The following is a 57,671-nucleotide window of genomic DNA, read 5'->3' as shown; positions in this document are numbered from 1 at the left end:
GCACAACGGATGAGGTCTTGCCGTGCATCAGTTCCGGAGCATGCGTCACGGTTGCGCCGTACACCTCCGCGAGCGCCTGGTGTCCGAGGCACACGCCGAGCATTGGCTTGCCGATCTCTGCGCAGTCGCGGATCACCTGCATGGATTCCCCCGCTTCTGCCGGGGTTCCGGGCCCTGGGGAAACAAGGACACCGCCGTACTCGGACCACTCGCTGACCGGCGGGACATTGTCGTTTCGGACCACAACGGTCTCGGCGCCCAACTGGTTGAGGTAGCCGACGATTGTGTAGACGAATGAGTCGTAGTTGTCGATGACGAGGATCTTGGTCATTGTTCCTGCCAGTGCGGTCTCGCATGAGGGTGTCGTCATGCTGCGGGTGGGCGGACGCCGCCTGTGGGACGGAGCGTCCGGTGGTTCTTGAGTGGCTCCACGATACCGCTTTTGCCCGCTCTGCGTCAGTGGGGTCCCGTTTCGTGAACGTGTGCGGTGGGCTGGGCATCGTGTGCCCGCATACCGTGGCATCGCAGGTCCGGTATCGCAGGTCCGTTCGGTTGTGCATTGCACTGGCGTGCATCGCTCCCCGGCCACGCCGTGGGCCTGACGCGCCAGCCGCCCATCATCCTCGACGGGACCGTCCTCTACTGCCAGATGTCAGTTCCCTCGGGCACGCCGGCGTAGTGAAGCGAGCTGATGTTCGATGCGGCTGGGAGGGAGATTTCGTTGACCTTCTCCGCCTGCCAGCCCAGCCCAACCGCGGCGACGTACTGCTTGTAGATCGCGATGGACTCCGATTCATCGAGTGCCGCGTTCAGGGTTTCGGGGTCGCCGATCACTTCAACGACATAGGGCGGCGAGAACACCCGACCGTGCAGCAGGAGCACGTTGCCCACGCACTTGAATGCGGTAAGGGGTGTCACGCGTTGGCCTTGCAGCGTCATTGCTTCGGCGCCACCGGCCCATAGCGCACTGATGACCGCCTGCAGGTCTTGCTGGTGGACTACCAGGTCGTCGACGGTGATGGGTGGCTCGATGATCTGTCCTGGAGGGGCATCGGACAGGGTAACGCGCATGCCGGGCCCGGATACGGCGAGCGCCCCGGAACCTATTTGGGATGACAGTGACACCTGGGGTGCCGAGGTTGGCCTGCTGGTGCCTTCCTCCTCGGTGAGTCTGTCGGCCTGTTCTTGGAGTTCAAGCGTGCGTTCTTCGAGTGCCTGGTTGCGTTCGGTTTCGACCCGCAGCAGGCTGACGAGGTCTTCGGGGTGGCGGTGTTGGTTGCCGGAGTTGAGTTTCGCGGAGATGGAGAACATGGCGGCCGCGAGCATGAGGACGATCGCAACTGAAACGTTGCTTTTGAGGCGTGATCGCCTGTGCACAGCTTTTTCTGCCATAATCCAGTCCACAGTATTTCTTGTCTGTTCAGTCTGCCACTAGGCTAGTGCACAAACCTTTGTTTTTACATTGACAGGAGTAAACAAGTGCCAGAGTCACGGTCCCGTAAGAAGAAGGCCAAAGCTACCGAGGTTGAGGAGAACTCCACTCCGACCCCTGTGCGCGTTGGTAACCCCGCGTGGCTCGTTCCCACCATGTTGACCCTTTTTGTTGTGGGCGCATTGTGGGTTGTCGTGTACTACCTGACGTCATCGCGTTGGGGTTTGCCGATCCCTCCGCTGCGTGACTGGAACCTGGCTATCGGCTTCGGCATGATCTTGGCTGGCTTGGGTCTGGCTACCCGCTGGCAGTAGGCCGTGCAGCGGCATGTTCTAGAGCAACTTAGCGCCGCATATTGCCGACGAGCCGGCTTGTTCCAGCATTGGCACACCCTTGGGGTGTCTTGTTTTTGGGGTTGGGTCCCACCACTTGTGGTGGGACCCAACCCTTTTTGCGTTTGCTGTACTTCTCAGTGGTTTCTCCTCAACGCTGCCCAACGCTCCGGTGTTTCGGTTCTGTCGGCGGTGCAACCAAATGGTTTAGTTGCACCGCCGACAGAACCGAAACATTGATGTAAGGCATTCCGGCTCAGACTTATCCACCAAGCCCTTGTGGATAAGTCTGAGTTATCCACCGCCCATTGGGGATAACTAGTCCTGCCGTCTACAAGTGCTGGAATATCGACAGTCTGTGCACAACTTGGTCGATCTTTTCAACACTGTGCACCCTGTTTTCCACATAGAAATCCACAGTTATGCACAGCGGTTTCCACAGGTGTGCATAACTACAGACGTGTAATTCCATCCGGAAACCTCACCTCACGCACCCATCAGATCGCCGCCTGGGTTCCCACTCTTGCTCTACCTTTCCACTCTCGCCTCTGGGCCAGTCTCTTCTGCCGCACCCGTCTCTCAGCCGATGGGGCGTTTTTGATCCAACCACCCATACAAACGGCGGGCACCCGGACGAATTTGGCCCCATCAAGTAACCAACGCGTTCCAGGGAGCCACACCCAGCCACAGACTAGAGGGACTCGCCCTGCTGGGCGAGTCCCTCGTCGTCAATCACGATACGCAGTCAAGCACAAGGTAGGCGCGACGGCCTACCGCCCCAACGCCGCTAGAACAGGTACAAAGCTGCATCTACCTGCGAGTACTTGAGCGCGATCAAACCAACCAGGCCTAGTGCGACAACCACGCTGCCGCCGATCGAGACCATCAAACGCCTGTCGCGTGGAGCCCACATGAACAGGTAGCCGACCAGCACACCGACGACAAGTCCACCCAGGTGACCCTGCCACGACACCTGCGGCACGAAGAATGGGATGGCGAGGTTGATCGCAAACAAGCCAGCCAGACCACGCAGGTCGCTACCTATGCTGCGGTAGTACGGGATGAGCGCACCGAACAGGCCGAAGATCGCGCCGGATGCACCCAACACCGGGGTAACCCAACTGTCGCCACCGGGCTGCGCAAGCAGCAGCACCGCAACCGAACCACCAAACGCCGACAACAGGTAGAGCGTCAGGTAGTGCCAGCGACCAAGGATGTACTCGAACTGCGTGCCCACCGAATACAGCGCAAACATGTTGAACAGGATGTGATAGAGCGCGGTCTGGGAGTGCAGGAAGGAAGAGGTCAGGAACCGCCACGGCTCCTCGACCCCGAGGAACGGAGCAAACACGAACCATGAGGAGAACGCTTGCCAGCCGATGGTCAGTTGGAGCAACCACACCACCGCGTTCACCCCAATCAGGGTGTACGTGACATATGGCCGACCCTGCACCTGCTTCGCACCGGTGATGGTCTTGGGTGCGCGCACCGCCTTCGCGCCTGCCTTCACGCACTGCGGGCATTGCACGCCCACAACGGCCTCGTTCATGCAGCGCGCGCAGATCGGTTCACCGCAGCGCTGGCATCGCACGTACGCGGTGGTCTCGGGGTGGTTCTTGCACACCGATGGTTGTGGCGGTTGATTCGCGCTACCGAACTGCGGTTCGCTCACGGTATCTCCTGGGATTATTGGTTTTTCGCTTTACGACGATACGTCACCCCACGTCACCGCGTCACGTATGGCTGTGTCGGGGAGGGCCACGACCCTGGTTGCGTTGACGGAGGCAGGCACGTTTGGGTAAACGAATGGCCGGGCACCAAGGTGCCCGGCCACAGGGAAATTCTCAGTCCTCGATGGTGACGGAGTTGATGACAATGTCTTCCAGCGGGCGGTCGCCTGGGCGAGTCTGCGTGGTTGAGATCGCGTCAACGATAGCCTTCGACGCCTCGTCAGCCACCTCGCCGAAGATGGTGTGCTTGCCGTTGAGCCAGGTGGTCGCATCGACGGTCACGAAGAACTGCGAGCCGTTGGTGCCAGCAGGCTGACCGGTGATCGGGCTGATGCGCTTGCCTGCGTTCGCCATTGCGAGCAGGTAGGGCTTGTTGAAGGTGAGTTCTGGGTGGATCTCGTCGTCGAAGGTGTAGCCTGGGCCGCCGGTTCCGGTTCCGAGTGGGCAACCACCCTGGACCATGAAGTTCGGGATCACGCGGTGGAAGATCAGGCCGTCGTAGAAGGGTGCGTTGCTTTCCTCACCAGTCTTTGGGTCGGTCCAGGTCTTGGTTCCCTGTGCAAGGCCCACGAAGTTGTCGACCGTCTTGGGTGCGTGGTTGGGGAACAGTTCGATTCGAATGTCACCGGCTGTGGTGTGCAGAGTTGCAAACATGTCCTCTATTCTCCCACGAGTTGCGGCGACAAGCATATGCCCGGGTCACGCCCCTGCCAGGGCCAACCACTGCGGAACGAAGACTTGGCGAACTGGTCAACTACGGAGTCGTGACGATGTCATCAGCGTTTACGGCAATCCATTCGATGAGCGGCAGCATCCTGGCCATGAGGTCTTCCCCTCGTTCGGTGAGTTGGTACTCCACATGGGGCGGGACAGTGGGGTACGACTCGCGACGCACGAGACCGTCTGCAACGAGCTGCCTCAGCGTTGAACCGAGCATCTTCTCGCTGATGCCGTCTACGTCTCGGCGCAACTCACCCCACCGACGTGTCCCGTCGGTGAGTGCCCACAGGACGAGCACACCCCAACGGCTCATGACGTGGTCGAGGACAACACGTGTGGAACAGCCCGGTGAGAAGGCACCGGTTCCCTTCAATTCCGCAAAACTAACCATAATGACAGTACCCTACCGCAAAGTGGGTACCCGGTTTTTGGAATGTCGTTGTTCGCTTCTTCGTTCCTCTAGTTGCACAGACCACCCACGAAAGGACCATCATGACCATTCTTGTGACTGCGGCCAACGGAGAACTCGGCAAACTCGTCATTGACAGTTTGCTGGCTCGCGGCGCACACCCCAGTGACATCGTCGCCGGGGCACGCACACCCGCCAAGGCCACCTCGATCTCTGAAAAGGGCATCAGGGTCGTCCCACTGGACTACGACGATCCCGCGACGATCACCGCGGCGCTGGAGGGAATCGACCGGGTACTGCTCATCTCTGGTTCAGAGGTTGGCAAGCGGACCGCACAGCATCAAGCCGTCATTGCCGCCGCGACAACCGCAGGGGTGTCCCTGCTCGTGTACACCAGCGTTGCCAAGGCAGATCTCAGTTCACTACCTCTGGCTCCTGAGCATCTGGCAACTGAGCAGGCAATCGCAGCCTCAGGCCTTCCCGCGGTGATCCTGCGCAACAACTGGTATGCGGAAAACTATCTCGCCGAGTTGCAGCAGGTGTCCGAGACGGGAGTCCTGCTCTCAGCCACTGACAACGCACGGGTATCGCTCGCGAGCCGGGTTGACTTCGCTGAGGCTGCGGCCGCCGTCCTGATCGGCGACGAACACAGTGGTCAGGTGTACGAGTTGGCGGGTGAACCGCACAGCTACGACGAAATCGCTGACGCCTTCAGTGCAGTTCTGGGCAAGGAGGTCACTCACCGCGCCCTTCCTGCCGACGAGTTCACGGCGGTGCTGCAGAGTGCCGGTCTCGATGAGGGAACGGCTGGGTTTGTCACAGCCCTGAACACCGGAATCGCCGCTGGCGATCTCGATGTCACCGATTCAACGTTGGTCAGGCTGATCGGTCGTCCGGTCACGCCGCTGGTTGATGTGATTAGCCGCGCGGTATCTGCATAGCGAGACGCCACGACGAGAGCCCGAGAGCCATGGCCCGGGTTGCTTTCCTCGGGCTCTCGGTCACGGTTCCTCCCTGCATCGATGGCTGGGGTCTTCTCCGCGAGGCCGACGTTCTGAGCCTCCGTCTCGCAGGGAAGAGCGTGGGTTGCGTTCGCACCCGACCGCGACGAACCCTGATATCTCGGGTGGGTCGGGTATATTCCACCGCATTGTTGAAATATTCGTGAAGGTGCGGGTGATTGCTAATGCAATCTCGCATGTGAAGTGGCAGAGTAGGGAGGAGGAATCAAAAACCGCTTAGGAGACCGCAATGTCTGACCGTAAGTTTGCGAAGGCCGCAGAGAAGATCGACACCGACAAGATCAAGGACCAGGCGTCCGAGGTGGCGGCGGTTCTTTCCGAGGGAGCCTCCATCGCAACGGATTACACCAAGGAGTTTGCCGCAAAAGCGCGCGAGGCTGCGTTGCAGGCAAAGGACTGGGGCACCCCAAAGGTCGAGGCTTTCGTCGAGTGGGCTTCCCCACGCATCGAGCAGGCATGGAACGAGACCGTCAAGGCAACAGCACCTCGCGTGGAAAAGGCCGCGGAGAAGGTGACTCCCGCAATTGATACGGCTCATGACAAACTCGTAGACGAGCTTCTGCCAAAACTCGTTGCCACGTTCAACGAAGCGGCGGAGAAGGCAAGTCAGGCCGCATCCGATGTCGCTGGAAAGGTTAGCGACGCAGCCGAAAACGTAAGCGTTCCCGCGGCCATTTCTGGTGCCGCGGCTACTGCAACCGCTGCGACGGCGGCAGCGGTTGGCACTGCTAAGAAGCAGTCGAAGCGCGCCACGAAGAAGGCAGCGAAGCAGGCCGACAAGTTGGCGAAGTCCATCGAGAAGGCATCCAAGAAAGCCCCGATTAAGTTATCCGACGCAGCCAAGGCCGCAGAGAAGTCCTCAAAGCGCTCCAGCAAGGGGTGGTGGCTTGTCGGTGGCGCTGTCGCAGCGGGTGGCGCTTACGTTCTATGGCGTCGTTCGCAGCCAACCACCGACCCGTGGGCTGAGCCGTGGGAGCAGGAAGACCAGTCGCTGCGTTTCTCCGATGTGGTCAGCGACGCCAAGGTAGCCCTCGGCGATGCCGCTGAATCCCTTGGCGAAGCAGCGGGCACGACCGTGGTCAAGGGCCGTGAACTCAGTGAGAAGCTTGCCGATGCGGCCAAGGACGCAACCGAGGACATCAAAGAGGGTACCGAGGACCTCAAGGAAAAGGCTGAGGAACTCAAGGAGAAGGCCTCCGAGAAGATCGAGGAGGCAAAGGAGAGCGCCAAGAAGGCAACATCTCGCGCTCGTACCACCACCAAGAGGACTGCCGCCAAGGCAACTGACGCAGTTGCCGACGCCGTAGAAGACGCGGCAGATGCCGTTGAGGACGCAACGGACAAGGACTCCTGAGGCCTTTCCCCGAACGAGACTGTGGCCGGAGGATCATTGATCCTCCGGCCACAGTCATGTGGTTCTGTGATGTGCAGCAGGCTCCCCTTGCCTTTAGGACGCGTGAAGTCCGCTTACAGCGCATAGGTGAACGCTCACATGTTTTGTCTTACGCGGCAAGCCAGAGGTTGTTCGAGCCCTGAGCGGCAAGCTGCCATTCTTCGGGACGCCCACCGAGGACCGCACAGTTGCCAACCCAGTAGGTCACGTCCGGTGACCAACCGGCCATGAGCGTGGAGCCACCGGAAATCGGTATCCGCTTCGTTGCACCCTCAAGGTAGGCGGCAGTGGTCAGGTGTACCGCCTCATAATCCTTGGCGATCAGACCCCAGTGCGGGATGTACCATTCATCAACCGAACCGGTCACGCGATACCAGTCATGGAAGCGCGATCGCGTCATACGCATCGGATACTTTTCCACGAGGCGTGCGTAGTCGTGGGCACTCGTAATCTCAAGGACTCGGCAGGGGCCAATCAAAGAGATCGGATAGGACACCGCGTACTGCGGCGTCTGTGTGTCTTCCTGAGCCCACAATGCAACCGGTCCCAACCCGTCAAGAACTCGGGTTGTGGCCGGAACCGAGTAGTGTGCGGGGGTTGACCACCACATGCCGGTGTAGTTGGCGGCGGGATCTGGGATATAGGTTTGGGCGGCGGTCTCATCGGCGATGGCCTGGCTGTACCACTGCCGCACCCCAGCGCCCGCCTGCCACGCCTCCTGGTACTCGATTGACGGCGAATTGGCGGGTTGGACCCGCTGCTGACCGGGAGCCATAGCGTCAACCCACCAGTCAGGGCAGTACGGCGAGACCGCGACCGCGAGCGGGCGGAGCGCGGAAGCGACTTGGGGTTGTGCCAGGAGTTTGTCTTCGGCGTCAGGTGCCTGCCAGTACATTGCGCGATCAACACTCTCGCGCAGCGCAAGCAGGAGTTCCAACTGCGTGGTTGGTTCCTTCTCAAGCAGAGCAGTGGATCGAGCGAATTCGACGACGACTCGGGCTCTGCCCGTGGAGTCGAGTGGCTCGATCAGATTTGAGAACATCAGCTCTTCGAGTTTTGGATTGCGCGCGCACGCAATTTCCAAGAGCAGGCGTCGGCCTCTGGGGCCTGCCATTAGTTGATTGGGATAGACCCCACTCATGGTCTGCCTTCCTCGAACAATCGATCCCTAAGGCGCTTAACTTCCCTTGGCTTGTAGACCGTTCCAGTGGCGGGGGTGGGTCGTTGTTTCAAGCAGCGGCAAGTTTTTGCTCCATGTATACAGCCGCCACATTAGTACTTTTCATGTGGAAAGAAACCGAAAAGGTGACTGCTCCCCATTACCACGTCTGTGGACTTCTCACCACCACCCAGGGTGGTGAAAACCCATACGGGAGTGAGAACGTGTAGCGGGGTCCTTCACAACTCGTATGAGGAGTTTCATCTTGCGTTCCATCAAAACCGCCCGCAATCTCACCGCAACGGATGTATTGCGCAGAGTTGTCGGAGTGGCGGGCATCGCTACCCTTTCCCTGATCCTGTCCGCCTGTGTCATGCGCGGCGACGTCAACCACGCGGAGACGCAACCTGCGGCTGAATCATCGGTCACGGACGGAGCATCGGGCGTAGAGGATGACGAGGCCGCCGCCGAGGACCAAGGGCAGGCAGAGTCCGAGAAGACTGAGGAGGGGGCAGGGCAACAGAAGTCGTCTGACGCAGATGGCATTGATTTCTCAGCGGGCGGTGCCTGCGCGAACGGCGAGGATGGGTTTATCAAAGGCCTCGATCTCGAGGTGACGCTCTCGGGTACGTGCGGAACCATTGAGATCGAGGGAGCCAACCTGAAGATCGCACTTGAGAACGCCAACACCGTTGCCATCCGCGGTGAGAACAATACGGTTTCCGGCGCAGACTGGGATGTCGTGGTCATTCAGGGTCTCAACATCACGGCAGATGCCGCGTCCGCCGACACGATCGATGTCAACGGCAAGGACGTGAAGTTCACTTCCAGGCTTTCCCGGACAGTCCTGCTCTCCGGTGAGGGCATCGACGTCACAACGGGTGATGCAACGTCAATCGCGGTTGCGGGAGTCAAGAACAAGGTTGTCGCAGACACCGTGAGCGAGTCGATCACCGTGGAAGGCTCCAACAACGACGTTGCATGGACCGGGGGCATCTCCCAAGAGACCTCAGTAAAGGGCGAGGCGAACAGTTTCACGCGCCCTTAGGGTTCCGGCATCTGCCGGTGTGACCACTTGAGTGGCTCACCTGGAGAATCCCACTCTTCCCGAATTCCAGTCACCTCAAACTGTGTCCGCCGCTCTGACTCCCAAGGGGGCGGCGGACGCCCTTGTTTAGACCAGCGGTGAAAGCACGTTGACCGCAATCGTGAACATGATGATCGCGATGACTCCATCGAGGAACTGCCAGGATCGCGGCTTTTCAAAGAGTGGCTGTAGGAATCGGGCACCAAATCCAAGCAGCGTAAACCACACGATGGACGCGAGCATGGCACCAAATCCGAATACCCACTTGGCGTCACCGTGGCTGTTGGCGATGGAGCCGAGCAGCACGACCGTGTCCAGATAGAAATGAGGGTTGAGGTAGGTTACGGCGAGTGTCGCCCCGAGTACCGGCAGCAGGGATTTCCTCGCAGGCCCGGTCTCGGTTGCCATCGCGCTTGGTTTCATCGCGCGACGCAACGCGAGGAAGCCGTAGTAGACGAGGAAGGCACCGCCAAATAGGCGCATACCTGTGATGAGCCACGGTGCGTTCTCAACGATTGATCCGAATCCGGCGATCCCGATGCTCATGAACAGCATGTCTGAGAAGGCACAGACCAGTACTACCGGCACGATGTGGTTGCGCATGATTGCTTGGCGCAGCACAAAGGCGGATTGGGCACCGATCGCGACGATGAGTCCGAAGGCGATTCCAAAACCTGATGCGAAGATGGCAGTACTTGACACGTCTAGAAAGGTACGACGACCGGCTAGACTAAGACCAGTTAACTATTCTTGGCTTACTTAAGGATTACTTAATTGAAGGTAGATCTGGGACACCTCGAGGTACTCCTTGCAGTCGTTGAGGAGGGCACGTTTGAGGCTGCCGCAGTGGTTCTGCGGGTCACTCCCTCAGCGGTGAGCCAACGCATCCGCGCGCTTGAGCATCAGGCTGGCAAGGTGCTCCTCCAACGCACAAAACCGGTGACTCCAACGGACGCGGCAATCCCCTACCTACAGGCAGCACGGCAGATCAAGGCAGTTGTCGACCAGACCCTGCAACCAGCATTGGACCCTGCGGCTCCACTCCCCTCGATCCCACTGGCGATCAATGCGGACTCACTCGATACCTGGGTGATTGAGGCCCTCGCATCGATCCGAGACATCGCCACGTTCCACCTGTTTCGCGAGGATCAGGAGCACACAGCGGACTTGCTCCGGTCCGGCCGGGTTATGGCGGGAATCACGTCGCAGGAGACCGCAGTCCAGGGCTGCGAGTCAACCAGGTTGGGGGTGATGCGCTATCTGGCATTGGGTTCACCGGATTTTGTCGCCCAATGGTTCCCGCACGGCCCCACATCTGAAGCACTGGCTCAGGCACCGGTTGTCGAGTTCGACCGCAAGGACAACCTACAGCGGCAGTTCATGGAGTTGCACGGGGCGAGCGATGCCCGCCCACCAACGAACTACATTCCCACGAACCAGTCGTTCCGCGAGGCCATCCTGCAGGATCTCGGGTGGGGCATGGTTCCGGAACTATGGGCTCGGCCCCTCATCGAATCGGGAGCTGCGGTTCATCTCGGCGGTCACACGGATGTCACGCTGTACTGGCAGCAGTGGAAGGTATCGAGCCTCCCCCTTGAGACCGTGCGGTCGGCGATCCTGGATGCGGCCTCATATTCGCTCCGCATTTCCTGACCACCGGCCTCGGTGACAGGTCCGCATTTCAAAACACTGCACGATTCTGCTCCCACTCGGTTCGCGTTCTGCCGAATGTAAGGGTACTGGGTGCCTCAATCAGTCCGACCCAGTTCTTGGACTCCTGGGAGAATCGATGCCGCACGCCCACACCCCACAGCGCAGTCTTCTCGCCGTGATCGTCGTGAGCTGCCTTGCGATCGGCGCAGCGCCTGCGGCGTCTGTTGCTCAAGCTGGCTCATCGGCGCAGGTCGTACGGATCGCAGGCACGCTTACGCGTGCATTCGCTGACTCGTTTGAGGCAGATGAAGCGCACGGGCACAGCGAGGAACTCATGTTCCTGACCTCGTTTGGCGAGAGCATCTCGATTTCCGACGAGTCGGGCACCTTCGCTTCGGTGGCTTCCGGCGATCCCGTCATCGTTGAGGTCGCGGTTCCGTCCAACACGGTTCCAGCGACGCTCACCAACACGGGCGATGTTCTGGATGAGGCGGGAGTTGAATCGCTATCCGAACGGTTGAACGTTCAGGCCACAGCACTCACCGTCATCGATGCTGAACCTACGCTGCCCGAAGCTGCGCTGGAGACCGATACCGCTCCCAGTGCGCGAGCCACAACGATGTCAAGCATTGATGCTGCTGCGGGAACACACCCGACCGTGATTGTGCTCCCTCTGCCGAGCGACTACAACGGCGACCTGGGTGACTGCATCCCAGAGGACACTTCATGTCTGCCGCCTGAACCCACTTCTTGGGAAACCACCAATGGCCCTGTTTCTACGGCGCGTGCCCAGGAGTTGGTTGCGGATGCCGCAAGCTATTGGAACAGTCAAACCTTTGGTCGGGTTGCCGGTTTCCCGGTGATCGAGGTTGTGCGCGAGTGGGTGGATGCGACGAGCGATGAGTTGTGCGGCGAGCAGAACACCACCGCAACGTTCTACGACTGGTGGAGGGAATACCAGTATTCAGGTGTCCCCAGCATGCCGAGCGGTCACATGATGGTGTTTACCGGCGCATGCGATGGACCTGTGGATGGGGTTGCCTCCATTGGGAGTGGGGTCGACAGCGGCGGTCTGATCCTGCTGCGCAACGACAACCCACACACGCTCATCCACGAGATTGGACACAACTTCTCGCTCGGCCACTCCAACGTCGCATCACACCCTTCCCTCGGTGGGTCCGGAGAGTATCTGGGCCTATACAGCCCAATGGGTCTGACGGTCACACATAGTGGCGGTGCGTTTGCTGCTCCGGCGCTCGACGTTGCCTACCAGGATTATCTTGGGGTCCTCCCCACCGGCCAGCTCGCGACTCTGGCAGGCTCGGGAACCCGCCAGATCACCGCAACCAGCTCCATGGGTGGAACTCGCGCCGTGCTGTTCAAGGACCCTGTCACCGACGCGAACCTCTACGCCGAATACCGCTCTGGTAGCGGGATCGACCAGAATGCCTTCTATGCCTCGGGCTACACGCTTGGCATCAATCTCCGCTACGGCAAGGGGGTCCGGCTGTACACCCTCGAGGACGATGGCGTGGCCGCAAATCTGATAACGCTGACCCATTCGAGCACTGGGTCAGCACCGTTCAACTTGGTCTTGGGCAGTACGGAGACCTACACGAACGCCGCCAACGGAACCGGGCTCACAGTCCACATCCCATCCCTGAGCTCCACACAGGCCTCGATTGATATCACCCAAGCGACACCCAGCAGTGATCCAACCCCGCAGTCAACGGTCCAACCCACGCCGACTCCTCAACCAGTCGTCCCAACGACCTCGCCCGCAACGGAACCCACTGCACCGGTACCGGCCAAGAAAACCACGACAGCCCGACTCGTCGTCAATAAAGGCGCATATGGAACAGCGCGTAAGGCCACGCTCACACTCAGCGGAACACCTCACCCAACCGGGACTGCGACGGTTTATGTGGACGGCAGGAAGCGCGGCACCGCAACACTGAAGTCCGGTAGGGCAACGTTTACCCTGCCCAAGAACCTGAGGGCGGGAAAACACACCGTGAAGGTCACGGTACCTGCGTCCTCGCAGTACAAGGCCGTGACAAAAAGCACGACATTCACCGTTCCGAAGCTCAAGGGTAAGGTCACGCGTTTCGCGTCGGGCACCAAGAAGGTGCGCATCGGAAAGAAGTACTCCACAAAGTTCACCGTCAACGCCGCGGCAATCCTGCAACGATCGACCGGCAAAAAATGGACCACGATCAAGAACCTCAAGAAGGGCTCACACAAGCTCACGGTCTCAGCGAAGAAAAGCACCCCAACCACACGTTACCGAGTGGTCGTCAAAGGAACATCGCAGGTCACAAAAGTCACGAGCAAGACCCTCACGATCCGTCCTGTGAAGAACTAGGCTCCGTACACTAGAGACTTATCGTCGCCGCTTTGACACAATCTAAGGGGACGTAATCGTTGTGGAAAGCCGCGGTTGCGATATTCATGTATTTAAAAGGATGTTGATATGCGTTTCGCGCGTTCATACGCGGTGGCGGTTGCGGTCGCACTGGTAACCGCAACTGGCGTGGCAGCCCCAGCACTCGCCACGTCTTCGGCCACCGACCCGGGCGAAGCGCAACTGCGCGGCCAACTGGTCAAACTGATCGTGGATTATCCTGCGCACGACGATCTCGATTTCGGCGCACATTCAGATGACGATCACCCTGCCGACACGCACCTTGCGGTGCGCGTTGGAGACACGTCAGTGCCTATTTCCGACGAGTCTGGCCACCTTGAGCAGGTCCCTTCCGGTGCGGAGGTCACACTCACCGTAGAGTTGCCTGATGCGGCAGTGGTGCCCCCAGCTCCGGCCAGCGGTGATGGGCCGATCCTGTCGGAGACGCAGGCGGCCAGCGCCGCATCCGTGGCAAACGGCCCGATGACCGTCATCGATGTCCTCTCCGCGCACTCGGTCACGGCGCCGACGACGACAGTTACGGGTAGCGCATACCATCAGGTTTACGTGGTCATTGCGACACGTTCCGGTGCGGCGAATCTGGCGCCTTCTGAGAGCACCGGCAAAGCACTCGTTGAGAGTGCAGGCCAGTATTGGAGTTCCCAGACCTTTGGGAAGGTGTCAGGTTTTAAAGTCGCACAGACTCGCACCTACACAACCAGCCTGACCAAAAACCAGCTCTGCAACCTATCTTCCGTAGGCTCGATTGAACGCATCTGGCGGGAGGCCGCCCGTCAGTCGTCCTACCGGGAGGGCGCACGAAAGCATCTCTTGGTTCTCACCGAGCCCTGTGATCCAAATCGTGCTCTTGGGGTGGCCGAGGTTGGTGAGGGATTACAAACCGGTGGCCGCATCGTGGTCAACGATCTTTCCGAGCACACCGTCATCCACGAGTTCGGGCACAACTTCTCGCTCGGTCACGCGAATCTTGAGTCTGTAGCGGGCGACAGGATCTGGGACTACATGGCACTGTTCAGTCCTATGTCGGCGACCGTCGACGCAGCTATCGGGACTGTCCCCTCCCTCGACGTCGCATACCAGCACACACTCGGTGTGCTTCCGTCAGGCCAGTTGAAGACGGTGGTAGGCAGCGCAACCGTCAAACTCGCGCCCGTGAGCAACACTAAGGGCACTCGTGGCGCCCTGTTCTATGACCCCACGACCGGCACGAAAACCTACCTCGAGTACCGCAGTGGAACAGGGTTCGACACGCCCTCGTTCTACACCAACACCAGCGCGTTATCGGTCTACTTGTTCCGATACGGTGCTGGCGTACGCGTGTACACCCTTGATCAGGATGACCCGCGCACGTGGAACGATACCGGCACGCTTACTGAACCGATCTCACGTTCCCAGTTTCGGACCACTCTGCGGCAAGGCGAAAGGCTCCAGCATCCGCTGTCGGGCTACACGATCACCGTCTCCCAACTCACCGCAACCCAGGCCACGGTCCGCCTTTCAGTTCCTAAAGCGTCAAGCAGCCTCACCTCGAAGAACGTGAGCACCCGATACGGCACACAGCCCAAGCTCACGGTCCGACTTGGGTCGAATGCCCCCGCCGGAGGCACGATCACGGCGACCGTCAACGGTAAGAAGGTTGGGTCCGCCAAGGTTGCAGCAAAACCCGGTACGCGGAAAGTCACGGTAAAGCTCTCCAGCAACCTGGCGGTAGGAAAGCACAAGGTGAAGTTCAAGTACTCGGGCAATGCCGCGGCCAAGTCGTCTACGCACACTCGCACACTCACCGTTAAGAAGGCCACTCCAAAAGCCAAGATCACCGTCAAGAACGCCTACCTCAAATACAAGCCTTCCGTCACGCTCGCGTTGACCTCGGGCCGCGCTCCGTCCGGTAATGCAACCCTGTATGTGGATGGAAAGAAGACAGCCACCAAGAAGGTGTCGAAGGGCAAGACCACCTTCACACTTAAGAAGCCTCTGTCCAAGGGCAGGCACTCGTTCCGCGTGGAGTTCCACGCCTCCAAGAACTACAACAAGGCAACCGCAAAGAAGTCTGTGACGGTTGCGAAGAAGCGTGGCACCATCTCAGGTTTTGCCTCCGGAACCAAGACGATCGCGGCTGGCAAGGTATACAAGGACACCTTCAAGGTCAATCATGCCGCTGTGCTGCAAACTCGTACCGGTTCCACCTGGAAGACGGTCAAAAAGCTCAAAGCCGGAACCCACGTGCTCAAGCACACTGCCAAGGCGAAGCCCATCAGGTATCGCGTCAAGATCGCTTCCAGTTCGACCGTCACCGGCAAGACCAGCAAGACCGTCACCATCAAGGTCACAAAATAGTCGGTTCCTCCCGCAACTAGGCTGTTGTGTTCGTTCCTTCGCCAGGAGGTTGGCGACACCCTACTAGCCCGGATTCTCGACCGTCACGCCCGGATCATCCGTCTGCACCAGGAACAGCGCGAGCGCTCCCGCCAAAAACGCACCGGTCAGGGTAGCCACAGCACGCTCAAGCGCGACCAACTCAGCCCCGCCTGCAGGGGCAAGCAGAACCACCGATGGCGTCAGAAACACGACCTGACGAAGATAGTCGTCAAGGAGCGCATAGGAGATCATCAGGGTCATGCACACCGCGAGCGCTATAGTAACCGCCCAACCGGGAAAGGCGGTTGCCAGCACAAGGGCGAGCACGACCCCACCCACCGTGCCAAGGACTCTCTGACGGCCTCTGGCACGCGTGATATCTGGAAGTGGTCGGAGCACCACCGTTAGGGTGACTGCAATCCAATACCCATGCGGTATGCCGAAGTACTGGACCACATAGACAACTGTTGCCGCAGCTACGGCCATGACGATCGCGTGCCGCCACGCGTGAGCCGGATCAACTACACGGGTGGGTACCCGTGGGAATTTTGCGACAACGGCGATGCCAATCAGCAGTAGGCTTCCAACCATCATCCATCCAGCCGTGGTCGCAGGGTGGAAATCTCCCGGTAGGGACACAAGTACCGCAGCCACGGTTGGCACCCCTGACAGGAGTCCTTGCTTGCGAATCTCCGCGGGTGCGACCATGAGGCAGATGAGAGCGACAAAGCATGCTGCGACAAAGGGCTGGCCCTGTAAGCCCACCGCGACGGCTCCGGTAAGCGCTGTCGGGACAGCCAACAGCGCTGCGTCGCGAGGACTCAATGTGGTTGCAGGGCGGGTTCCGGCAAGAAATCCCATACCCAGTGCAACTGCACCGGGTACCCCCACACACCACAGCACCCCAAGGAAAGGAAGTGCGAGCAATGCGGTGAGCACGGCACTCACCGCCAAGACTTTGCGCGAAATCTTTGATTCGACCCACAGTTCAGTTGCCTGATTCAACATGTCTCACCCTGTCCGACTTAACTCTTATCTAGAGTGTTGCACTACTCAACGCCACTCAATGCCAGTTACCGCGTGTTGCTGGAACTCACTGAATCGTCGGGAATCGGTTCAAAGGTGGCGCAAAGTCGCCTCAAAGCAAACTCAAAGCCCCAGTTCGCGGCGCAAAACCCGAAACCGAGCCGGAAAAGGTGTCTGACGTGGGCACACCGGCAATCTCCGCACTGCTATCCTAGAGGGCGCACGTCAACGACGTACCTGTGCAGCGGGGAACCAAACCCACCAACGCTGGAACCTGTTCACCCGCTCCGCACCCGCGGCGCGCAGGGTTCCGCCTGGGTTCACGCATCATCAGCGATGGGATCACTGGTTCAGTGGCACCACCCGCACGCGGAGCAAGGCTGAAGATCTCCTGCACAGAAACCCAAAGCGCTTCAGCGCGAGAGCGAGATTCGGTGAACGCGCCCAAACCGGCCGGGCCCACGAGGGCTGCGCGACAACTGCACACAACCCCAGCATCAGCGCCACGGGCAAACTGGCCGGTCCTGATCAGTTCGGTGACTCTCATCGTCGCTCTCGCCGTCTGGGCCGTCGTCGCCCCGGAACGTGCGGACGAGGTCATTGGTGCGATGGTTGCTTGGGTTGCCTCCCACTTTGGTTGGTACTACGTTGCCATCGCCGGTGTCGTGGTTGCGTTCGTCGCCTATCTGCTGTTCTCCCGTGCGGGTCGCATCAAACTCGGCCCCGATGACTCGAAGCCAACCTTCAACTTGTTCACCTGGACCGCGATGTTGTTCGCAGCGGGCATCGGCATCGACCTGATGTTCTTCTCCGTCTCCGAACCCGTGGCGCAATACCTCTACCCACCGGTCGGCGAGGGCATGGACACCGCTGCGGCAAAGCAGGCAATCGTGTGGACGCTGTTCCACTATGGCCCTGTTGGCTGGGCGATGTATGCGGTGATGGGTGGGGCATTCGCCTTCTTTGCCTACCGCAAGAACCAGCCGCTCTCCATCCGTTCCCTCATGCGTCCCATCCTCAAGAAACGCGCCGACGGCTGGCTCGGCAACCTGATCGACACCATCGCTGTCCTGGGAACCATCTTCGGTATCGCGACGTCCCTTGGCATTGGCGTGGTGCAACTTGCCTACGGCCTTCACGTACTCGCTGGCGTACCCGAGAACATCGCCACCTATATCTGGCTGATCGTGTTCTCAGTCGCCATGGCCACCGCATCCACGGTCTCCGGTGTGGAAAAGGGTATCCGGCGGCTGTCTGAGGCAAACGTGATCGTCGTGATCGTCATGCTTGCGTGGATCGTGCTGTGGGGCGAGACCCGACGTATCCTCGAGGCATTCGTCATGAACATCGGCGACTTCCTGACCACATTCCCCTCCCTGCTCCTTGAAACCCACGCCTGGGATCGCCCGGATGCGTGGTCTCAGGACTGGACTCTGTTCTTCTGGGCCTGGTGGATCGCCTGGGCACCATTCGTGGGACTCTTCCTCGCCCGTATCTCGCGCGGACGCACCCTACGCGAGTTCGTGGTCGGCGTCATGGTGATCCCGTTCCTCTACATCGCCCTGTTCGTGGTGGTTCTGGGGAACTCCGCCCTCGAACTGGTCATCGGCGGTGACCTGGCCTTCGCCGACACCGCCGTCAATCTGCCCGAGCGGGCCTTCTTCGACCTACTGGGCACCTACCCCGGCTCCTCAATGCTCGTGGCAGTCGCCCTCGCCGCTGGCCTCCTGCTCTACGTGACCTCTGCCGACTCCGGCGCCCTAGTGTTGTCCGGACTGTCCTCCAAGATCGAGAACAACAGCCAAGACGGCGGCAAACCACTACGAATCGTCTGGTCCGTTGCAACCGGCGTGCTCACCCTCGCGATGCTGATCGTCGGTGGTGTCAGCACGCTCCAACAAGCCACCGTGATCATCGGGCTACCGTTCTCAATCGTGCTCATCATGGTCATGGTGTCCTTCTATCGGTCCCTCAAGAGCACGGTCGATATGCCGCCTGGTGGCGTAACCACAGGCGGCACCACAGGTGATGGCCCAGACCGTACGGACCAGGCAGAGGCTCCAGTCAGTGCACGGGCCCGCGCTCTGACCACGGAAGTAGCGGGCAGCACTCCGGAAGAACACGTCGCCGACTCGTCGACAAATGCCACCAACCCACCACATACAGCCACACACAACTGAAGCAAACGAGAAGGAAAATGAGTTCCACATCGCAGCCCCTCCAACGCCAACGCGTCACCTATGCCTGGCTCGTGCACATCTTCACCATGACCGGAGTGATCTGGGCCTGCCTAGCAATCGCCGCACTGTTCCAGGGCGAGATCCTGCAGATGTGGATGTGGCTCGGAATCGCGCTCATCGTCGACGGGCTCGACGGCAACCTCGCACGAAAGGCAGACGTCAAAAAGTATGCGCCGAACTTTGACGGAACCGTCCTCGACATCATGGTCGACTACCTGACGTGGACCTTCATCCCCGCGCTGTTCATGTACATTCACCTGCCACTCGGCGGATCGTGGACGTCCGCGGCAATGTTCGCGCTCATCTGCACGTCCTCGGTGTTCACCTACTGCAACGTGAAACTCAAAACCCACGACTACTACTTCATGGGCTTCCCCGCCGCATGGAACATCGTGGCCGTGGTCATGTGGATCGTCGGTTCCGGCTCGGCTCTCAACGTCACCGTGACCATCGTGCTGGCACTCCTGACCGTTGCGCCGTTGACTTTCGTGCACCCATTCCGAGTCGCACGGTTGATGCCGATGAACATCGCAACGGCCTTCGGCTGGATCGTGACCACTGCGATTCTGCTCATCCAACACCCTGAACGCGCGCTTGTCGTCGAGGTGATCTGGTGGGCGTGCGGAGCCTGGCTCATGGGCCTGAGCGCATACCGAACCGTGCAGGAGATTCGTGCTCGCAGCAAGGCCGTCGTAGGCAACCAGTAGGCAACCTGGTGGTTTTGCGGGATCAGGGTGGTTTTTCTTAAGTCTTGATCCCGGAAAATCACCATCCGGCTAGGGCAACATCTACGCCACCCGCCTAGAATGTTCGAGTCAGCGTCACGCAAACGTGCGCGGAACCTCCGCCGCATAGCGGCTTTCAAGCGACCGTTCCTGGCGGTAGTTCGCCCATTCAATCCCTAGGCTGCCTGCGATGAGCAGTGCGATGATCAGGATGACGAATGGCGGATAGTTGCGCCCATACAGACCGAAATACACGTATGGCGCCATAAACGTGGCCATCGTGACGAGCGTTCCGGCCATTCGGATGCGTCGTGTGGCTCCGGAAATCATCGCGATGATGCCCCACGTATACGGAATCGCCGTGATGACGTCGATTGACCACAACATCAGAAGGCTGCCATGGAATTCCTTCACGAACATCACTGGCAGAGCCCGCAGCGAGGAGTATACGAAGACCGCCAGGTATACGTAGGTTCTAGGGTTGCGCAGGAGCCGCGCGATCTTGGAGCGTTGACGCACGGGAACCATCAGCTCAGTCAAACGTGCAAGTATCCGGTGCGACAGGCTGGCGGCATCAACGCCCTCGAACAACCAGGCATATCCGGGGAACTCGATCAGCAGCCAACTCGCAACATGCTCGGGGGTGATCCCGTAGGCTCTGCGCCCATCAGCGGACTGTGGTCCAAGGGCGACAAGGTGCCGGCCGAACTTTGCATCCAACCTTGCGTGGATGGTGTTGTCAGCAATCGTGACGACCCAGAGTCTGCTTCCAGACTCGAGTGCCTGTCGCAGCGATGTGGCCAATACATTATGGTCATCGAATAGGTCCGGCGAGATCACCTGCACTTGGCGTGTACCTAGTTCCGAGAGCCGAAGCACACCAGCGGTCTTGCGCACCGTTGCCGGGTCCAAGGACAGTTCAGTGATGGTTTCTGAACCGAAAACCCCATGTGGTCGAGGCAGAAAGGCATCGCGCACGGAGATGAGCACCTCGTGCGCACGGCGAACGAAGGAACCTAGCACTCAACAAGGCTAACTTACATAGGTGGGGAACATAATCCTCCCAGAGTATGCTCAGTCAGCACAAAGATCAGACCACAGTATGAGTTGCCGACGAGTTCAGATGGTCCCGAGTCGCCGCGTCTCCCAGCGCCCTCGTCCTCGCTCTCATTTGAGAGTGACCAGATCCGCACTCTCACGCACTGCGAGTACGCATCTGGTCACTCTCAAATGGTTAGAAGCATTGCGAGTGCACTCTTGTTATTGCCGACGAGTCGGTTAGTTCCCGAAAACTTCTCGCCTCCCAGCCCGGCCCAGCTGGGCCGGATGGCAACTGGGGAATCGTCCGACTCGTCGGCAATAAACAACGAACTCGGCGCTTTGTGCACAAAGCGCCGAGTTCAGTTTGGAGATCAGTTAGCGTCCCCCACGGCCACCACCCATCTGACCCTCTTCACGAGTACCGCCCGGACCTCCGCCCATCATCTGATTCGTGAGTTCAGTGACCTGCTCACCGTTCACAGTGATCGAGCCGCCGTTGAGAGTTCCCGTGCCGTCGAAGTCGAACGCAGACTGCGCGGTGATGGTGAACGTGCCACCATTGATCGTCAGGTCGCCATTGCTGTCGATCGCATCCGTATCACCCGAAGCCATCACAATCGTGATGTCACCGCCATTGAACGTGATGCTCAGACCAGATGTAACGATCTCTGAGGCCGATGCGTTGATTCCGTCATCTGATGCATTGATGCTGATCTCGCCGCCGTCGATCACGATGACCGGCGCCTCGATCCCCTCCACGGACTGGACGATGTTGATCGTCCCACCCGCAATCAGCAGGTACTGCTCGGCCTTGATCGCATCGTCCCCTGACGTAACCGTGATCGAGCTATCCGTGATCGTGAGCTGGCCCTTGCCCAAATCGGTGTCATTGCTGGATTTCAGACCATCGCCTGCAGCATCAATCGTGATCGTGCCGCCTGAGATGGTCAACGAGTCCTTACCGCGGATACCGTCATCGACGCTCGTGACCGTTATCGTTCCCGATTCAATCCACAGGTCGTCTTTACCCACAATGCCGTCAGCGAAGTTTGCCGTGACGTTGAGCGTTCCCGAACCGGTGATGAGCAGATCATCCGACGAGTAAATCACGCCATCGATATCCTCATCGCTGCGCGTGGATGCGTCAGAAACGGTATTGGTTGTGCCGTCTTGCAGTTCCAACACGGTCAACTCGGCGTTATCGATCTGGATCGCGGCACCCTCGCTGGCATTGATGGTCGCCCCGGCAAGAATGATTCGCACATTGCCGTCCACGTCTACCGTGACCTGGCCAGTCGACTCCCCCGTCAGAACATAGGTTCCCGCCTCAGTGATCGCGAGGCCCTCATCCGTCAAAGACACATCAGTGGTCGGCAGGCTATCCCAGTCAACGTCCGCCGCAGAAGAAGTCGCAGTTTCGGTAGTTGTGGCAGTTGTCGTTTCCGTTGCGCTCTCGGTGGTTGCGGGTGTACCCGATGAAGCAGACCCTGCTGCCTGGGTAATACCTGCATCTGTTGAAGTGGTCGATGCCGTGCATGCGGCCAGTGAAAGCGTGAGCGCTGCAGCCAGTGCCACGGCTGTCCTCATCATTTTTGTTTTCGGGTTCATTGTCCTCAGTCCCTCTCGTCTCGCTGGAAACGTTGTGATGCCCCAACAGTAAAGAGATGGTCTATGGAATGGCTTTGCCATTCCTGTGAGATTCTTGAGGAAAGGCGAAAGATCCATGAGCCCTCATGAGTTCCTAGGGCTTCACGAGTTGCCCTTCCGACGATTTCGAGCAGAACCGAGGGCCTTCCACAACGCGGCCCACTGGTCGGCTGAAAGGTCGCGAGGAAGAGCGTTCTGGTTCGTCGAGGATTGATCCAGAACGTGCTTGATCGTCCTGGGGTCGCAAACGGAGCGCTGGCGGAGAATGTCCGCGACCCCGCGACCACGACCCGTGAAGATGCCGTGCACGAAGCTTGCGTAGTTGCGTTGGTCGACGTCGGTGACAAGAGGTATATCGCGCCGACGGATTGCCAGCACGCCACCGTCGATGCTGGGTTGTGGCGTGAACCCGTACGCTGGCACGCGGCCGTGCAACTCGAAGGTGAACCACGGTGCCGCCTGAGCGGTCATCATTGTCGCTCCTCCGACTCCAGCGCGCTTGCGTGCGACCTCCCATTGCGTCAGCACAATCGCGTGGTTCCACGCCGAGGCGTCGAGCAGACGACGCAACAGTGGTGTCGTGAGATGAAAAGGGAGGTTGCCGACGATCACCGCGCGGTCGAGGGGCTCGTGCAGCGCATCTGCCTGCTCGATGTCATTGCCCGGGAGTCGGCGTCGCAGCCGCGCGATGCGATGTCCATCGATGTCTATCGCACGCAACGGACGACCCAGCGCCGCCAAAGGCACGGTGAGAGCACCGTCTCCAGCGCCGATCTCCAGGATTGGACCGTCGGTCTCAGCGATTAGGTCAATAATCTTCGTGATCGTTGGTCGGTGGACGAGGAAGTTCTGGCCGAGTTCGTGTCGGCCGCCGTGAACGGAACGTTTCCGCATTGAGTACTCCGAGGTAGGACGGAGCACCCCGAGCATGCGTCATAAAGGGGGTTGACTAGTTACGACACGCTGCCGGGGTGCAAGAGGGAATCCCCGAGTCGGCGCGTGAAGACGACAGAAGCGCCAGCGCCGTCAGGCGCGGCGGTCGCGAACGGTAAACACGCAGCCCATGAAGGGCGCGCAGTAGCCAGTACTCATGAGCATCACTCTACCACCCACACCTTGCCGTACATTGAACGTGCACCGACCAGACGAAGCGGGCCGAAACCGTCGCAGCCAAAAGTATCTTGTATCAAAGATATTCGTGTGCCATTCTTTAGTACATGGATGCGAACGAGCGCAACATCGACGACGTGTTATGCCATGCCCTGTATTCGACGGCGCAGGCCACCGTTCAGCTCTACCGCGACCTCCTCGCCCCGTGGGGGGTAAGTTTTCAGCAACTCATGGTTCTCGGCGTGCTGTGGCGCGATGGCGAACAGACCCCTGGTGGGATCGCTGAGGCATTGAGTCTAGACTCCAGCAGCGTCGCCGGCCTGCTGGGACGCATGCAGAGTGCCGGGCTGATCGAACGCGCCATCGATCCAACGGATCGCAGACGCATCCAGGTACGCGCCACTGCGAAGGCGGTGCGTCTACGTGGAGAACTTGACTGGCTCGAATCATGCGTTACCCAGGCCCTCGGGGTGAGCGTACCGGAGGCACAGGACCTGGCCGAACGGCTGAGGTCGCTGCGAAGCAACGTGCAAGGCTTTGCCCGGGAGCGTCCACTGACGGCCGGGCTCGTCGATGCGGCGGCACAGACGAACCGCACCGGACCAATCGAAGGAGAAGAACACCCATGGAACTCTCGGACATCCAAGTAACCACCCTCGACGGAACCACGACCACGTTCGGTGCACTCACCGCAGGGAAGGTCGCCCTCGTGGTGAACGTTGCCTCGCGGTGCGGACTCGCCCCGCAGTACGAGCAACTCGAAGCGCTACAGCGCCAGTACGCCGACCGCGGGTTCACCGTGATCGGGTTCCCCAGCAACCAGTTCCTCCAAGAACTCGGCTCGTCCGAATCGATTGCGGAGTACTGTTCGACCACCTGGGGCGTCACCTTTCCAATGACGGAGAAGGTGAAAGTCAACGGTAAGAAGGCCCACCCCCTATACCAACAGTTGACCACGGTCCCGGACGGGGACGGCAAAGCCGGAAAGGTATCGTGGAACTTCGAGAAGTTCCTGATCCACCCCGACGGTCGAGTCAAGCGCTTCCGTCCGCGCACGAAACCTGACGCACCCGAGATCCTCGCCGCAATCGAAGACTGGACCGTGAGCAACCATGCCTGACCGTTCTCTGCAAACCTCGCAGCCTGCTGGAGCACGGTATCCTGGTCGAACCGCCGTCCGATTGATCCTGGGGAGCGCGCTGGCTCTCGCCGGCCTCAGCCACTTGACCTTCGCGCGTGAGGAGTTCCGCGCCCAGGTGCCGCAAGGGTTGCCGATCAAAGAGGACACCACCGTCCTCGCCTCAGGTTTTGTGGAGATTGGACTCGGCGCCACCCTCATGAGCGGGTGGAGGAAGCAGACCGTCGGCAAGATCGTCGCGGCGTTCTTCGTCGCAGTCTTCCCCGGCAACATCTCACAGTGGAAGAACCAACGCGATGGCTTCGGGCTCGACACCAACACCAAACGGCTCCTCCGGCTCCCGTTCCAGATCCCCCTCATCGCCGCAGCGCTCTGGTCCACGGGGCCTCGGCGTCCCTCGCATCGTACCTGAGCCATAAGGCACGGGCTTCGATGAGTGTTTGACGTTTATTGAGTGCCGTCTGCATGTCATCAGAGATAGGTTGGGGAATGGTGGCGAACCAGTTCATAGAACCAACTGTCGCCCGTGCACCAATATCAGACGTCTGTTGATGTCAGGTGTTACTGGCAAGTATTCAATGGTGGAGCTAAGGGGACTCGAACCCCTAACCCCCTGCTTGCAAAGCAGGTGCGCTACCAATTGCGCCATAGCCCCATGCTTCCGCCTCCCGGCGATGCGACTCGTTAAGTTTACGGGAGTGGAGAGAAATAGCCCAACCCGCACCTGCGTAATTCCGATCACAGCGCTGATAACAGCACACATCACGAGCAGGGCAACCCGCCGGAAGGCTGAAGCAGTCGGCTGAGCCAAGCCCCACACAGACTTTCTCAACCTGGGAACCGCTCGTGTCCGTGAACGCATCTTCGCGAACACGAGCGGCATGTCCATCCGCCAAAAGCTGACTTCTATCGCAGCGCCTTCTTGGCGTTTGCGGTGAATTTCCGAACGTTCTCGCGGTGTACGGTCGTACGCTTCTGCGAGGTCTTCGCGGATTTGGCAGCGGCCCCCGCCTTTTTCAGTTCGGTTTTCACACGTTTTACATTGCCTGCATTTTCGGACCTTACCGCAGCGTTATAGGCTTTTTTGGCCCGGCTGGCTGCAGTTTTGGTTGCCTTATAGTCGGCATTCGCTCGCTTGTACTCGGCAACGGCTTTTTTGTATTGGGACTTGGTGCGGGCAGTTGCCTTGTTGGAGGTCGCGTACTTTTTGGCGGTGTCACGAGACTTCTTTGCCGTGGTGAGCGCCTTGTGCGCGGCCTTCCGGGACTTCTCGGCAGCGTTGCGAGCCTTCTGTGCGGCAACCACGTCTTTCCTCATGGCAGTCGCGTTGGCGGCCGAGACTGTGACCCGCGAGGCCTTACGGAACTTACTCGCGTTGGCCGTGAACTTCTGAACGTTCTTGCGGTGCGTGATCGTTCGCTTCTCGGAGGTCTTTGCGGCCTTTTGTGCTGTCTGCGCCTTCTTTAGTTCAGACTTCACGCTGTTGGTCTTGCCCGCCTTGGCGTGAGTTCGAACCTTTGCGTAGGCGTTCTTGGCTCGGTTTGCTTGAGTGCGGGTTGCTTTGTAGTCAGCGTGTGCCCTGTTGTACTCGGCTGCGGCCTTCTTGTGTTCTGCACGAGTCTTGGCCGTGGTCCGGGTCGAGGTCGCATACTTTTTGGCGGTGTCACGAGACTTCTTTGCCGTGGCGAGTGCCTTGTGTGCGGCTTTTCTAGACTTTTCAGCGGCTTCCGCGGCTTTCTTCGCTGCCGCGATTTCCTTCTTGTACTTGGCTGAATGGTCGACGCTCTTCGTGGTGACCAAAGAGGAGGTTGCACCGGACTTCGCGGGCAGGGTGTACGCGGGGGCATTCGCATATTTACCGAAGTTTTGGGTTGCCCACATGCAGTTCCCGTCCCAGTACACGCCGATACCGATCGAAGTGAAGTCCCCAATCAGGTTGCTGTAGTGTCCAGGGGAGGCCTTCCAGTTGTCGACGATCACCTGTGCGGATTTACTTCCGTAACCGCACGCATAGGCAACGTTTTCACCCGCTCGGGTCCATTTACTTGGAATCTGCTTGGAGTAGTTCGGGTTGTGCGCCATCTGGTTTTTTTGCGCCATGGAGGCGGACCAGTCGTAAGACACCACGGTAATGCGTACGTCGTACTTCAGTGCGGGGGCGCTGACTGCTTTTCTGATGGCGTTTGTGCCATCAAATATGGTCTTGATGTCCTTATGATGCTTTTGCGCTTGTGATTGCGTGGCAGCGTGTGCAGGTGAGGTTGCCGGTACGGCAACCATGAGAGTCGCCACGAGCGCAGCGATTGTTAACCCGGATACGCGTCTGCGTACTGCCGAAGTCTTGTGTCGGCTTCCAATGCCATCTTCGACCACTTCGGCTGCACGTCGTCCAATGGCGCGCAGGATCATGAGACCCCCTCGAAACTCGCTCTTTTTCTTGTGTCTCAGTGTTCTTATCGTCAGCCTAGAGAAAAAGTTGAGTCCGCGCATCAGCACTTTTTACATCGTTATATCTTTCGGTGCTTACCGAATAGCGCAGGGCAAACGCTAAACGCCGAGGTTAAGGATGTTTCACGAGTAAAGATTCAGCAAGCCTCGGGATGGGACCAAAGTCCCGTTTTTCACCCGATGTGTTGAATCAATATCTGAATGCCAATGGCAATAAGAATGGAGCCTCCGAGAATTTCTGCCACTTGGGAGAATTTCGTTCCGAGTTTATGTCCCAACCAGACGGCGAGCGCGCTCAATAGGGTCGTCACGACACCTATGAGAGCTATTCCGGCCCATACGTTCACGCCGGCGACAGGGAAGGTGATTCCCACTGCGAGTGCGTCAATTGACTCTGCGACACCGAGCATCAGCAGGGTGCCGATTGCGAGTTTCGGGTATGCGGTTTCCGTACGCGCAACGGTGTCCTGCGCCGTCGCAACCCTAACCGCACCCATGCTTTGGCTACTGATGGTTGCCTCGTCAACGGGTGCATCCTCGATTTTCGCCCCGGCGCCCGTAGGGTCAGCGGCACCGACATCGCCCAATACCTTGTCGCACCTACACTGTCCCACGCACAGTGCACATTCTTCCTCGTCCGGACGGAAGGCAGCCCACAGCATGTGTCCACCCACGGCGAGTAGTAGACCAAACGCGATCCAGTGGTCGATTGCTTCCATGTATTGAAGGAAGTTGTCGCCGAGGAACCAGCCGATCAACGGCATGAGTGCCTGGAACCCACCAAACACGAGCGCAATCGTCAGCACGTAGCGCCATGCGAAGGTGCGCATCTTCACGCCCATCGTCAGCGCAACGGCAAAGGCATCTGCGGACACGGCGAGAGCGATGAGCAGTAGACCTGCGAAAGACATGAGATATCCCGGGGTCGACAAACGAGTACAACAACAGATTCGCAGAATCTGAAGATCCCATGATTCGGGCCTTATGAGGTCAGAGTTTGGGCAGTCGAACTCGCCTTTTTGCTCGCGCGTATTCCCCCGTTCCGCGCCACAATTCAAGGGTACGGTTTCGCACTCACGAGTTAGGCAATCGCATGGCATCGCATCTGAGCACCTACATCAATTTTTCTGGTCAAGCCCGTGAGGCTCTGACCTTTTACCACTCTGCCCTTGGTGGGAAGCTGTCCGTGGTGACGTATGCCGAGTTCCAGGCATCAGACGATCCGGCGGATGCGGACAAGCTCATGCACGGCTCGATCATCACAGAGCACGGCTTCCGGCTTATGGCCGCGGACACCCCCGGTTCCATGGAATCAGCCCCGATTAGCGGGGTGTCGATCATGCTCGAGGGCGACGACGAAGCTCGCCTGACCGATCTGTATGGGCAGTTGAGCGTGGGCGGCACGATCACCGAACAACTCGCACGCGCACCATGGGGTGACACATACGGCTCGTTTGTGGATCGCTTTGGGGTCAGTTGGATGGTCAACATCGACGGCAGCGGCACGCAGGCGTAGCAAGCATTTATTGACGACGAGCCTAGTTGCCCGAAACGTGCTGGGCCGCAACGTATCCGAACGTCATTGCGGGGCCAATCGTGGAACCGGGGCCGGGGTAACGATTGCCCATAACCGAGGCGGACGAGTTTCCCGCCGCATACAGACCGGGGATGACGGTCCCATCCTCACGGATGGCACGCGCGAACTCATCGGTCAGGATTCCACCCTTGGTGCCAAGGTCGCCGGGGTAGATCTTCGTGGCGAAGAACGGCCCCTTCTCAATGGCACCGAGGTTGGGGTTTGGCGTGACCCGCGGGTCGGAGTACACGTGGTCATAAGCAGAGTCGCCGCGGTTGAATTCCTCATCCTTGCCCGTGCGAGCATACTCGGAGAACTTCGCGGCCTCATCGACCAACCCGGCAGGGTCCACGCCAATCTTGGCGGCGAGTTCCTCAAGGGTGTCTGCCTTGACCAGGTACCCGGAATCGATCATCTTCTGCGGGGTCATGCGCGGCAGGGCAAAGCCGAACGGATAGGAGTTGCGGTGTCGGGACTCCATGATCAACCAAGCGGGGATGGCCGGAACCTCCTTGTTGTGGTCGTACTGCCAGTGGCCGCAGTCCACGTAGGAGGCGGACTCATTCATGAAGCGCCGACCGTTTGCGTCCACGATGATGCAGTGCGGGAACGAGCGCTCGGACACCAGGAACGATGGCTTACCGGTCTCGGGATCAAAAGAACTCGGACCCCACCAGGCATCGTCCATTACTCCGAGGCCAGCACCGATGTTGACCGCGGCGAAGATCGGGTCCCCCTGGTCTCCGGGGTTTGCCGACGACCACGCCTCGTTACTCGGGCTGGGTAGGTATTGTTCCCGACGCTCCTGGTTGTGGGCGAATCCACCCGCGCCGACGATGACGCCCTTGGCTGCGCGGATCTCGCGGCGTTCGCCCTTGCGCTCGACCACCACACCGACCACTGCCCCGTCCTCAACCACGTAGTCCACGAGAGGAGCATTGGTCTGCAGGTCCACTCCCTGCCCGTGGGCGATGTGGAGCAGTTGGCCGATCATGGACTGACCGTTGGTGAGGTAGTGCTTTCCGGTCAGGCGTCCGCCGATGGTGCGAACGCCAATGATCTGCACCGCCTTGGCGAAGCCCTTGAAGGATCGAAAGGCACGCATGAACGTGCCCACCTCGGTCGTGTACATCGGGATCGGAACGCCCTCGCGGATCTTCTTGCGGAGTTCCGGGTCGAGTTTCTTGAAGTTCTACATCTTGCCCTCGATACTGCGGCCGATCGCGTTTCCACCCGGTTCCTCGGGGTGGTAGTCGGAGTACCCGGTCTGGTAACTCCATTCGAATCCGAGCGCTTCGAGGTACCTTGCCATCTTTGGGGCGTTCTCCACAAAGGCATCGCGGCGCTGCGAGGAACTTGCCGGGCCCACGTCCGCGATCACCTGATCCATGTAGGTGCGTGCCAGTTCTGGGGTGTCGTGGACGCCCGCCGCAAGCATCAGGTGGTTGTTGGGTATCCAGGCCCCACCACCGGACATGGCCGTTGAGCCACCGAACTGATCGGTGCTCTCGATCACCAGTACTTTGTTGCCGCTGTCTGCCGCCGTGACGGCTGCGGTCAGCGCCGCGGCACCGGACCCGACAACGATGACGTCGTAGTTCATGCTTCACTCCAGCCTGCTTGGAAATCGTCCACGCATTCAACGAAACGGACATCATTGTCCGTTTAAACCAGTTAATCATCGCCCGTATCGATTTCCAAGGACCTTCCGTCCCGATTCCGCCTTCTCTCCCCCACGTTCAGTAGCAAGGCCAGCGTCGGTGGAGGGACTGCACCAACGGATAGGGCAAGACAAGCCCATACGGGTGCCTAAGATAAACGAGTGAACAAGAGAGCCGATGCCCGCGCAAACCACGAGAAACTACTCGCCGCCGCGGAAACCGTCTTCCGCCAGGAGGGTGCGCACGCTCCCCTGCAGCACATCGCGGAGGCAGCCGGGGTGGGGCGCGGAACGCTCTATCGCCACTTCGAGGACCGCACCGCCCTCATCGTCGCCCTGTTCGAGCAGCGGATCGACCACCTCGTCGCAATCGCCCAGGACCCCAGCGCACCTGAATTGGCGGCAGAACGGGCACTACGCGAAACCCTCGACATCCAACGTGCAACGCCAGGTCTGTCGCAGGTGGTCATGTCCTCACAGTCACCTCTGCTCACAGAGCTCTCGCAGCATTCCACCCGTCTTGAGGAATCACTTCACTCCCCCGTCCGTGCTGCCATTGACGCAGGACGCATCTACCCCGATGTCACAGCGCGTGATTTCCTGGTCAGTTGGGCAATGTTCGAAGGTGTCACCGCCACCTACAACGAACCCCAATACCGCGACCGGGTCGAACGCGCCCGCATTCTCGTGCTCCGCTCGATACTCACACCTGCGGCGCACTAGCCAACGCGCCCGATCCCATTCCCTGGATCCGCTCCCAGCGCACGGCAGGGCTGGGAGGAGGGAATCGTCGTCCATCAGCACGGCCCGAAGGCCGTGGACCACCACGAGCGAGGTCTCTCACCTGCTATACCTGCGGGCCAGGAACCCACACCCCGCGTTGCGCCAGGGCAGAGCGCGTTCTCGCGACCTCCGTCGGCGTGCCGGACACGAGCGCCCACGCGTCGAGGATATAGGGTTTGCCCACGTCGGACTCCACAGACCCCGCGGCCTGTTCAAGCACCCGGAGATAGGCTCGCTGCGTGGCCCCCGAGGAGACAACCACCCCGAGGTGCGCGCCACGGAGCATGCTGAACCAGTGTTCATCCCTCTGCGCGGCACGCATGAAGTCCTCAAGCCGCGCAGGAAAGTCAGGCGATCCCACCGCATAACTGGCCATCAACACGAGATAGTCCGTATCAGACGCGAGAGCTGCGACGTTCAGGTACGGCGTTCGATCATATTCGTCGATTGCCTCGACCGCCTCAGCGATCCGTCCCAGCGCCGCAAGGGCCTGAGCATACCCGGCGAGCGCGAGTTTCCGTTGTCCAAACGGGTCTGTCACCCTGTAGCGTTCCAGCGCCCCGCTGTACTGACGCCAGGCGTTCTCCCACTGCCCTGCGGCCGCGCACACTCGACCGAGGCTGGTGTGCAAGGCCGCGGAGTCAAACAACCGCGCCATCTTCTCGACGTCTTTGATGCCCATCCCGGACGCAAGACCTCCAGACCACAGGGAAACCGTGAACCAGGCGGACACGATATCCGCGGTGATCCAGGAGTGTGTGGGCTGGGCCGCCTGGAGTGAACTGGCTTCGAGCGCATGCTCACACAACCGTCTGGCCTGCCCCAATTGACCCGACAGCCCAAGCAGGTAGATCACCTGCGGCAACACCGACAACGTCCCCTGTGAATAACCGTCATCGTGCTCGAGAAGTTGTTCCAACTCGACCAGATAGGCGGCAAGATCTGTGCCGGGGGCAGGGAACAGCGGAGGTCGGACATCAGCCGTGGAGCCGTCGGCGGTGTCAGCGCGTTCCCGTTCTCCGTCAGGTAGCCAGCGCAGAATCGCACTTTCAACCAGCAGGATCTCCTCAACGAGTCCGGAGAGACTCGCAGGATCGAGCGCCACAAGTTCGCGAGCAAGATGCAAGTCGGCAAGGGCCGCCTGGAACTTGGACTGTCGCTGATAGGCCATGGCCCGTTCGACGAGCATGGAGATTCGTGCCGCGCGCGAGGCATGGTCACGTTCAGCATCCTGCGCGATCAGTTCATGCGGGGGCATCGTGTGTGGCAACCGGACGGCCACGAAGTCCTCGATGAGGTGCCAACGGCGCATCGCAGAGGCGGCCTTGATCGCGACAAGCAACTCGCTGTCAGTCATCGGATGGCCGTCCTCGAGTGCGGTTCTGGCCCAACTCAGGGCAGCGACGTGATCGTGCTGGTCCGCACTCGGCCTTCGAGTCTCAGAGAAGATCTCCTGGCGCCGCCCTCGTGGGAGCAACCCTCGGATCACATCGCCCCACGCCGGCGCAGACAGGCGCACGCTCACGGGGAGCCCGGGGCTCTCCTGATATTTGATGAGGCCGCACCCCCAAAGGTACGTCAGATCCGCCTCATGGCCCAGATGCACCAGATCATCGTGCGGAATCGAACCCGCGATCGTGAGGTGCGCCATCAGTTGTTGCTTCGTCCAACTGAGCCGCTCATACTTTTCGCGAACGTATTGGACAACCGACGGGGTTGGCGCATCCCAGCCAGGCCAATACCAAGCGTAATGCCCTTTGGAGAGCCTACCGGCCGCAAGCAACTCAGACACCCAGCGCGCGATGAGCTCCTGATTTCCTCCCGTGCGGTACCACAGGAGATGTACGCTCTCCAAGACCACGGGCGCTCCCAGCCCGGCGGTGAGGAAGTCGAGCACCTCGGTCTCGGTAAGAGGCTCTATGGTGTGGGTCTTCGCGCCGATCTCCAGGCCAAGTCGCAGCAGCGGTTCCGCAAGCCGCTCACGGGAGGTGCACTCAACGAACACGACGCACGCATCCTCGCGAGCCTTTTCGACAAGCAGGCTGAGCTCTGTTGGTCGTAGGTGCATTGGTTTGTCGAGACCGACGAGTAGGCGGTTTCCCCTGTGCGCTCTGCGCAGCGCCCGTTCGAGTTCTTGGGGAGCAAGCCCAGACGTCGCCGGAAACACCTGGGCAAAACGTCCCTGGCCGGCGAGTTCACTGATGGCAGCGCGTATGTGCAGGCTCTTGCCGACGCCGTAGGGTCCCACGACGTAGTGGAGCGAGGATTCTTCGACTGCATGCACAAGTGCGCGCACGGCTGCCTCGCGCGCGGGAATGGTCCAGTTTGAAGGCGTGCCGATGTCTGCATCGAGCACGGGTGTCAGGTCATACATGTGTCCATCTCTGTTTCAGTGTTCATGGACGTGTGGGGGCGGGGCGACGGGCTTCTCAGTGCTCAGAGGCGGCCCGTCGTATAGGCCCAACGCATACCGGAGATGAATCCGATGAGAGGCTGGGCATGTGATGTGGCGGTTCCACCAAGAATATCCGCTCATGACAAGCGTTTTTCCGGTGAGTAGTTGCTATTGTGCCCCTCTCAGGGGACCTGGGGAAGAGCCTGGCCCCACTGGGATAAGACGGTCCGATCATGGGCGGTTCTCTCCCGCTCGTTCCTCATACGATCCTGAACGGCGGTTAGAGGGGTATGTTCCCAGATGAATCCTTGTCTCTCCAGCGTCAACCAAGGGGTCATGCAGCGGGTGAGAATCTGAAGAGCCAGCATCCTGGGAAGAATTTCACCCGCTCCTTCACCCGCTATCTCAGGTGCTCGGATAGCGAAGTTCGGGTAGCACCTACTGATACAGGCGCTATGGAGCGGCGACTGTCCTGATCACGGCGTCAAGTGCACGGCCAGTCAGAACGCCTGCGCGGTGATATGCGGCCTTGCCGTCGCGCAGAATCACAACCGTGGGAATCGACTGCACTCCGAAGGCCCGGGCCAAATCCTGGTTCTCGTCGGTGTTGACCTTGGCAAAGTGGACGCCCTCGTGGCGAGCCGCGGTACGTTCAAAGATCGGCGCGAACTGTGCGCAGGGCATGCACCAGGGTGCCCAGAAATCCAGTACCACGACTCCCCTGTCCGGGATGGCCTCGCGGTGGTTGTCCCGGGTTACCTCAAGAATCGACACAACCCCTTTATACCCTTACTTCCCCTCCTCCTTCCCCAACTCAGCCCGGCTGGGTCGGGATGTGCAGGCTGAACTGCCCGACTCGTCGAAAATGGGCACGGAGGAAATGGACACAGAAACGCGGCCCCGCAACTACCCAGTGCGGGACCGCTCTCCTCTTACCCAGAACAGGATGCCGGCTACATCAAGACCGGCATCACGCCATGAGCGGCGTCAACGCCTCGTACTCTTCGATGGAACCGTCGCGCAGGCACACCTCGATGATCTCGCGGCCCAGCGGGTCAAGGTCATCGGTCAGGAACTGCTGGAGTTCGGACTTGAAGAAGTCGGTCACGATCTTCGCGCCTGAATCATAGGCCTCGACGCCGACCTGACTCTGGTTCTCGGGCTGCAGGAAGGTCGGGCGGATCAACTGGCCGTCGATCTTGACCTCCTTGAGCGCATAACCCATCAGTGGGCAACGAGCCGGAGTGAGTTGATCCCGCTTGATCTTGCCGCCGCCACGGCGGGCCAGGTATTCACGGGTCAGCCACTCTGCGGTGAATCCCACCTTGTACGCGCCGATGTGCTGGTTTGGGGTCAACACGTAGCGGGTGTTCGGAGAGTCCATGATCTGCTTGAGCAGCAGGTTCGCGGCCGCAACCTTGGTTCCGGTGCTGAACGGCCAGTACGAGCCGACGCCCTCGGAGACCATGCCGCCGGACTTGATGGTCTTCTTCTCGTCCTTGGTTTCGCCGATCGACGGGTTCTTGTCGCCGCGTGGTGCGATCAACCGCCACAACCACGCGAGTGCAGGTGGGACCACGTGCATCATGCCCATGATTCCGTAGCTCGGGTTGTTGCGGGTACACGCTGGCTGGCGGACACCGAAGGTGCGTACGTCAATCTCCATTGGCTCGTTGATGACGTCCTTCATCATCGCGCGTGGGATGACAACGCGTGGGTTCGGGCAGGGCTTACCGTTCGAGTCTGGGGTGTGCTCCCACGGTAGGGCGGTCGCGTTCGGGGTGCCCTGGATGTTGAAGAACACCAGTGGGGTGTCCGGGTGGATGCAGGCCCGCTCGAAGTGTGGGTCCTCGCCGTATTCCTTCATGTTGTCCACACGGACGAACCAGCCGTCCTCGGCGTCGGCGACCACCAGTTTGCCGGATTCGTTTTGGATGTCCTTGTGACACAGGGTCATGTCATCGGTGACAGGTGCGAGCTTCGAGGACTCGTTGAGCGTGATGACGTACGGTTCCTCGGTGACCACGTTGGTGCCGAGCAGGATACGTCCATCGTCTTGGCGGCGGATGTCCTGGCACATCTCGGACTTTCCACCGCCAGAGGCGCCCTCGTGCATGATGATGGTCTCGTTGTCGTATGGTGTGGTCACGCGCACGGAACTGGCGTGAGCGGTCAACCAACCTTCGGTCTCACCGATGTCGAGCAGCGCGGAGAACACGCCCTTCTTGGCGCTTGGCCCTGGGTAGAGGTTGTACGCGAAGATCTCGTGTAGTTCTTCGGTGCGGTCGTGGACCACAACCTGGCGGCCCTCAAAATGGGTGTGACGGAACGGCGGTGCCGCGTACAGGATGGAACGTGGTGCGAATTCACCGAGTTCCTCAAAGGTGGTCCAGCCCTGCAGGTCCACGAGTGCCGTGGCGAAGAAAGCGGTGTTGGCTGGCACGATCGCGAGAGAGGCGGAACCGTAGGTCAGGCCACCGGCCTTGAACGGCACCACGATGAGCTCTTGAGTGGACAGCCAGTCGAGTGTCTCCTGCTTGATCGGGTCGAAGCTCTTGCCGTACACGTCAAAGAAGCGCGGCTTGTCGGTTGGGCGGTCATCCGCGATACGCATGCAGTCGGGGTCGCGGCGACGCATGTAGTCCTCGGGATAGTTGACGGCGATGCCGTTTTTGCAGCGGACCACGTCCGCTTCCTTCACGGTGCCGTGACCTGCAATCGGGTACGTCACCTCAAAGGTGTTCGCGCCGTTTGGACCCAAAGACATTTCGTAGAGTTCGGCGCGCGTGGCCGGGGTGATGATCTTTGGGGCCTTTTTGAGCGCATCCGCCACGGCGGGTGGCAGGATGACACCGTTCAGTTGTTCCAACATGTGGTTCTCCTCAGGCAGGCCAACCCCGGGTGCGTGTGCGGCGAGTCGGTTGGCAGTTCATCGCGATGGTGTTTGATACATCTTGCTCGGGTGTTTTCCGTCTGCTGGCATTCTTTGTGCACAGCATGATATCCACCGTGCGAAGTGTGCCGTGCTGGCCACTGCTGCATTCCTCGTGGTGCAGCGCGTGTTGTGCGCCTGGCAGCAGGAAACCAGTGGCATCCCTTTCCTTGTGGGTAACGGATGCCACTGGCTGAGTCGCGTCTCGTGCTGTCGCGAGACAGCGCCTCCTTAAACACCTTTGACGTTGACCTTAATAGTTCTTTACCCATGTTCCGCTGGGACTTTCGGCCAGACTTTTCTGACGTTTTGTCCTCACCCTTGGGGTGGCCACGTCATGTCGGGCCGGCGTGTCGCGTGCGACAGCCATCAGAGAGGAACGTATTTTCGCAGGTAATAGGGGCATCGTGGCGGCACCGGCGACTGCCACTCCGAGTGCCGCCACCATGATGACAAGCCCCAACCAGCCTGAGCGCTCAAGCACTTCTCCCCCGCACCACCCCACGAGCGAGCCACCCGCGTAGTAGGCAAGCGTGTAGAGCGCGCCAGCTTGGGTTCGACCCGCCATCGGCCCTGCCGACGCCCAGCCAGACGCGACGGACTGCCCGCCAAAGAACCCAAGGGTCACGAGCACGAGTCCACAGACCTGTGCCCACATCTGTGGAATAAGCGTGACCGCCACACCCACAGCAAGGACACCTCCGGAAACTGCGATCACGGCTTTTCGCCCATGTCTGATGACAAGTCCACCAGTTAAGACTGACGCCACAGTACCCGCAAGCAGACCCACGAACAGGAACGAGGTCATCGAGGACGGGAGATTGAAGGGCGCTGCCTGAAGTCTGTATCCGAGGTAGTTGTAGACGGTCACAAACGCCCCCATCAACAAAAACCCGATCAGATAGATTCGTCGCTGCATCGGGTCGCTCAGGAGGGCCAGATAGCGTTTGGGTCCACTGAACGCGACCACCGGCGAATGAATGCGACCCTCTCCTTTGGTCACTTTTGTGCGCACATGGTCGCACTCACTGTCAGGGCAGGCATCAGGCTGCACAAGCATCACGAATCCCACGGCAGCGGCTGCTGATAGAAGCGATACCGCGAGCATTCCACCCTGCCACCCCCAGTGGCCTGCGGCCACTCCGGCAAGTATCCGTCCCAGTAGGCCACCTATCGAGTTGCCTGCGATGAACACTCCCGCCCCGCGTGCGGCGGCATCACGGCGCACTTCGGCATTGAGGTATGACAGGGCTAGGGCTGGAACAGCTCCGATGGCGAAGCCCGCAACGAACCGCGCCGCAAGCAGCAGAGGCAGGGTGGTTGCGAAGCAACTTAAGAGAGTCAGCCCAGTTCCAGCGAGGATTGCGGCACGCATCGTGTTGACCCGCCCATAGCGTCCAGACAGACCTGCCCACGGGATCACGCCGAGGGCCAGGCCGATGGTTCCCACGGACACCACAAGCCCGGCTTGGCCAGCAGTGAGACCGAGATCGCGCCCGATGAGCGGGAGGACTGCCTGTGGTGCATAAAGTTGCGCGAACACGGCAGTTCCGCCGAGAAATAGACTGGCGACGAGTCGGCGGTATTGGGTGGATTCGGCTGTATACCCGGATGGCTGGGTCACGGTGACTCTGGGTTCCTTCCGATGCGGTGGAGGTTTCCCAATTCACGGTACGCAGTTCATTTGCATAGCACTAATAGATATTTAATTTGATTATCCATACACTTTTCATATGGATGATCTTCAGGCCCTCCTTCCACATCTGCCGATCTTGGCAGCCTTCGCCGAAATGGGGCAGGTCACCGGGGCGGCCGAGATACTCGCAGTCCCCCAACCCCAGGTAAGCCGCTCGCTCGCACGCGCAGAAGAGATCACCGGGCTCACGCTTAAACAGCGGCATGGCCGGGAGGTTCGCCCCACGAAGGACGCAATTAGGCTGGGCGAGGCCGCCAAGGCCACGCTCACCAACCTTGATAACACCCTCAACGACCTACGCTCAGAGGTTCGCGGGTCGGTACGCCTGGCATTCCAACACTCGCTGGGTGAGCATGTGGTCCCACAGGCAATCAGCGCCTTCGTTCCCGAACATCCGCAGGTGGACTTCACGCTTACACAGGGATCACGCAGCGAATGTCTTGAGGCCCTCGAAGCAGGCAAAGTGGATGCCGCATTCATCGCGATCATTCCAGATTCAATGCGCCTTGAAAGCCAGATCCTCATGCAGGAACAACTCGTGCTCGCAGTCCCCAACAGCCACCCACTGGCAGCCAAGTCAACTATTCACAGTCACGACATCGCAGATCAAGACCTTATTGCAACCCGGCATGGATTAGGCCTGCGCCGCACCACGGATGCATTGCTTCGCCGCTGGGGCATAAGTCCGCGCGTCACCTTTGAAGGGCAGGAGATCAGTACCGTACTCGGCCTCGTTGCCGCCGGACTGGGCATCACAATCGTTCCGAGCCGCGCCTACCGCCACGAGGTGACACTGATTCCATTCGCCCACAAGGATGCAGTGCGCGATCTTGTACTTGTCACCTCGGCCGAACGGACCCTCACCACCGCCGCTGCGCGGTTCGTCGAGGTAGCCCGAACGCTCTTCACCTAACTCCGCGCATCGAACTCAGCCTTTTACCCACGAGATCATGCCGGAGCAGGCTGAGTTCGTGGGTAAACAACTGATTTCGCCTAGAAGATTGACCCAAGCCTGCTCAGACCAAGCGAGGCTCAGCCAATATCCACCTTTCGATACGCGACGGCTCGATGCGGCCAAAACTTGAGCAACTGTGACCGAACGCTCACGTGTCACATCCCACAAAATGATCGGATTTCCCGGAAACACGCCGTTTCCGACAGCTCCCCCAACTTGACCTCCGACCTGCGGAGGTGAGCCACATGGCCCTGCCGACTCGTCGCCAATAAGGACCTTGGCCCCAGGCTTTCAATGCCAAGTTGCGGTTGACACCTTTTTTCTATGTGAAATATTTAATTCGGCAGTAAAACAATGTTTATTTTGTGAAGATACTTGCCGATAACAGAGCGTCACAGCACATCGGGTCACCACACAACCCCCGGCGAGCAGGGACAACACCCTAACGATCTGTAATCGCAGAGTGTCTCCACGCAGGGGGAAAACTTGAAGAAGCTACTCGCGGTCGCGCTGACCGCTGGACTCGTGGTGACAGGAGTCGTCGCTGCTCCAGCGCAAGCGGCGAACACGACCAAGGCAACCAGTTCGTCGCTGAAGACGGAATACAGTAAGAAACTCAATTCACTCACGTATCCGAAACTCACCAAGGCGCGTTCCGCCACCGACACAACGTCCGAAAGCGCCATCTTCACCACGCTCAACAAGGACCGCAAACGAGCAGGCGTCTCCACGCTTGAGCGCAACGCTGACCTCAACAAGGTCGCCCGGGCATGGGCAAAGAAGATGGCCGGCAACGCCACCTTGCGGCACAACACGAACCTGACAACACAGGTTCCCTCCGGCTGGCGCACACTCGGAGAGAACGTCGCATACAACAGTGCAGCCAGCAACAACACCGGAATCGCCCTGTACTACCAGTGGATGAAATCCGATGGACACCGTGCGAACATCCTCGCCTCCACCTACACCCACGTCGGCATCGGCGTGTACATCGACGACAAGGGTCAGCACTGGGGCACCCAAATCTTTGCAACCTATCCTGCGAGTGCTGCAAAGGTCACCGGCTTCACCAAAAACGTCACGGTCACTCCCAAGTCGACCGTGACCTGGAAGAGCGTGAAGGTGTCGCACGCGGCCAAGCTGCAACGCCACAACGGCAAGAAGTGGGTCAACGTCGCGTCCTTGAAGAAGGGCACGCACACCATCAAGATCAAGGCTGGAGCCACAGCCGGCACCTCTTCGAAGTACCGCATCCACATCCCCAAGAGTGGTCAGCGTAAGGCTGCGACATCGCCCACCGTAAAGGTCACAGCCAAAACCAAGGCAAAGGTCACCGGTTTCGCACAGGTCAACTTCGTCAAGCCTTCCAAGACAATCACCTGGAAGAGCGTGAAGGTGTCACACGCGGCCAAGCTGCAGCGCCACAACGGCAAGAAGTGGGTCAACGTCGCGTCCTTGAAGAAGGGCACGCACACCATCAAGGTGAAGGCTCCTGCGACAAAGGGCACCTACAAGTACCGCGTATTTGTCCCGGCCAAGGCCAAGAACACCTCAGCGAAGTCGAAGACCATCACGGTCACCGTCAAGTAGTGGGTTTTTGACGGTCGCTATCCTCTGATCTATTGCCCGCTACTCGCTGGGGCGAAATTGGTCCGGGTGCACGGTATAAAACCATGCACCCGGACCGATTTCGTCCCAGCGGAGTTTGAGTGTTCAGTCGCAGAGTTCGATCAACGGCAGTGGCGGCAGAATCCATGTGGATTCTCCCGCCACCATTGGGGGTGGGGCTCTGCCCCTGAGTCAGTGTGGTGTGACCTCATCAGGGGTCACACCACACTGAACGTCTATCCTTCGCGTGGTCGCCGACGGGCGAGCCCGAGGAACAATGCACCGAGCAAAACGGTGATGAGAGCACCGAGCGCGAGATGCCCAGCGTTCGTTCCCGTTTGACTCAGAACTTCAGAATCTGCAGTTTCCTCTGAGTCACTATCAACCTCAACAACCGGCTTCTCAGTGTCTGAACCGTCTTTTGAGTCACTATCAACCTCAACAAATGGTTCCTCAGGATCGGGCGTCGGAGTTGGCTTCTCCGGGTCCGGGGTTGGAACAGGCTTCTCCGGGTCCGGGGTAGGCTCCTTGAAGTTCTGCAGAACAGCAGGCTGCGCCATACCGGTTTCAGGCACATACACCTCAAACACCTTGCTTGGGAGCTGATAGCCCTTTGGTGCCACAACTTCAGTAACGTTGTAGAAACCGTGATCTGCAACGGTAACGGCAGTCGGTTCACCATCGACATCAATCACGATCTCACCGTTCAGCACGTAGGCACTTTCAGTGATCACATCGGTTGAAGGAAGTGGTCCAACAATAGTGAAACGAGCGTTAGCGTCGGAGATAACAGTCGAAGCATCATCACCGTCTACCTTGTTCATAAACAGTGGGTAGTCCGCTGACGGGGTTACTGGCACCTCGGATACTGGTTTGTCTCCAGCAAGGGCGACATTCCAAATCGGCGTGTTCATCTTGATATCTGCGTCAGCTTTGATCCGTACCTTGAAAATAACTGCGGATACACGCTCGCCATCACCAGGGACACCTTCGGCAAAACGCGTCACGCCTGGCTTGTACTCAATGAATACGGTGGAGTTTTCCCTGTCCACGCGTGCTTGTAAGCCGTTGTCAGCGTCAACTGTGTCGCCGTCAAGCACAAAACCATCAGCGTTTGCGAAACTCAAGAATTCTAGTTCGGCGGGGAGTTTGTCACTGACTTGCGCAACTGGCCCGCTGTACCCATCGTGGCCGATAACTTCAATCTTGTACATGAACGTTCCGCAGTCTTGGGCGGTGTCATCTGAATCGCAGATAGTTCCATCAGCATCAAGTAGATTACCGTCGGTGTCATACTTGAGGATCAGGTTGTCGCCCCAGCCTCCGCGACCGTTTTCAACACTCTTGCGGACCTCAGCTTCAGAACCTGCGTTCGAGGCACGGGCCGTGGTTTCACTACGGTACAAGATCTCGTTGTCTTGTCCAAAGATTGTTGCCCGGTTGGTGACTTCGGCCGTGCGGCGTGGGTCTAGCGGCAGGGTCTGAAGCACGATTTCGATCTTCAGTTTCTTGTTCGACGTGTCGTGTGGCCAGTTTTCTGCGTTTGGTGTGATGACTAGATTGCGTGCGTCATCAAGTCCTACCGTGAAGTTTTCTTCTGTAACGGCGGTGCCATCATAAGTACCAGTGATTTTGATGTCGCTTACGTTCTGCGCGGTGACGTTGAAGAACGAATGATCGATGTAGTCTACGATTCTTGCGTCGTGCAGTTGGACGCCGTCAACGGTGAACGTGACCGGAACGTTGTAAACTACTTTCTCGCTGGTTGATGCCCCGGGGTTAACGGTGATGTCTTGTGAGTGCATTCCCTTAGCGAAGTACTTCTCGTTGTCTTCACCTTCTGGGTCACGATCACGCGCCGTGTATGGGTAACTGGTTGTTTGCTTCTTGGTGCTGTTCAATCCGGTGTGGAAGTCTGCGGTATTCACCACCTTCCAGTACCGGTCAGCCAGCTCTGGGAAGGTTGCGTCTGGAACTGAACCGCTACCGATGGTTGCGAGGATCTGTGCCTTAGCGGCGATCTGTACCTTGGTTGTGTAGTCGCGGCCAACGTTGATGTACAGGTTTTTGCCGTCAACAAAGTACTTGCCTACGTACGAGTTGTCCGCAAATGAGTTGGCGGTAACGTCGGTTAGGCCCGCCACAGGTTGGAGCTCAGTTATCGGTCCGGAGCCGGTGACCGCGATGAATTCCGTGCCAGTCTGCCACTGAACACCTTCTGGCAGGGTGTCAACGATAACCACGTTTTGAGTTGGCTTGAACTTGTCATCAGCAGCCGCATACTTGGTGAGGTCTGCCGTCAGGGTGTACGTGATGTCTAGAGGTTGTGCCAGCGTGCCGTCTTCGTTACGCGCCGTAAGGGCACGGTTGAGGTTGCTGGTTTTGTTGAACATGCCGGTGGGCGCAACGGGGCCTGGGTCTGGTGATGCTGCAGGAACCGTGTAGGTAAGGTCAACGCTCTTCTCGTGGGCACGTCCGCCAATTACGGCAGTGTTGTCCACTGTTACCTTCACTTTAGCGCCGGGGCTCGCTGCTGCGATTTGAGTACGGAGTTCACTCCACAGAGCATCAACTTGTGCTTCAGAGATCTTGGCGGAGTACGTGATTTTTGTTTTGGAGTTGAGCGGAACTGAAAGATTGAAACCAAACCCGGTAGTTGATTCTTCGATATCATCTGGGGTTGGGACCGCAACGGTCTTCTTGTTACGTCCTTGAGCGTCCCAGCTGGTCTGAGTGATCTTGAGCGACCCTGGCACGTACACCAGACGGTTATCTACCGTGTCTTCAATCCGAACGTTGGTTAGCGCGTTAGGGGTGTCCAGTATCAGCGTGTAGTTGATTTCCTGGCGCGCAAGCGCATCACGGTTAAGAGTGTATTCTCCGGTTTCCTTGTTGTAGGAGACAACAGACGTGAGGTCCAGAGCGTTCGGCCCAGTTTTTGCGCTGTCGCTGATGATCTCGTCGATGAACTCATCGCCTGGTTCTTTGAGCACAACGGTGTACTCGGTTTCTTCACCATTGATCTGCCAGTGGTGGACAACCTCTTCAGATACTTCGACGTTTTCTACGGAGAACTTGAAGTTGATCGCACCGTTTGTGATGGCCTCAAGTCCCTTGAAGCTGTCTTTGAACACGATGGTGATCTTGTTGCCGTTGCGGTCTAGAGTTTCCACCAACTGGTTTTTCTCCAGAGCCTTTGTTAGTTCTGCGTCGGCTACATCCACGCCTGCGGGTAGTTCAATAGTGAACACTGTGCCCGGCTCAAGCACCTCATCGAACCCTGCAGTGGGTGCGGTTGCGTAGTACAGGTTGATAGTGTGCTGTTCGCCTTCAACCAGACTGCCGTCGGGGTTTGTGCGGTAGTTAATGTTGACATCGATTCCGGAGACGGAACCGCTAGCAGCTTGGGCGGTAACGGCACCAGACAGCACGAGAAGTGATGCCAATCCGGCGGCGAGTAACCGTTTAAGAAGGCGGAAACCTTGAGTGCGTTGCATGACGTGTACTCCATTGTTCACACGCGTTTCAGTTGCCTGAGTGCTCAGTCTCTGAAATGTGCGTGCAGGATCGGGGGTGATGTGTCTGTCTTGGCTGGGCTCCGGGTAGTGCGTGCGAGCGAAACACGCACCACCCGGCGACGGTCAGAACCGTCTAGCCCCAAGTCCACCAAAAAGCATTTCCTGTACCGAAGGGTTATTGCACATTTGGGAACTTACCAAGTGTGTAAAAAGTACCTCGCTCAACCAAAAAAATACAGTCGATTGACTGTCTTTTACGTCTCTACAGTCGCATTTATACGTCACGCAGTTTTTGTACTTTCACCCGATTTTCGCGTAGCAATCGGCTCGTTACACACTCACCATGCGCTGCCGCGATCCGCATGAAAGCTGCCCTGACGTGGTGCAGGGATCGTTTCGCGCAGGGACAACGAGGCTCTGATTAGCCAACACGCCAAAGACAGGTGAGATGGGATCGCTCCCATTTCCCGAGGCAATAAAGCATTCACTCACATGAGTATTCATTCATTATTCCAAGCCTCTAGGAAAGGTGAATTAAATTCACCCGCAAACCGTTTGACGGAATGTCAGATTTTTTCACCCGATGGCATATCGAATACTGGTTGAATGGTCACGCTCCCACATTTTGAATCGCTATCGGCAGGTTCCTAGACGCGATGAGTGGAGAGCACATAGAGGCGCCCAGCATGATCTGCTGGGCGCCTCTATGTCCTCACACTAGTGCGATAGCCGGCATCTATCCGACACACACGGCCACAAGTGCGGGCACGGCTTAGAAATGGCGGAGCCGCGCACAGGATCACCTGTGCACGGCTCCGATACAGTTAGTCGCTCTCTAACTGTGGATCACCGTCAAACCGTGTGACGGCGGCGGATTGCAAGGAACGCTCCACCAAGCGCTAGTAGCAACGTTGAGAAAACAATCACTGGAACGCCTCCGAAGCCGGTTTGCTCCAGTTCCTCGCGTTCGTTGTTCTCGCCATCGGTTGACTGGTCAGGCTTCTTGTTTGGCTCACGTTCGTGTCCATCATCGCCTGTGTCAGCCCACTTCGGATCGAGGATAAATCCGAAGTCGAGGGTGTCGTTGCGGTCGCCGTCTTCGGTAAGGCCCTCGGACGTTGCGATCGCTATCCACGTGGAGGAGTCAAACGCTGGGTCGCCTTGGTTTTCAAGCGTTGGCAGGTACTTCTCCAACGCCTTCTTGGTTTTGGCGTCCTTGCGGTCAATCTTGACGCGGTATTCCTGACCAGGTTCAAGCGGAGGCAGGTTGTCGAACGTGTACTTACCGTCCTTGTCGGTCCACACAGCAGGCACCTCGTTGCCGAAGATGTCCTTGACTGGCTTTCCGTTCTTGTCGGTCAGTACGAGCTTGACATCACCGATGCCCTTCTCGTTCTTGTCCTGCTTGCCGTTGCCGTTCTCGTCGAACCAGACGTAGTCACCCACGGATACGCTCTTGAGTACAACGCCTGCGTCCCACGTAGGGTCTACGCCCTGGGTCGCGATGAATTTAGCATCGTATTCAGTATCGAGTGCACCGTTGGTGCGGTCTAGCACGATGTCCTTGGTGACAGCCACCAGTGGGTTCTTGGTGACTACTCCATCGGAGTTGTCAGTCGAGTTCGCACCCGGAACGTTGGACGTGAACTTGTAGGTCTTGCCCTGTTCCTCGGTGAGTTCGAACTGTACCTTGTACGTTCCTGCAGGCAGGTTGTCGAACAGGTACTTGCCGTCCTTACCGGTCACGATTGGTTTGATGTCGTTACCAGCGATGTCCACGGTCACAGGCTCGCCCGTTGCCGCGTCGAGCAGGGTGACGGTTACGCCAGCGAGTGGCTTCTCATCTGCACCCTGGATTCCGTCGCGGTTGCTGTCAATCCAGACGATGTCACCGATAGCGAAGGACGGGGTGACAAATCCGAAGTCGAGAGTCAGGTTTTCGGCTCCGTCTTCCTGGAGGCCGCGCCACGGCGCAACCTCACTGCTTGTCGACGAGTCGTTGCCTTCATCGTTGCCGGCACCCGGAATGGTCGGCACGTATGGTTCGAGAGCCTTCTTGGTTCCCGCATCCGTGGTGTCGATCGTTACCTTGTACTGGGTTCCGGTGTTGAGGGCTGGCAGGTCCTCGAACAGGTACTTGCCGTCCGTGTCGGTGACCTGTGGAGCCACGGTGTTCCCGTAGACATCCTTGACCACCACTGGCTTGCCATCGTCGTCGAGGACTGGTTCACCGTCTTCGTCCACGAGGGTAACAATGAGCTTGACACCTTCAATGCCTGGCTCGCCCGTGTCCTGGAGGCCGTCGCGATTTTCATCCACCCAGACAAAGTCACCGATACGAACTTTATTTCGGACAAATCCAAAGTCCAAGGTCGGATTACGATCGCCGCCCTGGGTCAGACCAACATGCGTTGCTACCGATTCCCAAGTGGATGAGTCGAACTCACCCGATCCGTTATCTGCGCCCTCCGCGGTCGGGTGATATAGCGCCAGAGCGTCTTCGGTGTCGGCATCATCGCGGTCAATCTTGACGATGTATCGTTCACCGTTGGTCAGTACCGGAAGTTTCTCGAACGTGTAGTTTCCGTTCTCATCAGTAACTGCTGGTTTTACCGCGTTACCATCAACGTCAGTAACAGCATTTCCAGCACCATCAGTCAGGATCAGCTTGACACCAGGGATACCTGGCTCGCCACCGTCCTGCAGGCCGTTGCGGTCCGTGTCGATCCACACGAGGTCCCCAACCGAAACATACGGGGTGTAAGTGTTCGTTGCCGTAATGTTGACGTCGGTGTTCGCAAGAACTGTCGCTTCATTGGCGCCCGCATAGGTGACTCCTGCAAATCGATGACCTGCAAAAGCCGTCTCAGGCGTACCGGTTTCCGAGAAGGTAACCTTAGTTCCTGGAGGGAACTCATGGTTAATCGCCACGGGGCTTCCGTTCGCTTCTACTACAATGGATCCACTCTTCATGACGTCGTCGTAGTCTTCTGCGTCAGGTATCTCGGCAACCCAACTGAACGTGAACTCTGTTCCGTCTGCAAGCGCGGATGGAACACCATCAACGACCTTCGCAAGGGAGACAGTACCGGCGTTCATCGGATCGTTCGGAATCTCGACAAGTGCCGTTGCTCCATTCACTGCGACAGTTACGGGATACTCGGTTTTGTTCAAGAAGAATCCAGCCGGAGCCTTGATCTCTTTAACTGCGTAGGTTCCGGGGTTAGGTACTAGAACTGCACGATAGGACTGCGCATTCGGCAGTTCACCTTGGAGCGGCCGCACTAGCTTTCCATCTACGACATAGATGTCATCAAAGAGTAGTGCGCCAGCAGAATCTCGCACCTCGAAACGAGCCTCCAGATCCGTAATCGTTTCGTCGAACGCTGGATCTTCTGGGTCCATACCGATTTTAGACGAATCCACCTTGGCCAAGTTCAGAGGGTATTCATTTGTCTTTGTGATGGTGACGGTCGATTTCCCGACCTTGTTAACTACCGGGACATCAGTCAAGTTCTCCCAATCCCTAACCTCAGCTCGGTAAAGGAACGAGTACACGTCGGAGGAATCCCCAGAGCCACCAGTTACGGAACTAGAGTGGATTCGGATGTCTCCGTCGTCGATACTGACGGTGATGTTACGACCAAGGGACTTCGGGGCTGTCGTTACGACTGTCGCTTCCGGGTCATTGACGAACCCGTCAAAATCTAGTCCGGCCGCATCCAGTGCATCGACGATGTCACGCATACGAGTATCCCACGAGCGAGGCACAACGAGGGCTATTCGATAGGTGAACTTGCCATCGTCAAAAGTGCCGTCATCTGGATTTCCTGCAGTGTGCTTGACCCGCAGGCTGTCTGTGAACTCTCCGGTAGTAGGGTCATACACCTCTTTGTAGACTTGGATACCGTTACCGAGAGATGAGCCCTTCATAGATGCTCCGGCAAGGTAGTCCCCGTCAATTGCTCGTTCACCACGGTAGAGCGCACGATTCTCAATTTCCAGTACCTGACGGCCTTCAATTGGGAAGGTAGTCAGCGTCAACTTGATCGTGAGAGTTTCTTCCTCACCGAGGTCCCCGATTGCATCGAGGAATGGCTGCGCTGGCTTGATAGAAATCCCTGGGGTGCCTTGACCGTCAGCGTTCGCAACTCGCTCAAGTGCGAATGCGTTTTGGCCGAGGGCCCTAGTACCGTAGGTTCCTTCGATCTTGACGTTCTCAAGATTGTTGCCAAGGTCAAAAACGGACTCATCAACAAGATCGATGATCTCCGTCTTGGACGCGAGGATCTTGTCATCGTTGGTAGAGTTTGCCTTCACCGTAATGGTGTAATCAATCTCTAAGGGCTGGCCAGGAGTCGCTTCGGCGAAGCTGTCGGTCGTCTTTGTGAAGACCGACGAGTCGGTGATTCCCTGAGTGGTGTCGCCTCGCCACTTGGCAACAACGTCCGCACTTCGAGTTGGCGCACCGTCATTACCCACCGTTTTGAACTCAAACTTTGCCGTGTTCACGGAGGAGTAGTTGTGGTAGTTCGTCTCAGCATCCCGCGCAGGAAGTGCTGGACGTCCATTGCGCGCGTCCACGCCACTACTAGTGAAAGTCGAAAGTTGTGCCGACGCGAGGATAGTCCAGTTATCAGCGTTGCTCCGCCCGATATTGATGATCAGGTTTTGACCGTCAATCTTGTATTCGCCGCGGCTAGTAGGGTTGCCTGAGCCTGTGTACGCCGTCAGATTTTGTGGGCTGCCATTAACCGTTGCAGTAATATCACCCCAGGTCTGCCCTATTGGAAGCACATCTGTGATGATGACATCTGCGTTCAGGTTGTAGTTGTCGTCAATCCCGCCGGCGATCTGGGCTTCAGAGGCCGTAAATACCCTTAGGTCCGCACGCAAACGATAGGTTACAGTCTCACTCTGGATCAGCTTACGGGATGGGTCTGCTTCAAAGTCTTTGAAACTAAAATCTCTGCGTGGGCCAAAATTTTCATTACCGGAGGTGTCGATTTCCTTGTAGAAAAGTCCCTGACCCGGCCCAGGCATGTTGTACGTGTACCCGTGGTACTCAACATACTCAGTGTCATCGTCAATCTTGGTGTCGCCAAGGTACGCCTCAGCCGTGTTATTGACCTTTGGCAGCTTATATTCAGCGTTGTGTTTCCTGGAACCGGCAGGTCCGTAAACCGCATCATGCGCGGACTGTGTTTCCGCGAGGAATGCCGGGGCATCAATGATGTCTGCTTGGTAGGTAACAACAAGACGACTACCGTCAGGGATACCGGGCACCACAAGGGTGAAACCATTTTTATCAGAGTCAATGCTTAGAGTGTAAGCGGAGGCAGGAAGGAAATCATTCGCGTTGGCTGGATAGCGGGTACGTTTACCGTATCCCTCGCTAATCCCTTCCCACGTCTCGTAGGAGACTTGAAGGTTCATCGAAGCGGTATCAAATCCGAGCCACTCAACGTCGACATGATCAGAAAGAGTAATCGTACCGCCCTGCTCAACTTCGGTGACAAGACGGTAGCCGACACGCCCGTTGTAGGAAGAGAGGTTAAGAGTTCCGTCCTTCCCTGCAGGAGTTGGGATCTGCACAGGATGGATGTTAACCGCTTTATCGAAACCAGGGTTGACAACAACTGGCTCTGCATCTTTGGCGATAATCAGCAGAGTGGTCGGCTCAGTCGCTCCGCTCCAACTGATTTTCCCTTCACCGGTCGCGCTACCGTTAAGGTCGAGAGTAAACTTAAGTTTGAAGTTCTCCTGCTCGTTGGACGCACTCATATCCTCTTTAAAGAAGACGAGGATACCGACTCCATCTGTTGCTCGCTCGATTTTTTCGATCGAGTTCCGGTTCGCTTCAGGAACGACCAGTGCAGCATCGGGTATGTCTACCGATCCGACACCGTCCAAATTAAGCTCGAACTTGAGCGGGCTGTAGAGAGAATGGTCGTCATCAAACTCTTCTGGAGTGTAGACGAAAGCGAACTCGTACTCCTTTCCCTCCTCAACGTGAATACGTCCAGATTCATCGGGAGAACCAAAATTTGGCGCCTCTACCGAAACTCCAGGTGCGACATCGTCTTCGGCGGCGGACGCCGCAGCAGGGAAGCCCATGACAACGAGCAGCGTTGCCATAATCATTGAGAGCGCTCTCACTAGCGCTCTCCTAAATCTGTGTGCAGTCATTCGGTACAACCTCAAAAAAAATGGGCGCTGACGTGGTCAATGGATAGAACCATCCATGTAAGAACATAGCCGCTGACAGGCTGTCATATAAGAGGGGTGTAGATCACCCGTACGCAGAAACCGCACATTCTCACAGATAAACCACATTGAGTTCACCCGAGTGATTTATATCACAAAAAATCGCATAACATTCCAGTTGAACAGTTTTACAGGAAGCAACATGTTATCCAGGCGGAAAGCAGTGACCGATAACAGCAACTTCCCGAACGGAAACACGGGGTATCAACACCAGATTTTCCATCTGGAAAGGCAGACACAGTCCAACTGGAAAGCACGGTGTAAAGACCTGAGTCTCCTTGCCCGAGGACAGCGTCCTCGCACTAGTCGTCGCTCCCCTGATCTGCACTAACTAAGGGTGAGAGATGGGAAGTCGGGAAGACAAGAAGTTGGCGGCAAATTAGTCTGGTACTCATGAGTTCCCAAGCACGCCCATCAGGTAAGTCTCCAGTAGCACGAGCGGTCTTCTGGCCAGCAGCGATCACGGTCCTCGTGTTCGTGACCTTCGCGATGATTGCGCCCGACGCCGCGGAGTCGCTCTTCCAGAACATTCAAGACACGGTGGTCCGCTGGTTCTCCTGGTACTACGTGCTCATTGCCGCGTTCTTTGTCGCCTTCTGCCTATACGTAGGTTTCTCCAAGTACGGTGACATCAAACTGGGCAACGATGACGATGAGCCGGAGTTCTCCAACATGTCCTGGCTCGCCCTGCTGTTCGCGGCCGGCATGGGTATCGGTCTCGTGTTCTACGGTGTCTCGGAACCCTTGAGCCACTATGCGAGTCCACGACCAGGTGTCACGGGCACGCCGGAGGAACTTGCGGGATATGCGTTGCGTCAGACGTACCTGCACTGGGGTGTGAGCGCCTGGGCAATCTACGTAGTGGTTGGTCTCGCGTTGGCCTACGCGATTCACCGCCGTAAGCGCCCCATCTCGATTCGGTGGGCGCTCGAACCTCTGCTCGGCAGGGAACGGGTTGAGGGCCGTTGGGGAAACACCATCGACGCCATCGCACTGGTGGGCACGATCTTCGGTGTGGCAACCTCTCTCGGTTTGGGTGTCATGCAGATTGCGTCTGGCTTGGGTTACATCGGCATTGCCGAACCATCGACCACCCTCGAAATCGTCCTGATCGCGATCATCACGTGCTTCGTCATCTACTCGGTCGTGTCGGGTGTGTCCAAGGGGATGAAGTACCTGTCCAACATCAACCTCGTTCTTGCAGCCTTGGTTCTGATGTTCGTGCTGTTCTCGGGCCCAACCGTCTTCTTGTTGCGCGAGTTTGTCCAGTCCCTCGGTGGTTACCTGCAGACTTTCATAGGTCAGGCCTTCACGGTCTCGGCCTTCCAAGGCGAGGCCGGTGAGGAATGGCAGGGTGCCTGGACCACGTTCTATTGGGGTTGGTGGATGTCTTGGGCTCCCTTTGTTGGCGTGTTCATCGCCCGCGTGTCGAAGGGACGCACGGTCAAGGAGTTCGTGACCGGGGTCCTCTTGGTACCCACTCTCATGACTTTCCTGTGGTTCTCCGTGCTCGGTGGAACGGGCATCTACTTTGAGCTCACGGGTCGCGCCGAACTCATCAACGCCGACGGCTCCGTGAATGTCGAGGAGTCGCTCTTTGCGTTGCTCAACCATCTTCCAGGCACCACGTTCCTGACCATCGGTGTGGTTGTCCTGATCGCGATCTTCTTTGTCACCTCAGCGGATTCCGGTGCGCTTGTTATGGCGATGATTGCTTCCGGCGGCCAGGAGGAGCCACCTCGCTGGCTCAAGGTGTCCTTCGCGTGCATGAGTTCCCTCCTTGCGATCGCTCTCCTACTCGCGGGTGGTCTCGACGCGCTCAAGACTGCGGCAATACTCATAGCCTTGCCGTTCTCATTTGTGATGCTCCTGCTCTGCTGGTCCCTTGTCACAGCGTTTAACCGTGAGATCCGCGCCTATCAGAAGGCACAGCGCAGGGCATTCCGCGATCACATCGGTGAGTACTACGGCCTTGAAGTCGAGTCGTCGCCTCCAGCCTTCCACCTGCCGAAGGTCCGCTGGCCACACCCAAAGCGTCCCGGCCAACGGTCGGCACAGCCGCCCGCCATCATGCCCGAGGCACCAGCCATAACCTCGCCAACGGGAGCCTCCAACTCAAATGACCACCCCGAGACGCAACGGACGGACAACTAACCAGCCGAATCGTCGTCAATCCAACATCGCAACCATGCACTTGATCCACAGGGCTGCCGATACAACACTTATGCGCTTCTCTTTCCGACGAGTCCCCCTCTTCGCCCTACTCCTCACTCTGATTGCGGCACCCGTCCACGCCGCAGGCGGCGTGGTCTCCCCCGCGCGCGAACTTGGGGCCATCGGAGTTGGGGCCGGTCAAGGTCTGAACGTGGTGGAACAGGTTCGGACTGCAGCAACCCGAGCCGCATTCGCCACGGTCCCAGACACCGCTGCCGGACAGTCAGCCACATACGAGGCGGCACTTGCCAAGCTCGACACCCTCGCAGTCAGAGGTCGGGCACCAAAGACCGGATATTCACGGGACGAGTTTGGGAAGCGCTGGGACGACCGCGACCGCAACGGCTGCGACACCCGCAACGACATACTGCGGCGCGACCTCAGCGACCTGAAACACAAACCCAACACCAACAAATGCGTGATCACCGTGGGCGTGCTCGACGATCCATTCACCGGTTCACGCATGGAGTTCAACCGTGCAGAGGACGCAGCCGGGGTACAGATCGACCATGTGGTGGCTCTGTCCGATGCGTGGCAGAAGGGCGCTCAACAGCTCAGTATGGGCGAACGCACCGATTTCGCAAACGACCCACTCAACCTGCTGGCAGTGAAGGGCTCAGAAAATCAGAAGAAGGGCGACAGCGATGCTGCGACCTGGTTACCGTCGAACCGCTCGTTTAGATGCCAGTACGTTGCCACCCAAGTCGATGTGAAAGCGAAATACAACCTGTGGGTCACCATCGCCGAAAAGCATACGATTGCCCGCATCCTGTCTGGCTGTTCTGGGGAGATCCCCGCATTTGCTGAGGTGCCGCCGCTATCAGAGGCAGGGGATGAAGACACGTCAGCGGCTTCGCAGAAGGCCGACACATCAGCAAAGAACACGAACAAGAAGTCCTCAAAGGACCACAGCGCCGGTGTCGCGCCCGCAAGCAAGACCGAATGCCCCGATTATGCGCCGGTCAAGGGCAACCAAGGCTCGAACGGGTGGAAATATCACATCCCCGGCGGGCGTTGGTACAACATCACGCACCCTGAACAGTGCTTCGTGACCGGCGAGGATGCCGAGGCTGCGGGATACGAGTACGCCAAGAACCAGTAGGCGTGGGGAGTCCTTATTCCCCTCACTCCGAGCAGCACTCCAGCAACCACCAGCAATCCTGGCGAGCCCTCTTACCAACATGGTGATTTTCCGGGGTCAACAACCAAGAAAAAACACCCTGATCCCGGAAAAGCACCATACGGCTTCCTAGTCACGAACGGGCAACTGCCGGTCGATGAGCCCTGTAGTCGAAGAGCCCCGCGGTCGAAAGGGCTGTCGGTCGAAGGGCCAAAAAGGTACCGGGGACACATACTTTATCCATGCACGCGGGCCCAAAACAGCCCACCGAGTTTCGGTGTAACTGTTTCTCGTAGCACCTAACACCACAAAGCGAAAGCCGGTCCCGTTCTGGTGAACGGAACCGGCTGTATAGCTTTCGAGGAAGGTCGGCACCTTCCCTGTGGAGCACTCGCTTCTCCTTGTTTGATCAGGCTAGCCGCAGTGGTGTCGAGGCACTGAAGTGATGTCCGGTTGTCAACTCTCCCCCGAGAAGTGAAACCGTCTGTTCTAACCGATCCAACACACTCAACAGTAGGGACCGAACCTTGGAATTCCCTGCGTTTTATCTGTCTTTTGGCCGGGTTTATGGGAGAGGTTTCGTGAACGGCCTGACAGGTTGTCAGAACGTTGCGGACTCGCATCAGGTGTTACCGACGGCTTGATACAGAATTGTCACCGATGTCCTGAAACATAACAGGTGTTACTCACAAGCCGGTGGGCCGAAAACGCGCCGGGGGCACATACTTTATCCATGCACCCGGACCGAAAACAGCCCATCGAGTGTGGATGGTTTGTGCTGATTTCCGACGAGTAGTCCACTCCTCCTGCATCTCACCACCGCGAGTGGTTGCGCATGGCGGGGCAATGTTTCGGTGCTGTCGGCGATGTTACGCCAATAAACAGCAACAATGCCGACAGAACCGCAACATCGGACAGGGAGGAGCTGGCGAGGAGGTCACCATCGAGTGGGCAGGGAATCCATGCATAGTGACACCTAGCGCGGTATCACGCCGCCATGTCGTTGAATGGCTCCTCGGCATTTGGCTCATGCCGGAAGATCAGATCAGCCACGACAGCCCCGCCCTTAGTGCCGATGGACAGGCTCAGGAACGTGCCCAGCGCAGTCACCACGGTTTGGTTGTCAAAGGTTGTGAGCGCAACGAGGCCAACGATTCCGGGAACCAGCAGGATGAACGCGGGCCGGAACGTCACGATGGCTGGCGCCCGCGGCTCGAACCGTTCGACCACTCGTGCGAAGAAGAAGAACACCGCACCCACAACGCCCGTCGCGCCGATACTGCCGATGTGCGGAGTGAGCACCATGATCCCGGCGTAGGTGAGCAGCATCGCGGGAATCGACAGCAGCGTAAGCCGCCACCCAGCCTTGAATGCCAGACCGATCCCGGCAGCCATAACCACAACGCCGATCCACGAGAACCACAGCGGCGGGAGGGCAGAAATACCGGCCATGTCGGTGCTGACGCGGGTAACGTCGCCAAGCAGATGCGCCGCAGACGCGTCGATGCGCAGCCCGGTCGCCATGGCGGCCGCGCCGATGCCAACCGTCATGAAGGCCAGTACCAGCAGGCCATACATGAGTCGCGACGAGCCGGTGATCATGTCCGTCGCGCTCAGTTCCAGCAGCGCGTTTGTGATCGTGGTTCCCGGGACAAGGACGGCGAGAGGGGCGCAGACCGCGAACAGAGGGATCGGCCCAAGCTCGAAGTGGGAGGCAAGCAGCCCCACGGACAGTGTGGTTCCAAAGGCGACAAGGAACGTGATGATCGTTCCCGCTCCCCGGACCTTGGAGCCGAGGTGGATGGCTACGCCAATGAGTGCTCCGAGCACGAAGGTCGCGATGACCGCCCACCAGGGGATGCGGAACAGAACACCGAGACCTCCAGCCAGACCGGAGGAGCCGAGCAGTAGCTCCCACCAGGTGATGTGTGCGGTCGACGCGCGAACCTTGGCGATGTGCTCGGGAATGCGCCAGAACGGGACCTTCCCCGCGAGAAGCCTGCGTACGAGCAGGTTGGCTCGGGCGGTGATGAGCAGAGGGAGTTCAACGCCCGTTGCATTGACCACGGTTGTGGCGTCACCTGGGTGGTCGGACGCGAACACGGTGGCGGGCAGGACCACGAAGGCCATGTCCGGATAGCCTGCTTTCTCGGCAACTTTATACAGTGAAAAGTCAACGTCGGTGACTGCGTATCCGGCGTCGAGAAGGAAAGCCCCTAACTGGGCAAAGGCGCTGGGCGGACTAACGGTGGTGTCCGTGACTTCGTGCATGGCTGTTCCTTGTGGGAATGGTGTACACCCACAAACTACACTTCAAGCGCACCTAAGGGAACTGCGGGTTCCCGCACTCTCGTGGGGTGTGCCGCGGGATGTGCTCCCGCCGTGGTTGGCTGCTGAGTGTGAGTACAGGCGACCCCCACACTCAAGCAATCTCCTACCCGTTCAAGGAGATGCTAGAACTCCTCGTATTCGGCGGGGTTTTGGCCCTTCATACGTCCGTCTGGGCGTCCAAGCGCACTGATGGCAGCCACCTCTTCGGCGGAAAGCTCAAAGTCGAAGATGTCGAAGTTCTCAGCCTGGCGTTCGGCTGAACCTGAGCGTGGGATGGGCATGGCACCGATCTGGGTTTCCCAGCGCAGCACGATCTGGGCAAGGGTCTTGCGATGCTTGAGCGAAAGCTTCTGCAGCACGTCGTAGTTGAGCAGGTATTCCATGCGTGCGAGTGGGCTCCACGCCTGGGTGATGATGCCGTGTTCTTTGTGGAACGCGATCTGGTCGAGCTGTGGGAAGTGCGGGTGCAGTTCGATCTGGTTCACCACGGGCATGACGCCGGTTTCGCGTTCCAGCCGTTCCAGGTGCTCGGGCAGGAAGTTGGAGACGCCGATGTGTTTCACATAGCCGCGCTTCTGCGCTTCGATGAGCGCGCTCCAGGCTTCCACATACTTGTCGACGATGGGGTTGGGCCAGTGGATCAGGTACAGATCGTAGTGGTCGAGTCCGGCGCGGAACAGTGATTCCTCGATGGTGACGAGCGCAGAATCGTATTCGTGGCGGCGGCCGGGGAGTTTTGAGGCGATGATGATGTCCTCACGGCGTGCGATGCCCTCCTCCTGGATGAGCTTCGCGGCATGCCCCACGGCACCTTCGTTTTCATAGTTGAATGCGGAGTCGAAGAGCCGGTATCCGATCTTGGCAGCTTCCACAATGTTGCGTGCGCCGTGCACGCCGTTCATCTTGTAGGTGCCGAATCCGATCTGCGGCGCGGTGAATCCGTCGTGGGCAACGAAGGTTGGAGTGGTCATCATGCGTCCTCTCGCGTGTGCGGCTTGGGTTTTCTCCCCACTGAAGCCTATACACGAACCCCATGTGAGGCCATACGACCCAGTTTCACGACCGCGAACAGCGCACCCTGGCACAGCACGATCGTGGGACCGGTGGCGGTGTCGAGGTAATAGGAGATGTACACCCCGACCACAGCACACACGGCAGCCAGCACAGGGGCGAGCCACAGCATCCTGCCAAACCGGTCAGTGAGCAGGCGTGCGGTGACGCCCGGGATGATGAGCATCGCGACAACGAGCACCACGCCCACCACTTGGAGGGCGACGACACTGGTCAACGCCAAGATAGCCAGCAACAACCCCGAGAGCAGCCGAGGATTGATCCCAATGGCCCGTGCATGCCGCGCATCAAACGCGAACAACGTCAGATCCCGCCGTTTGATCAGCAGGGCCGCGAGCGCCACCAGTGCCACGCCAATGATCTGAACCGCGTCCGCCCAGGAGACACCGAGTAGGTTCCCGAACACGATGTGGTTGAGGTCCACATGGCTTGGAGTCACGGAGATCAGCA

General features: G+C 58.6%; 43 protein-coding genes and 1 tRNA gene (2 of these 44 only partly in view). 18 read left to right on the top strand and 26 right to left on the bottom strand.

The window, feature by feature from the left end; genetic code table 11:
* On the bottom strand, window positions 1-331 hold the 5' portion of the coding sequence (locus ACFSYH_RS09420) for an anthranilate synthase component II (protein ID WP_377466670.1). Its footprint begins 305 nt before the window's first position; the window shows 331 of its 636 coding nt (coding positions 1-331); it begins with the start codon at window positions 329-331; the stop codon falls past the left edge of the window.
* 308 nt (window positions 332-639) lie between these two features.
* Window positions 640-1,392, bottom strand: coding sequence for a DUF881 domain-containing protein (locus ACFSYH_RS09415; protein WP_377466669.1), 753 nt, complete (start codon window positions 1,390-1,392; stop codon window positions 640-642).
* An 87-nt stretch (window positions 1,393-1,479) separates the two neighbouring features.
* On the opposite strand from ACFSYH_RS09415, the gene ACFSYH_RS09410 reads away from it, so the two are divergent.
* Window positions 1,480-1,746 carry a cell division protein CrgA gene (locus ACFSYH_RS09410; protein WP_377466668.1) on the top strand — a complete coding sequence of 89 codons (267 nt, stop codon included), beginning with the start codon at window positions 1,480-1,482 and terminating at the stop codon, window positions 1,744-1,746.
* An 805-nt stretch (window positions 1,747-2,551) separates the two neighbouring features.
* On the opposite strand, the gene ACFSYH_RS09405 is transcribed toward ACFSYH_RS09410, so the two are convergent.
* The 4 genes from ACFSYH_RS09405 to ACFSYH_RS09390 form a co-directional block, all read right to left on the bottom strand.
* The gene (locus tag ACFSYH_RS09405; RefSeq protein ID WP_377466667.1) at window positions 2,552-3,436 is read right to left on the bottom strand and encodes a rhomboid family intramembrane serine protease; all 885 of its coding nucleotides are present in this window, start codon (window positions 3,434-3,436) and stop codon (window positions 2,552-2,554) included.
* A gap of 30 nt (window positions 3,437-3,466) precedes the next feature.
* Window positions 3,467-3,598, bottom strand: a complete 132-nt coding sequence (locus ACFSYH_RS09400; RefSeq protein ID WP_377466666.1) for a hypothetical protein — start codon at window positions 3,596-3,598, stop codon at window positions 3,467-3,469.
* A gap of 10 nt (window positions 3,599-3,608) precedes the next feature.
* Window positions 3,609-4,148: a peptidylprolyl isomerase gene (locus ACFSYH_RS09395; RefSeq protein ID WP_377466664.1), complete on the bottom strand. Its 540-nt coding sequence runs from the start codon at window positions 4,146-4,148 to the stop codon at window positions 3,609-3,611.
* A 100-nt stretch (window positions 4,149-4,248) separates the two neighbouring features.
* Entirely contained in the window at window positions 4,249-4,605 is a 357-nt protein-coding gene (locus ACFSYH_RS09390; protein WP_377466663.1) for a winged helix-turn-helix transcriptional regulator, read from the bottom strand.
* 101 nt (window positions 4,606-4,706) lie between these two features.
* Between ACFSYH_RS09390 and ACFSYH_RS09385 the strand changes: the two genes are divergently transcribed.
* Both ACFSYH_RS09385 and ACFSYH_RS09380 read left to right on the top strand, forming a co-directional pair.
* Window positions 4,707-5,564, top strand: coding sequence for an SDR family oxidoreductase (locus tag ACFSYH_RS09385; protein WP_377466661.1), 858 nt, complete (start codon window positions 4,707-4,709; stop codon window positions 5,562-5,564).
* A gap of 310 nt (window positions 5,565-5,874) precedes the next feature.
* Window positions 5,875-6,999, top strand: a complete 1,125-nt coding sequence (locus tag ACFSYH_RS09380) for a hypothetical protein (protein WP_377466660.1) — start codon at window positions 5,875-5,877, stop codon at window positions 6,997-6,999.
* Window positions 7,000-7,147: 148 nt separating this feature from the next.
* On the opposite strand, the gene ACFSYH_RS09375 is transcribed toward ACFSYH_RS09380, so the two are convergent.
* Window positions 7,148-8,152 (bottom strand): hypothetical protein, encoded by a 1,005-nt coding sequence (locus ACFSYH_RS09375; protein ID WP_377466659.1) that lies wholly within the window; start codon window positions 8,150-8,152, stop codon window positions 7,148-7,150.
* Window positions 8,153-8,462: 310 nt separating this feature from the next.
* On the opposite strand from ACFSYH_RS09375, the gene ACFSYH_RS09370 reads away from it, so the two are divergent.
* On the top strand, window positions 8,463-9,245 hold the full coding sequence (locus tag ACFSYH_RS09370) for a DUF3060 domain-containing protein (RefSeq protein WP_377466657.1): 783 nt from the start codon (window positions 8,463-8,465) through the stop codon (window positions 9,243-9,245).
* 126 nt (window positions 9,246-9,371) lie between these two features.
* Here the strand turns inward: ACFSYH_RS09370 and ACFSYH_RS09365 are convergent, their stop codons facing one another.
* Complete coding sequence (locus ACFSYH_RS09365; RefSeq protein WP_377466656.1) at window positions 9,372-9,986, bottom strand: LysE/ArgO family amino acid transporter; 615 nt, start codon at window positions 9,984-9,986, stop codon at window positions 9,372-9,374.
* A 72-nt stretch (window positions 9,987-10,058) separates the two neighbouring features.
* Between ACFSYH_RS09365 and ACFSYH_RS09360 the strand changes: the two genes are divergently transcribed.
* The 3 genes from ACFSYH_RS09360 to ACFSYH_RS09350 all read left to right on the top strand — a co-directional run bounded on the left by ACFSYH_RS09360 (window position 10,059) and on the right by ACFSYH_RS09350 (window position 15,699).
* Window positions 10,059-10,937 carry a LysR family transcriptional regulator ArgP gene (locus tag ACFSYH_RS09360; RefSeq protein ID WP_377466655.1) on the top strand — a complete coding sequence of 293 codons (879 nt, stop codon included), beginning with the start codon at window positions 10,059-10,061 and terminating at the stop codon, window positions 10,935-10,937.
* 136 nt (window positions 10,938-11,073) lie between these two features.
* The gene (locus ACFSYH_RS09355; protein ID WP_377466654.1) at window positions 11,074-13,302 is read left to right on the top strand and encodes a hypothetical protein; all 2,229 of its coding nucleotides are present in this window, start codon (window positions 11,074-11,076) and stop codon (window positions 13,300-13,302) included.
* Between the two features lie 108 nt (window positions 13,303-13,410).
* Complete coding sequence (locus tag ACFSYH_RS09350; protein WP_377466652.1) at window positions 13,411-15,699, top strand: Ig-like domain-containing protein; 2,289 nt, start codon at window positions 13,411-13,413, stop codon at window positions 15,697-15,699.
* 63 nt (window positions 15,700-15,762) lie between these two features.
* On the opposite strand, the gene ACFSYH_RS09345 is transcribed toward ACFSYH_RS09350, so the two are convergent.
* Window positions 15,763-16,728 carry an FUSC family protein gene (locus ACFSYH_RS09345; protein WP_377466651.1) on the bottom strand — a complete coding sequence of 322 codons (966 nt, stop codon included), beginning with the start codon at window positions 16,726-16,728 and terminating at the stop codon, window positions 15,763-15,765.
* Between the two features lie 452 nt (window positions 16,729-17,180).
* On the opposite strand from ACFSYH_RS09345, the gene ACFSYH_RS09340 reads away from it, so the two are divergent.
* Together ACFSYH_RS09340 and ACFSYH_RS09335 are read left to right on the top strand one after the other, a co-directional pair.
* The gene (locus ACFSYH_RS09340; protein WP_377466650.1) at window positions 17,181-18,926 is read left to right on the top strand and encodes a BCCT family transporter; all 1,746 of its coding nucleotides are present in this window, start codon (window positions 17,181-17,183) and stop codon (window positions 18,924-18,926) included.
* A 17-nt stretch (window positions 18,927-18,943) separates the two neighbouring features.
* On the top strand, window positions 18,944-19,693 hold the full coding sequence (locus ACFSYH_RS09335) for a CDP-alcohol phosphatidyltransferase family protein (RefSeq protein WP_377466649.1): 750 nt from the start codon (window positions 18,944-18,946) through the stop codon (window positions 19,691-19,693).
* Between the two features lie 114 nt (window positions 19,694-19,807).
* Here the strand turns inward: ACFSYH_RS09335 and ACFSYH_RS09330 are convergent, their stop codons facing one another.
* The 3 genes from ACFSYH_RS09330 to erm form a co-directional block, all read right to left on the bottom strand.
* The gene (locus tag ACFSYH_RS09330; protein ID WP_377466648.1) at window positions 19,808-20,734 is read right to left on the bottom strand and encodes a hypothetical protein; all 927 of its coding nucleotides are present in this window, start codon (window positions 20,732-20,734) and stop codon (window positions 19,808-19,810) included.
* Window positions 20,735-21,127: 393 nt separating this feature from the next.
* Complete coding sequence (locus ACFSYH_RS09325; RefSeq protein ID WP_377466646.1) at window positions 21,128-22,327, bottom strand: carbohydrate-binding domain-containing protein; 1,200 nt, start codon at window positions 22,325-22,327, stop codon at window positions 21,128-21,130.
* A gap of 174 nt (window positions 22,328-22,501) precedes the next feature.
* The gene (gene erm, locus ACFSYH_RS09320; protein ID WP_377466645.1) at window positions 22,502-23,293 is read right to left on the bottom strand and encodes a 23S ribosomal RNA methyltransferase Erm; all 792 of its coding nucleotides are present in this window, start codon (window positions 23,291-23,293) and stop codon (window positions 22,502-22,504) included.
* 323 nt (window positions 23,294-23,616) lie between these two features.
* Between erm and ACFSYH_RS09315 the strand changes: the two genes are divergently transcribed.
* Genes ACFSYH_RS09315 through ACFSYH_RS09305 form a run of 3 tightly spaced genes read left to right on the top strand, consistent with a single transcriptional unit; the run spans window position 23,617 to window position 25,059 of the window.
* Window positions 23,617-24,159, top strand: coding sequence for a MarR family winged helix-turn-helix transcriptional regulator (locus ACFSYH_RS09315; protein WP_377466643.1), 543 nt, complete (start codon window positions 23,617-23,619; stop codon window positions 24,157-24,159).
* Window positions 24,135-24,629, top strand: coding sequence for a glutathione peroxidase (locus tag ACFSYH_RS09310; protein WP_377466641.1), 495 nt, complete (start codon window positions 24,135-24,137; stop codon window positions 24,627-24,629). The genes ACFSYH_RS09315 and ACFSYH_RS09310 overlap by 25 nt, the downstream gene beginning before the upstream one ends.
* Window positions 24,622-25,059 (top strand): DoxX family protein, encoded by a 438-nt coding sequence (locus ACFSYH_RS09305; protein ID WP_377466639.1) that lies wholly within the window; start codon window positions 24,622-24,624, stop codon window positions 25,057-25,059. The genes ACFSYH_RS09310 and ACFSYH_RS09305 overlap by 8 nt, the downstream gene beginning before the upstream one ends.
* Before the next feature lie 167 nt (window positions 25,060-25,226).
* On the opposite strand, the gene ACFSYH_RS09300 is transcribed toward ACFSYH_RS09305, so the two are convergent.
* The 3 genes from ACFSYH_RS09300 to ACFSYH_RS09290 form a co-directional block, all read right to left on the bottom strand.
* A tRNA-Ala gene (locus ACFSYH_RS09300) sits at window positions 25,227-25,302 on the bottom strand.
* 251 nt (window positions 25,303-25,553) lie between these two features.
* Entirely contained in the window at window positions 25,554-27,056 is a 1,503-nt protein-coding gene (locus tag ACFSYH_RS09295; RefSeq protein WP_377466638.1) for a CAP domain-containing protein, read from the bottom strand.
* A 212-nt stretch (window positions 27,057-27,268) separates the two neighbouring features.
* Complete coding sequence (locus tag ACFSYH_RS09290) at window positions 27,269-28,006, bottom strand: manganese efflux pump MntP (RefSeq protein WP_377466636.1); 738 nt, start codon at window positions 28,004-28,006, stop codon at window positions 27,269-27,271.
* Window positions 28,007-28,188: 182 nt separating this feature from the next.
* Between ACFSYH_RS09290 and ACFSYH_RS09285 the strand changes: the two genes are divergently transcribed.
* Complete coding sequence (locus ACFSYH_RS09285) at window positions 28,189-28,611, top strand: VOC family protein (protein WP_377466634.1); 423 nt, start codon at window positions 28,189-28,191, stop codon at window positions 28,609-28,611.
* A 22-nt stretch (window positions 28,612-28,633) separates the two neighbouring features.
* Here the strand turns inward: ACFSYH_RS09285 and ACFSYH_RS09280 are convergent, their stop codons facing one another.
* Entirely contained in the window at window positions 28,634-29,776 is a 1,143-nt protein-coding gene (locus tag ACFSYH_RS09280; RefSeq protein WP_377466633.1) for an FAD-binding protein, read from the bottom strand.
* A gap of 87 nt (window positions 29,777-29,863) precedes the next feature.
* The gene (locus tag ACFSYH_RS09275; RefSeq protein WP_377466631.1) at window positions 29,864-30,274 is read right to left on the bottom strand and encodes an FAD-dependent oxidoreductase; all 411 of its coding nucleotides are present in this window, start codon (window positions 30,272-30,274) and stop codon (window positions 29,864-29,866) included.
* A 219-nt stretch (window positions 30,275-30,493) separates the two neighbouring features.
* Here ACFSYH_RS09275 and ACFSYH_RS09270 point away from each other — a divergent pair, with 219 nt between their 5' ends.
* Window positions 30,494-31,054 (top strand): TetR/AcrR family transcriptional regulator, encoded by a 561-nt coding sequence (locus tag ACFSYH_RS09270; RefSeq protein WP_377466630.1) that lies wholly within the window; start codon window positions 30,494-30,496, stop codon window positions 31,052-31,054.
* A gap of 124 nt (window positions 31,055-31,178) precedes the next feature.
* Here the strand turns inward: ACFSYH_RS09270 and ACFSYH_RS09265 are convergent, their stop codons facing one another.
* From ACFSYH_RS09265 to ACFSYH_RS09250, 4 genes are all read right to left on the bottom strand, one after another.
* Window positions 31,179-33,488, bottom strand: coding sequence for a hypothetical protein (locus ACFSYH_RS09265; RefSeq protein ID WP_377466629.1), 2,310 nt, complete (start codon window positions 33,486-33,488; stop codon window positions 31,179-31,181).
* A 474-nt stretch (window positions 33,489-33,962) separates the two neighbouring features.
* Window positions 33,963-34,283, bottom strand: a complete 321-nt coding sequence (gene trxA / locus ACFSYH_RS09260) for a thioredoxin (protein WP_377466628.1) — start codon at window positions 34,281-34,283, stop codon at window positions 33,963-33,965.
* Between the two features lie 196 nt (window positions 34,284-34,479).
* Entirely contained in the window at window positions 34,480-36,381 is a 1,902-nt protein-coding gene (locus ACFSYH_RS09255; protein WP_377466627.1) for a DUF4914 family protein, read from the bottom strand.
* 313 nt (window positions 36,382-36,694) lie between these two features.
* Complete coding sequence (locus tag ACFSYH_RS09250; protein WP_377466626.1) at window positions 36,695-38,065, bottom strand: MFS transporter; 1,371 nt, start codon at window positions 38,063-38,065, stop codon at window positions 36,695-36,697.
* Window positions 38,066-38,174: 109 nt separating this feature from the next.
* Between ACFSYH_RS09250 and ACFSYH_RS09245 the strand changes: the two genes are divergently transcribed.
* On the top strand, window positions 38,175-39,050 hold the full coding sequence (locus ACFSYH_RS09245) for a LysR family transcriptional regulator (RefSeq protein WP_377466625.1): 876 nt from the start codon (window positions 38,175-38,177) through the stop codon (window positions 39,048-39,050).
* Window positions 39,051-39,578: 528 nt separating this feature from the next.
* Entirely contained in the window at window positions 39,579-40,682 is a 1,104-nt protein-coding gene (locus tag ACFSYH_RS09240; RefSeq protein WP_377466624.1) for a CAP domain-containing protein, read from the top strand.
* Window positions 40,683-40,936: 254 nt separating this feature from the next.
* Here ACFSYH_RS09240 and ACFSYH_RS09235 read toward each other — a convergent pair whose 3' ends face one another.
* Both ACFSYH_RS09235 and ACFSYH_RS09230 read right to left on the bottom strand, forming a co-directional pair.
* Window positions 40,937-44,197 carry a hypothetical protein gene (locus ACFSYH_RS09235; RefSeq protein ID WP_377466623.1) on the bottom strand — a complete coding sequence of 1,087 codons (3,261 nt, stop codon included), beginning with the start codon at window positions 44,195-44,197 and terminating at the stop codon, window positions 40,937-40,939.
* Window positions 44,198-45,070: 873 nt separating this feature from the next.
* Complete coding sequence (locus tag ACFSYH_RS09230) at window positions 45,071-50,377, bottom strand: SdrD B-like domain-containing protein (protein WP_377466622.1); 5,307 nt, start codon at window positions 50,375-50,377, stop codon at window positions 45,071-45,073.
* Window positions 50,378-50,878: 501 nt separating this feature from the next.
* On the opposite strand from ACFSYH_RS09230, the gene ACFSYH_RS09225 reads away from it, so the two are divergent.
* Entirely contained in the window at window positions 50,879-52,639 is a 1,761-nt protein-coding gene (locus ACFSYH_RS09225) for a BCCT family transporter (protein WP_377466621.1), read from the top strand.
* The gene (locus tag ACFSYH_RS09220; RefSeq protein WP_377466620.1) at window positions 52,605-53,801 is read left to right on the top strand and encodes an HNH endonuclease family protein; all 1,197 of its coding nucleotides are present in this window, start codon (window positions 52,605-52,607) and stop codon (window positions 53,799-53,801) included. The genes ACFSYH_RS09225 and ACFSYH_RS09220 overlap by 35 nt, the downstream gene beginning before the upstream one ends.
* Before the next feature lie 1,005 nt (window positions 53,802-54,806).
* Here ACFSYH_RS09220 and ACFSYH_RS09215 read toward each other — a convergent pair.
* The 3 genes from ACFSYH_RS09215 to ACFSYH_RS09205 all read right to left on the bottom strand — a co-directional run.
* Entirely contained in the window at window positions 54,807-56,090 is a 1,284-nt protein-coding gene (locus ACFSYH_RS09215) for a threonine/serine exporter family protein (protein WP_377466619.1), read from the bottom strand.
* Between the two features lie 182 nt (window positions 56,091-56,272).
* Window positions 56,273-57,121, bottom strand: coding sequence for an aldo/keto reductase (locus ACFSYH_RS09210; protein ID WP_377466618.1), 849 nt, complete (start codon window positions 57,119-57,121; stop codon window positions 56,273-56,275).
* A gap of 47 nt (window positions 57,122-57,168) precedes the next feature.
* On the bottom strand, window positions 57,169-57,671 hold the 3' portion of the coding sequence (locus ACFSYH_RS09205) for a metal ABC transporter permease (protein WP_377466617.1). It continues 322 nt past the right edge of the window; 503 of the gene's 825 nt are visible here — the last part of the coding sequence; its start codon lies beyond the right edge, outside the window; the stop codon is at window positions 57,169-57,171.

It is taken from the genome of Populibacterium corticicola (genome assembly GCF_042683685.1).
In the GTDB taxonomy this organism is placed as follows: Bacteria; Actinomycetota; Actinomycetes; order Actinomycetales; family Cellulomonadaceae; genus Timonella; species Timonella corticicola.
The sequence above is the reverse complement of the archived record's forward strand: the minus strand, read 5'-3'. Positions and strand labels throughout refer to the sequence as shown.

Excerpts from the sequence above, each read along its gene's own strand:
- ACFSYH_RS09310 (WP_377466641.1), top strand. The coding sequence starts at position 24,135 with ATGGAACTCTCGGACATCCAAGTAACCACCCTCGACGGAACCACGACC.
- ACFSYH_RS09395 (WP_377466664.1), bottom strand. The coding sequence starts at position 4,148 with ATGTTTGCAACTCTGCACACCACAGCCGGTGACATTCGAATCGAACTG.
- ACFSYH_RS09295 (WP_377466638.1), bottom strand. The coding sequence starts at position 27,056 with ATGATCCTGCGCGCCATTGGACGACGTGCAGCCGAAGTGGTCGAAGAT.
- ACFSYH_RS09210 (WP_377466618.1), bottom strand. The coding sequence starts at position 57,121 with ATGACCACTCCAACCTTCGTTGCCCACGACGGATTCACCGCGCCGCAG.
- ACFSYH_RS09265 (WP_377466629.1), bottom strand. The coding sequence starts at position 33,488 with ATGTATGACCTGACACCCGTGCTCGATGCAGACATCGGCACGCCTTCA.
- ACFSYH_RS09245 (WP_377466625.1), top strand. The coding sequence starts at position 38,175 with ATGGATGATCTTCAGGCCCTCCTTCCACATCTGCCGATCTTGGCAGCC.
- ACFSYH_RS09415 (WP_377466669.1), bottom strand. The coding sequence starts at position 1,392 with ATGGCAGAAAAAGCTGTGCACAGGCGATCACGCCTCAAAAGCAACGTT.
- erm (WP_377466645.1), bottom strand. The coding sequence starts at position 23,293 with ATGCGGAAACGTTCCGTTCACGGCGGCCGACACGAACTCGGCCAGAAC.
- ACFSYH_RS09350 (WP_377466652.1), top strand. The coding sequence starts at position 13,411 with ATGCGTTTCGCGCGTTCATACGCGGTGGCGGTTGCGGTCGCACTGGTA.
- ACFSYH_RS09315 (WP_377466643.1), top strand. The coding sequence starts at position 23,617 with ATGGATGCGAACGAGCGCAACATCGACGACGTGTTATGCCATGCCCTG.
- ACFSYH_RS09275 (WP_377466631.1), bottom strand. The coding sequence starts at position 30,274 with ATGAACTACGACGTCATCGTTGTCGGGTCCGGTGCCGCGGCGCTGACC.
- ACFSYH_RS09375 (WP_377466659.1), bottom strand. The coding sequence starts at position 8,152 with ATGGCAGGCCCCAGAGGCCGACGCCTGCTCTTGGAAATTGCGTGCGCG.
- ACFSYH_RS09345 (WP_377466651.1), bottom strand. The coding sequence starts at position 16,728 with ATGTTGAATCAGGCAACTGAACTGTGGGTCGAATCAAAGATTTCGCGC.
- ACFSYH_RS09235 (WP_377466623.1), bottom strand. The coding sequence starts at position 44,197 with ATGCAACGCACTCAAGGTTTCCGCCTTCTTAAACGGTTACTCGCCGCC.
- ACFSYH_RS09215 (WP_377466619.1), bottom strand. The coding sequence starts at position 56,090 with ATGCACGAAGTCACGGACACCACCGTTAGTCCGCCCAGCGCCTTTGCC.
- ACFSYH_RS09255 (WP_377466627.1), bottom strand. The coding sequence starts at position 36,381 with ATGTTGGAACAACTGAACGGTGTCATCCTGCCACCCGCCGTGGCGGAT.
- ACFSYH_RS09305 (WP_377466639.1), top strand. The coding sequence starts at position 24,622 with ATGCCTGACCGTTCTCTGCAAACCTCGCAGCCTGCTGGAGCACGGTAT.
- ACFSYH_RS09355 (WP_377466654.1), top strand. The coding sequence starts at position 11,074 with ATGCCGCACGCCCACACCCCACAGCGCAGTCTTCTCGCCGTGATCGTC.
- ACFSYH_RS09290 (WP_377466636.1), bottom strand. The coding sequence starts at position 28,006 with ATGTCTTTCGCAGGTCTACTGCTCATCGCTCTCGCCGTGTCCGCAGAT.
- ACFSYH_RS09225 (WP_377466621.1), top strand. The coding sequence starts at position 50,879 with ATGAGTTCCCAAGCACGCCCATCAGGTAAGTCTCCAGTAGCACGAGCG.
- ACFSYH_RS09280 (WP_377466633.1), bottom strand. The coding sequence starts at position 29,776 with ATGCGTGCCTTTCGATCCTTCAAGGGCTTCGCCAAGGCGGTGCAGATC.
- ACFSYH_RS09380 (WP_377466660.1), top strand. The coding sequence starts at position 5,875 with ATGTCTGACCGTAAGTTTGCGAAGGCCGCAGAGAAGATCGACACCGAC.
- ACFSYH_RS09285 (WP_377466634.1), top strand. The coding sequence starts at position 28,189 with ATGGCATCGCATCTGAGCACCTACATCAATTTTTCTGGTCAAGCCCGT.
- ACFSYH_RS09390 (WP_377466663.1), bottom strand. The coding sequence starts at position 4,605 with ATGGTTAGTTTTGCGGAATTGAAGGGAACCGGTGCCTTCTCACCGGGC.
- ACFSYH_RS09335 (WP_377466649.1), top strand. The coding sequence starts at position 18,944 with ATGAGTTCCACATCGCAGCCCCTCCAACGCCAACGCGTCACCTATGCC.
- ACFSYH_RS09385 (WP_377466661.1), top strand. The coding sequence starts at position 4,707 with ATGACCATTCTTGTGACTGCGGCCAACGGAGAACTCGGCAAACTCGTC.
- ACFSYH_RS09220 (WP_377466620.1), top strand. The coding sequence starts at position 52,605 with ATGACCACCCCGAGACGCAACGGACGGACAACTAACCAGCCGAATCGT.